The sequence below is a fragment of the Plantactinospora sp. ZYX-F-223 genome, from assembly GCF_039649625.1.
Classification (GTDB): Bacteria; Actinomycetota; Actinomycetes; order Mycobacteriales; family Micromonosporaceae; genus Plantactinospora.
Genome location: NZ_JBDJAV010000057.1, coordinates 1 through 55,337, shown reverse-complemented (window position 1 = coordinate 55,337; position 55,337 = coordinate 1). Strand labels below are relative to the sequence as shown.

At 72.9% G+C, this 55,337-nt stretch carries 48 protein-coding genes and 3 pseudogenes; 36 read left to right on the top strand and 15 right to left on the bottom strand.

All coding sequences use genetic code 11. The annotated features are described in order from the left end of the window. Together AAH979_RS36960 and AAH979_RS36955 are read left to right on the top strand one after the other, a co-directional pair. Positions 1-561 (top strand): annotated as a pseudogene (locus AAH979_RS36960) (cytochrome ubiquinol oxidase subunit I); the annotation flags it as partial. Positions 562-721: 160 nt separating this feature from the next. Next, entirely contained in the window at positions 722-2,356 is a 1,635-nt protein-coding gene (locus tag AAH979_RS36955) for a GMC oxidoreductase (protein WP_346262780.1), read from the top strand. A 122-nt stretch (positions 2,357-2,478) separates the two neighbouring features. Here the strand turns inward: AAH979_RS36955 and AAH979_RS36950 are convergent, their stop codons facing one another. Next, a complete protein-coding gene (locus AAH979_RS36950; protein WP_346262779.1) occupies positions 2,479-3,198 on the bottom strand; it encodes a glyoxalase superfamily protein in 720 nt (239 codons plus the stop codon). 314 nt (positions 3,199-3,512) lie between these two features. Next, on the bottom strand, positions 3,513-4,967 hold the full coding sequence (locus tag AAH979_RS36945; RefSeq protein WP_346262778.1) for a M20/M25/M40 family metallo-hydrolase: 1,455 nt from the start codon (positions 4,965-4,967) through the stop codon (positions 3,513-3,515). Between the two features lie 161 nt (positions 4,968-5,128). Here AAH979_RS36945 and AAH979_RS36940 point away from each other — a divergent pair, with 161 nt between their 5' ends. Next, positions 5,129-6,427 carry an NAD(P)/FAD-dependent oxidoreductase gene (locus AAH979_RS36940; RefSeq protein ID WP_346262777.1) on the top strand — a complete coding sequence of 433 codons (1,299 nt, stop codon included), beginning with the start codon at positions 5,129-5,131 and terminating at the stop codon, positions 6,425-6,427. A 27-nt stretch (positions 6,428-6,454) separates the two neighbouring features. Here AAH979_RS36940 and AAH979_RS36935 read toward each other — a convergent pair whose 3' ends face one another. Further along, positions 6,455-7,477 carry a DUF2267 domain-containing protein gene (locus AAH979_RS36935; protein WP_346262776.1) on the bottom strand — a complete coding sequence of 341 codons (1,023 nt, stop codon included), beginning with the start codon at positions 7,475-7,477 and terminating at the stop codon, positions 6,455-6,457. A 302-nt stretch (positions 7,478-7,779) separates the two neighbouring features. On the opposite strand from AAH979_RS36935, the gene AAH979_RS36930 reads away from it, so the two are divergent. Continuing rightward, on the top strand, positions 7,780-8,091 hold the full coding sequence (locus AAH979_RS36930; protein ID WP_346262775.1) for a hypothetical protein: 312 nt from the start codon (positions 7,780-7,782) through the stop codon (positions 8,089-8,091). A gap of 5 nt (positions 8,092-8,096) precedes the next feature. Here the strand turns inward: AAH979_RS36930 and AAH979_RS36925 are convergent, their stop codons facing one another. Continuing rightward, positions 8,097-8,945, bottom strand: a complete 849-nt coding sequence (locus tag AAH979_RS36925; protein ID WP_346262774.1) for an aldo/keto reductase — start codon at positions 8,943-8,945, stop codon at positions 8,097-8,099. Between the two features lie 220 nt (positions 8,946-9,165). Here AAH979_RS36925 and AAH979_RS36920 point away from each other — a divergent pair, with 220 nt between their 5' ends. From AAH979_RS36920 to AAH979_RS36885, 8 genes are all read left to right on the top strand, one after another. After that, positions 9,166-9,510 carry an STAS domain-containing protein gene (locus AAH979_RS36920; RefSeq protein ID WP_346262773.1) on the top strand — a complete coding sequence of 115 codons (345 nt, stop codon included), beginning with the start codon at positions 9,166-9,168 and terminating at the stop codon, positions 9,508-9,510. Positions 9,511-9,621: 111 nt separating this feature from the next. Beyond that, a complete protein-coding gene (locus AAH979_RS36915; RefSeq protein ID WP_346262772.1) occupies positions 9,622-10,068 on the top strand; it encodes a response regulator in 447 nt (148 codons plus the stop codon). 175 nt (positions 10,069-10,243) lie between these two features. Next, positions 10,244-10,912 carry a DUF4178 domain-containing protein gene (locus AAH979_RS36910; protein WP_346262771.1) on the top strand — a complete coding sequence of 223 codons (669 nt, stop codon included), beginning with the start codon at positions 10,244-10,246 and terminating at the stop codon, positions 10,910-10,912. 3 nt (positions 10,913-10,915) lie between these two features. Beyond that, a complete protein-coding gene (locus AAH979_RS36905; RefSeq protein ID WP_346262770.1) occupies positions 10,916-11,452 on the top strand; it encodes a DUF2617 family protein in 537 nt (178 codons plus the stop codon). Then, positions 11,449-11,874 (top strand): DUF4247 domain-containing protein, encoded by a 426-nt coding sequence (locus AAH979_RS36900; RefSeq protein WP_346262769.1) that lies wholly within the window; start codon positions 11,449-11,451, stop codon positions 11,872-11,874. The genes AAH979_RS36905 and AAH979_RS36900 overlap by 4 nt, the downstream gene beginning before the upstream one ends. A 106-nt stretch (positions 11,875-11,980) precedes the next feature. Further along, positions 11,981-12,403: a DUF350 domain-containing protein gene (locus AAH979_RS36895; protein ID WP_346262768.1), complete on the top strand. Its 423-nt coding sequence runs from the start codon at positions 11,981-11,983 to the stop codon at positions 12,401-12,403. Further along, on the top strand, positions 12,403-13,275 hold the full coding sequence (locus AAH979_RS36890; RefSeq protein WP_346262767.1) for a hypothetical protein: 873 nt from the start codon (positions 12,403-12,405) through the stop codon (positions 13,273-13,275). Before AAH979_RS36895 ends, AAH979_RS36890 begins: the two co-directional genes overlap by 1 nt. After that, positions 13,272-14,882 (top strand): polyamine aminopropyltransferase, encoded by a 1,611-nt coding sequence (locus AAH979_RS36885; protein ID WP_346262766.1) that lies wholly within the window; start codon positions 13,272-13,274, stop codon positions 14,880-14,882. The genes AAH979_RS36890 and AAH979_RS36885 overlap by 4 nt, the downstream gene beginning before the upstream one ends. Positions 14,883-14,900: 18 nt before the next feature. Here AAH979_RS36885 and AAH979_RS36880 read toward each other — a convergent pair whose 3' ends face one another. Then, positions 14,901-15,761, bottom strand: coding sequence for a hypothetical protein (locus AAH979_RS36880; RefSeq protein WP_346262765.1), 861 nt, complete (start codon positions 15,759-15,761; stop codon positions 14,901-14,903). Between the two features lie 307 nt (positions 15,762-16,068). Here AAH979_RS36880 and AAH979_RS36875 point away from each other — a divergent pair, with 307 nt between their 5' ends. Beyond that, positions 16,069-17,016 carry an endonuclease/exonuclease/phosphatase family protein gene (locus tag AAH979_RS36875; protein ID WP_346262764.1) on the top strand — a complete coding sequence of 316 codons (948 nt, stop codon included), beginning with the start codon at positions 16,069-16,071 and terminating at the stop codon, positions 17,014-17,016. Between the two features lie 23 nt (positions 17,017-17,039). Here the strand turns inward: AAH979_RS36875 and AAH979_RS36870 are convergent, their stop codons facing one another. Next, positions 17,040-17,462, bottom strand: a complete 423-nt coding sequence (locus tag AAH979_RS36870; protein WP_346262763.1) for an OsmC family protein — start codon at positions 17,460-17,462, stop codon at positions 17,040-17,042. Between the two features lie 297 nt (positions 17,463-17,759). Between AAH979_RS36870 and kdpF the strand changes: the two genes are divergently transcribed. The 8 genes from kdpF to AAH979_RS36830 all read left to right on the top strand — a co-directional run bounded on the left by kdpF (position 17,760) and on the right by AAH979_RS36830 (position 29,512). Continuing rightward, positions 17,760-17,849 (top strand): K(+)-transporting ATPase subunit F, encoded by a 90-nt coding sequence (gene kdpF / locus AAH979_RS36865; protein ID WP_346262762.1) that lies wholly within the window; start codon positions 17,760-17,762, stop codon positions 17,847-17,849. After that, the gene (kdpA, locus tag AAH979_RS36860) at positions 17,850-19,505 is read left to right on the top strand and encodes a potassium-transporting ATPase subunit KdpA (protein ID WP_346262761.1); all 1,656 of its coding nucleotides are present in this window, start codon (positions 17,850-17,852) and stop codon (positions 19,503-19,505) included. It begins immediately after the preceding gene. A 41-nt stretch (positions 19,506-19,546) separates the two neighbouring features. Beyond that, positions 19,547-21,751 (top strand): potassium-transporting ATPase subunit KdpB, encoded by a 2,205-nt coding sequence (gene kdpB, locus AAH979_RS36855; protein ID WP_346262760.1) that lies wholly within the window; start codon positions 19,547-19,549, stop codon positions 21,749-21,751. Continuing rightward, the gene (locus tag AAH979_RS36850; RefSeq protein WP_346262759.1) at positions 21,751-22,656 is read left to right on the top strand and encodes a potassium-transporting ATPase subunit C; all 906 of its coding nucleotides are present in this window, start codon (positions 21,751-21,753) and stop codon (positions 22,654-22,656) included. Before kdpB ends, AAH979_RS36850 begins: the two co-directional genes overlap by 1 nt. A 42-nt stretch (positions 22,657-22,698) precedes the next feature. Further along, positions 22,699-25,239 carry a DUF4118 domain-containing protein gene (locus AAH979_RS36845; protein WP_346262758.1) on the top strand — a complete coding sequence of 847 codons (2,541 nt, stop codon included), beginning with the start codon at positions 22,699-22,701 and terminating at the stop codon, positions 25,237-25,239. Continuing rightward, entirely contained in the window at positions 25,236-25,916 is a 681-nt protein-coding gene (locus AAH979_RS36840; RefSeq protein ID WP_346262757.1) for a response regulator, read from the top strand. The genes AAH979_RS36845 and AAH979_RS36840 overlap by 4 nt, the downstream gene beginning before the upstream one ends. A gap of 271 nt (positions 25,917-26,187) precedes the next feature. Then, positions 26,188-28,986, top strand: coding sequence for a tetratricopeptide repeat protein (locus AAH979_RS36835; RefSeq protein ID WP_346262756.1), 2,799 nt, complete (start codon positions 26,188-26,190; stop codon positions 28,984-28,986). A 145-nt stretch (positions 28,987-29,131) separates the two neighbouring features. Next, complete coding sequence (locus AAH979_RS36830; protein ID WP_346262755.1) at positions 29,132-29,512, top strand: peptidoglycan-binding domain-containing protein; 381 nt, start codon at positions 29,132-29,134, stop codon at positions 29,510-29,512. Positions 29,513-29,715: 203 nt separating this feature from the next. Here AAH979_RS36830 and AAH979_RS36825 read toward each other — a convergent pair whose 3' ends face one another. Beyond that, positions 29,716-30,672 (bottom strand): EamA family transporter, encoded by a 957-nt coding sequence (locus AAH979_RS36825; RefSeq protein WP_346262754.1) that lies wholly within the window; start codon positions 30,670-30,672, stop codon positions 29,716-29,718. A 72-nt stretch (positions 30,673-30,744) separates the two neighbouring features. Between AAH979_RS36825 and AAH979_RS36820 the strand changes: the two genes are divergently transcribed. Beyond that, on the top strand, positions 30,745-31,737 hold the full coding sequence (locus AAH979_RS36820) for a LysR family transcriptional regulator (protein ID WP_346262753.1): 993 nt from the start codon (positions 30,745-30,747) through the stop codon (positions 31,735-31,737). Between the two features lie 409 nt (positions 31,738-32,146). On the opposite strand, the gene AAH979_RS36815 is transcribed toward AAH979_RS36820, so the two are convergent. Next, the gene (locus AAH979_RS36815; RefSeq protein WP_346262752.1) at positions 32,147-32,737 is read right to left on the bottom strand and encodes a hypothetical protein; all 591 of its coding nucleotides are present in this window, start codon (positions 32,735-32,737) and stop codon (positions 32,147-32,149) included. Positions 32,738-32,866: 129 nt separating this feature from the next. After that, positions 32,867-34,021, bottom strand: coding sequence for a phospholipase D-like domain-containing protein (locus tag AAH979_RS36810; RefSeq protein ID WP_346262751.1), 1,155 nt, complete (start codon positions 34,019-34,021; stop codon positions 32,867-32,869). A 102-nt stretch (positions 34,022-34,123) separates the two neighbouring features. Here AAH979_RS36810 and AAH979_RS36805 point away from each other — a divergent pair, with 102 nt between their 5' ends. Continuing rightward, positions 34,124-34,816, top strand: coding sequence for a helix-turn-helix transcriptional regulator (locus AAH979_RS36805; protein ID WP_346262750.1), 693 nt, complete (start codon positions 34,124-34,126; stop codon positions 34,814-34,816). Here the strand turns inward: AAH979_RS36805 and AAH979_RS36800 are convergent. Beyond that, a complete protein-coding gene (locus AAH979_RS36800; RefSeq protein ID WP_346262749.1) occupies positions 34,813-35,214 on the bottom strand; it encodes a VOC family protein in 402 nt (133 codons plus the stop codon). The genes AAH979_RS36805 and AAH979_RS36800 overlap by 4 nt on opposite strands. A gap of 265 nt (positions 35,215-35,479) precedes the next feature. Between AAH979_RS36800 and AAH979_RS36795 the strand changes: the two genes are divergently transcribed. From AAH979_RS36795 to AAH979_RS36760, 8 genes are all read left to right on the top strand, one after another. After that, complete coding sequence (locus tag AAH979_RS36795; protein WP_318394075.1) at positions 35,480-35,629, top strand: hypothetical protein; 150 nt, start codon at positions 35,480-35,482, stop codon at positions 35,627-35,629. A gap of 16 nt (positions 35,630-35,645) precedes the next feature. Beyond that, the gene (locus AAH979_RS36790; RefSeq protein ID WP_346262748.1) at positions 35,646-37,115 is read left to right on the top strand and encodes a class I SAM-dependent methyltransferase; all 1,470 of its coding nucleotides are present in this window, start codon (positions 35,646-35,648) and stop codon (positions 37,113-37,115) included. A 91-nt stretch (positions 37,116-37,206) separates the two neighbouring features. Continuing rightward, positions 37,207-39,270: a sulfatase-like hydrolase/transferase gene (locus AAH979_RS36785; protein ID WP_346262747.1), complete on the top strand. Its 2,064-nt coding sequence runs from the start codon at positions 37,207-37,209 to the stop codon at positions 39,268-39,270. 309 nt (positions 39,271-39,579) lie between these two features. Then, entirely contained in the window at positions 39,580-40,863 is a 1,284-nt protein-coding gene (locus AAH979_RS36780; RefSeq protein WP_346262746.1) for a citrate synthase, read from the top strand. A 201-nt stretch (positions 40,864-41,064) separates the two neighbouring features. Then, positions 41,065-41,793, top strand: coding sequence for an acetate uptake transporter (locus tag AAH979_RS36775; protein ID WP_346262745.1), 729 nt, complete (start codon positions 41,065-41,067; stop codon positions 41,791-41,793). Between the two features lie 274 nt (positions 41,794-42,067). After that, complete coding sequence (locus AAH979_RS36770; RefSeq protein WP_346262744.1) at positions 42,068-43,012, top strand: SRPBCC family protein; 945 nt, start codon at positions 42,068-42,070, stop codon at positions 43,010-43,012. Positions 43,013-43,041: 29 nt separating this feature from the next. Continuing rightward, complete coding sequence (locus tag AAH979_RS36765) at positions 43,042-44,214, top strand: zinc-dependent alcohol dehydrogenase (RefSeq protein WP_346262743.1); 1,173 nt, start codon at positions 43,042-43,044, stop codon at positions 44,212-44,214. Between the two features lie 105 nt (positions 44,215-44,319). Further along, a complete protein-coding gene (locus AAH979_RS36760) occupies positions 44,320-45,279 on the top strand; it encodes a PrsW family glutamic-type intramembrane protease (protein WP_346262742.1) in 960 nt (319 codons plus the stop codon). A gap of 76 nt (positions 45,280-45,355) precedes the next feature. Here AAH979_RS36760 and AAH979_RS36755 read toward each other — a convergent pair. Then, positions 45,356-46,165 (bottom strand): annotated as a pseudogene (locus AAH979_RS36755) (DMT family transporter); the annotation flags it as partial. 311 nt (positions 46,166-46,476) lie between these two features. Here AAH979_RS36755 and AAH979_RS36750 point away from each other — a divergent pair. Continuing rightward, entirely contained in the window at positions 46,477-46,839 is a 363-nt protein-coding gene (locus AAH979_RS36750; RefSeq protein WP_346262741.1) for a DUF3817 domain-containing protein, read from the top strand. 18 nt (positions 46,840-46,857) lie between these two features. Here AAH979_RS36750 and AAH979_RS36745 read toward each other — a convergent pair whose 3' ends face one another. Beyond that, a complete protein-coding gene (locus AAH979_RS36745; RefSeq protein WP_346262740.1) occupies positions 46,858-47,403 on the bottom strand; it encodes a hypothetical protein in 546 nt (181 codons plus the stop codon). A 215-nt stretch (positions 47,404-47,618) separates the two neighbouring features. On the opposite strand from AAH979_RS36745, the gene AAH979_RS36740 reads away from it, so the two are divergent. Both AAH979_RS36740 and AAH979_RS36735 read left to right on the top strand, forming a co-directional pair. After that, a complete protein-coding gene (locus AAH979_RS36740; protein ID WP_346262739.1) occupies positions 47,619-48,743 on the top strand; it encodes a Vms1/Ankzf1 family peptidyl-tRNA hydrolase in 1,125 nt (374 codons plus the stop codon). 16 nt (positions 48,744-48,759) lie between these two features. Next, positions 48,760-50,625, top strand: coding sequence for a thiamine pyrophosphate-binding protein (locus AAH979_RS36735; protein WP_346262738.1), 1,866 nt, complete (start codon positions 48,760-48,762; stop codon positions 50,623-50,625). A gap of 103 nt (positions 50,626-50,728) precedes the next feature. Here the strand turns inward: AAH979_RS36735 and AAH979_RS36730 are convergent, their stop codons facing one another. Together AAH979_RS36730 and AAH979_RS36725 are read right to left on the bottom strand one after the other, a co-directional pair. Further along, the gene (locus AAH979_RS36730; protein WP_346262737.1) at positions 50,729-51,184 is read right to left on the bottom strand and encodes a hypothetical protein; all 456 of its coding nucleotides are present in this window, start codon (positions 51,182-51,184) and stop codon (positions 50,729-50,731) included. A gap of 120 nt (positions 51,185-51,304) precedes the next feature. Beyond that, complete coding sequence (locus tag AAH979_RS36725) at positions 51,305-51,760, bottom strand: hypothetical protein (RefSeq protein WP_346262736.1); 456 nt, start codon at positions 51,758-51,760, stop codon at positions 51,305-51,307. A gap of 198 nt (positions 51,761-51,958) precedes the next feature. Here AAH979_RS36725 and AAH979_RS36720 point away from each other — a divergent pair, with 198 nt between their 5' ends. Continuing rightward, positions 51,959-53,362, top strand: coding sequence for a hypothetical protein (locus AAH979_RS36720; protein WP_346262781.1), 1,404 nt, complete (start codon positions 51,959-51,961; stop codon positions 53,360-53,362). A gap of 226 nt (positions 53,363-53,588) precedes the next feature. Next, positions 53,589-54,725: a SigB/SigF/SigG family RNA polymerase sigma factor gene (locus AAH979_RS36715; protein ID WP_346262735.1), complete on the top strand. Its 1,137-nt coding sequence runs from the start codon at positions 53,589-53,591 to the stop codon at positions 54,723-54,725. Positions 54,726-54,761: 36 nt separating this feature from the next. On the opposite strand, the pseudogene AAH979_RS36710 reads toward AAH979_RS36715, so the two are convergent. Beyond that, positions 54,762-55,337 (bottom strand): annotated as a pseudogene (locus AAH979_RS36710) (cytochrome ubiquinol oxidase subunit I); the annotation flags it as partial.

Genomic DNA, 55,337 nt, shown 5'->3' with positions numbered 1-55,337 from the left:
ACGCTGCACACCGTCTCCACCATCGGCTCGTTCGTGCTCGGCACCTCCACGCTGTTCTTCATCTACAACGTCTGGAAGTCGTGGCGGTTCGGCCGGATGGTCGACGTCGACGACCCCTGGGGCTTCGGCAACTCGCTGGAATGGGCCACCACCTGCCCGCCGCCGCTGCGCAACTTCGACCGGATGCCACAGATCCGGTCCGAGCGGCCCGCCTTCGACGCGAAGTACGGTCCGCTCGTCGCCGACCTCGGCCGGGACCTGCCGCAACGAGCCGCCGAACCACCGCAACGGATCCGCGACGAGCTGCACCGCGGCCGTACGACGCCGGAGCCGCCGATGGCGGAGGGCGCCCAGCAGGCCCGGGAGACGGTCGCGCACTATCCACCGGAGCAGTCCGGCGCCCGGCCGGTGCAGGTACCCGAGCCGGAGGAGGTCCGCCGGCCGAGCTTCGAACAGACCGACGAGGCGACCGACAACCCGTTCGACGCCGAACGCACCGGACCGAGTTCGAAACGGTGGCGGGATCCCCCGGGCGGCAAAGAGGAAGAGGAAGAGGACTAGAGCGGGACTAGGCCGGCAGGCCAGGCGCGGTCGGGCGCACGGCGGAGGGAGACGGTGCCGCGCGGTGCCGCCGTGCGGAAATTCCATCGAGGGGTGACACTGTTGCCCATGACGGTGATCCAGCCCGCGACGCGCGTCCGGCACTGACGGGGGAGCGGTCATGGCCACCGACCTCACCCGCCGGGAGTTCCTCGGCCTCAGCGCAGGGGCCGCCGCCGCTGCCACCGGGCTGGCCGCAGTCCGTACCGTCGAGGAACGGCACCGGGTGGTCGTGGTAGGCAGCGGGTACGGCGGCGCGATCGCCGCGTACCGGCTGGCCGAGGCCGGCGTACGCAGTGTGGTGCTGGAACGCGGCCGGCGCTGGCCGGTCACCCCGGCCGGGGACACCTTCCCGCCGTTCCTGCGTCCGGACCGCCGGTCGTCGTGGTTCACCCCTACCCCGGTCTATCCCGGCATGCCGCCGGCGGTCTACCGGCCGTACGCCGGACTCTTCGAGAAGATCGTCGGGCAGGGCATGAACGTGGTCACCGGTGCCGCCGTGGGTGGACTCTCGCTGGTCGACGGGGTGCTGCTGCAACCGGCCGAGGCGGTCTTCGACCGGGTGATGCCGGCCGAACTCGACTACCAGGAGATGACCGACCGCTACTATCCCCGGGTCCGGGCCCGGATCGGGGTCGGCACCATCCCCGACGACATCCTGGCGCACCAGCGGTACGCCGGCACCCGGCTCTTCCTCGACCAGGCCCGCCGGGCCGGCCTGCCGGCGGGGCGGATCGACGAGGCGTGCGACTGGTCCGTGGTCCGGGCCGAGCTGACCGGGGACGCGGTGCCGTCGGCGTCGATCGGCGAGTACCTGACCGGGATCAACAGCGGGGCGCGTACCTCGGTGGACCGTAACTACCTGGCCCGGGCCGAGGCGAGCGGCCTGGCCGAGGTCCGGCCGCTGCACGTGGTGACCGACATCGCGACCGACGCGCAGGGCCGGTACGTCGTCCGGGCCCGGCACATCGACGCCGACGGCACTCTGCTGGAACGGGTGACGTTGACCGGTGACGCCCTGGTGCTGGCCGCCGGGTCGATGGGCACCTCCCGGATGCTGGTCCGGGCCCGGGACACCGGGGCGCTGCCGCGACTGACCGAGGAGGTCGGCCGGCACTGGGGCAACAACGGGTCCCGGATCCACCTGCGGGCGTTGGTGCCCGAGCCGACCGGGGCGTACCAGGGCGGCCCGACAAGTGTGGCGATCACGCGCTGGGACGACCCGGAGAACGCGGTCACCATCGAGTTCGGTCCGGCGCCGTTTCCGGTGGAGACCCACGCGATGCCGGTGCCGGGCTTCGGGATCTGCGAACCGGTCGGCCGCTTCGAGTACCTGCCGCTGGCCGACGACGTCCGGCTGGTCTGGCCGCCGGACGGGGACCGGGCGGCCCAGCAGGCGATCCGGGCCACCCTGCGGCAGTTGGTCACCGGGTCGGGCGAGCCGTCCGGCCCGGTACCACCGCCGACCGGGATCGGCGTACTGGACGGGCTGCTGTCGCTGGCCGCCGCCGCGCCGTACGGGCTGCTGGACATGAACGGGCTGGAGGCGTACACGTTCCATCCGCTCGGCGGCGCGGTGCTCGGCCGGGCCTGCGACGGCTTCGGCCGGGTCGCCGGCTATCCCGGGCTGTACGTCGTCGACGCCTCGCTGATCCCCGGTTCCACCGCAGCCTGCAACCCCGCGCTGACCGTCGCCGCGCTGGCGGAGCGCTGCCTCGACGACATCGTGGCCCGGGACGTGGGTGTCGTCTTCTGACCGCTCTCTCGGGCGATGCTGTCCTACCCGAGCCGGGCCAGCAGAGGTCAGCCGTCCGGGGTGAACAGGCCCTGGAGGCCGACGACGATCGCGATGAGGCCGAACCCCGCGACAGCGGCCCGTTACGCCCAGCGGGGCAGCCCGGCTCGGATCCTCGGGTCGGCGGGCTCGGAGAACCGCAGATGGTTGCCGAACGGGTCGGCGACGGTGAGCACCCTGCCGTCCCACTGGGCCTGCTCCACCCGGGGCGTCCAGACCGCCGGCCCCCACACCGGCACCTCGGTACGCCGCTGGTTCAACCGTTCGCGCAGCTCGTCGATGCCGTCGATCCAGAGGAACACCGTCGCACCCTGCCCGGCGTCGTACGCCGTCTCGGCCAGGTGCAGGGTGGTGCCGTGCCGGGACACCTGACCGTAGTAGGCGGTCCCAGGGCCGGCGTTGGGTCCGCCGAAGTCGACGGTGAAGCCGAGGAAGTCCACATAGAACTGGAGAGCCGGGTCGACGGCGAAGATCCGTAGTACCGGGATGGTGCCGCTGCGGGCGCCCCACGGGAACGCGGCTTCCGGCTCGTCGCCGGCCGGTGCGGTGGCGGCCGGGTGCCGGGCGGCCAGGATGTTCCAGTTGTCGACGCCGTGCTGCCGGGCGATGATCTCCAGGCACTCGCTGTGCGTCACCGCCAGGTCGAACCGGCCGCGCAACTCGCCCCGCAGCGCCCTGGCCATCGCCTTCGGGCCGGGAGTCGCGGGCGTCGGGCCGGGCGTCCCAGGCGTCGGGCCGGGAGTCGCGGGCGTCGGACCGGGTTCGGCTGCCGTGTTCGTCGGGTCGGGGATCGACGTGGTCATCGAAGCTCCATACCGGCGGCCGTCGTCTCAGCGCTTGCGTTACTGACCGGGCCGCCTTCGGGAGTCTCCGCTGCGACAGTCAGGGATCGAGCGATGCGTTCACCAAACCCGGGGGCGCAAGCGGCCGGCCGCATCGGAGCCGGGCACAGCATAGCGGCCCGAGGATCCCGGCACCGCCCCGCGCGACGGCCTCCCGGGCGGCGGCCCTCCCGTCCGGGAAGGCCGGATCTCCGCACGCCCGTCCCGCCCGGGCACCAACTGCGCCGGGCGGGACGGGCGACGGCGGCCGGTCGCCGGGTAGGCCGACCCGGCGCTCAGCTACCGGGGCGGGGGAACGCCACCGGGCTGCGGTGCCCGGCGGTGTCGACGGCGCGTACGCCGAAGAAGACGTTGTCCTTCGACAAGTCGATGGTGGTCGTGGTGACGTCGCCGACCGGGATCACGTGGGTCCACTCCGGCGCGGTGGTCTCCCGCCAGACGACCTCGTAACCGGCCAGGTCCGGTTCGGTGCCCCGGGTCCAGCGCAGCTCGGTGTCGTTGGTCAGGTTCGAGGTGACGATGGTGGCGCCCTTCGGCGTGCCGGGGGCCTGGGCCAGGGACCAGAGCGCCGCCGCGTTCACCTTGGCCACCCGGGTGATGTACTCGAAGTCGCAGAACTCCGGCAGGTCGCCGTACTGCTTGTCGTCGACCAGCCGGACGTCCTGGTGCTGGTGCGCGAAGTCCTCGTTCGGCTCGGTGAACCGGCCGGCCGGGTAGCCCTGCTCCAGGAACGAGATGTGGTCGCTGCCGCGCAGGTAGCGGTCCCGGCGGTAGATCACCCGGATCCGCATCCCGGTGCTGTCGTTGTCTGCCACGTCGCTGACGTACCGGGCGAGTTGCCGGCTCGGCGAGTCGTTCTCGCCGCCGACCGAGCGCCGGGTGTTGCCCTCGGCCGGCGTCTCGGCCGTCGGCACGCCCTCGGCGAAGAGCCGGAGCGTGCGCCGGTCCCGGGTGCCGTCGTCCGCCGTCGAACTCCCGACGATGTCGTCGCTGAACATGCCCTGCACGTCGGCGCCGGCCGCCTTGTACTGCCGCGCCATGTATCCCGAACCGTAGAGGCCCTGCTCCTCGCCGGCCACCGCGGCGAAGACGATGGTGGCCTCGCTGCGCCGGGTCGCCATGATCCGGGCGAGTTCCATCGCCACCGCCACCCCGGAGGCGTCGTCGTCGGCGCCCGGCGCGTCGCTGGTGGCGTCCATGACGTCCGTGCACCGGGAGTCGTAGTGCCCGGTCACCACGTAGATCCGCTCCGGCGAGGTCTCGCCGCGCAGCGTGGCGACCACGTTGGTGATCCGGGTCGGCACCGGGATCCGGGAGGCCGGCTCCTGGATGTACGACTGAAGTTCCACCGTCATCCGCCCGCCGGAGCGGGCCGCGTAACCCCGCATCTGCTCGTAGATCCAGTCCCGGGCGGCGCCGATCCCCCGGGCCGGGTCGTCCTGGCTGGAGAGGGTGTGCCGGGTGCCGAACTCGGCGAGCCGGCGGACGATCGCCTCGATCCGGCGCTGGTCGATCTCGCGGAGCAGTTCCCGCAGTTCCCGGTCCGGCGACTGGGGCCGGATCGGCCGACCGGGTCCGGACGGGCCGCCGCCGGTGCTGGCGGAGGCGGCCGGGGCGGTGGCGAGCGGAGCGGCGACCGTGGCGGCGGCCGCGGTGACGGTGGCGGCGGACAGGAACGTACGGCGACTCGGCTTTGTGGGCCCGTCGCCTCGGGAGTCCTGGGATGTCATGCCAGGCATCGTCATCAATGCGAGCTGTGGCTGTCAACGGGCATGATCGTCTTTCTCGCCCGGTTCGCCGCCGTCGGCGACCCCTCCGGTCCGCCCGGCCCGCCCCGCCAGGTACCTCCACGGGTGGGTTTGCCCGCCGGATGGCCGGGAAGGGGCCTCTCATGACCAAACCGCGCGTTGTGATCGTCGGGGCCGGGTTCGCCGGCTACCACGCGGCCAAGAGCCTGTCCCGGATCGCCAACGGCCGGGCCGAGATCGTGCTGCTGAACCCGACCGACTTCTTCCTGTACCTCCCGTTGCTGCCCGAGGTGGCGGCCGGGATCCTGGAGCCGAGTCGGGTCTCGATCTCCCTCGCCGGCACCCTGGACGGGGTCCGGGTGGTGATCGGCGAGGCGAGGCACATCGACCTGGCCGCGAAGCGGGTCGACTACGCCGGCGCCGAGGGCGACCCCGGGCAGCTCGACTACGACCGGCTGATCATCTCGGTCGGCAGTGTCAACAAGCTGCTGCCGATCCCCGGGGTCACCGAGCACGCGCACGGCTTCCGGGGGCTGCCCGAGGCGCTCTACCTGCACGACCACGTGGTCAGCCAGATCGAGCTGGCCGAGGCGACCGACGACGAGGCGGAGCGGGACGCGCGTACCACCTTCGTGGTGGTCGGCGCCGGCTACACCGGTACAGAGGTGGCCGCGCACGGGCAGCTCTTCACCGACGCGCTGGCCGCCCAGCACCCCCGGCTCGGCGTACGGCCGCGCTGGATGCTGCTCGACCTCGCCGAGCGGGTACTGCCGGAACTCCACCAGCGGATGTCGCAGACCGCCCGCCGGGTGCTCGACGCCCGGGGCGTGGACGTGCGGATGGGCACCACGGTCAAGGAGGCGACGGCCGACGGGGTGCGGCTCAGCGACGGCGAGTACGTACCGACCCGCTCGCTGATCTGGTGCGTCGGCGTCCGCCCCGACCCGCTCGTGGCCGATCTGGGACTGCCCACCGAGAAGGGACGGCTGGTCGTCGACGAGTTCCTCAACGTGCCCGGCTTCCCCGACGTCTACGCCTGCGGGGACGCCGCCGCCGTACCCGACCTGACCCGGCCGGGCGAGTCGACGGCGATGACCGCCCAGCACGCCCAGCGGCAGGGGAAACTGGCGGCGCACAACGTCGCCGCCTCGTACGGGCAGGGCAAGCGCCGGCCGTACCGGCACCACGACCTCGGCTTCGTGGTGGACCTCGGCGGCACCGACGCGGCCGCGAACCCGGTGCAGGTACCGCTGTCCGGACTGCCGGCCAAGGCGGTCACCCGCGGCTACCACCTGATCGCGATGCCGGCGAACCGGGCTCGGGTCAGTGCCGACTGGCTGCTGGACGCCGCGTTCACCCGACAGGCGATCCAGCTCGGGCTGGTGCCGGCGAACGCCGTACCCCTGGAGAGCGCCTCTCCCGAGCTGCCGGCCCGCCGGTGAGTGGCGGGCCGGCGGGCGCGGTGCGCGTCACGGGCCGAAGCGAGGGCCGCTGGCCCGTTCCGGCGGCGGTGCGGCCATCCCGGCGCCGACCTCGTCGATCGCGTCGTCGATCTGGTGCGCCAGCGCCACGTCCGGCGCGGTCACCGCGTCCAGTGAACGCGTCCGGACGGTGAGCACCGCCGTCCCCGGCGACTCGCGGCCGACCGTCGGCCCCCGCCCGGTCTCCGGCCGCAGCCGGGCCAGCCGGCCCAGCACCCGGTCCAGGTTCTCCGGCGGCAGCTCGATGGTCCGGGTCAGCCTGCGGCGGTCCCCCGACCAGTAGGGGAGGGTCGCCAACGCGTCCCGCAGCTCGTCGTCGGTCAGCGCGGCGGTGGCACCGGCCGGGTCGACCAACCCGCCACCGGCCGGTGGCGGGCCGAGCAGGTCCCGCAGCTCCGGCGGCAGGTTCAGCGAGTCGATCAGCCCGCCGTCCTGTGCGGCGAGCGCGCTCAGCGTCGCCTGCGCCTGGTACCGGGCCTGTTCCGGGCTGCGATGGGTCAGCCGGGCCACCTCGTCGAGGAAGCCGGCCAGGTCGCGGCGCCGGTTGCCGGCGGCCAGCGAGCCGTCGTCGTGCAACTGGTTCGGTACGGCGGCGAGCAGCCGCTGCCGGTCGGCGGTGTCCAGCGCCCGGGCCAGCGTGACGACCGTGGCCCCGGCGGCCGCCCGGGCCTGTTCGAAGTCGACGCCGGCCCGGCGCCCGATGTCGGAGACGAGATCCCGGTACCCGATCACCGGAACGTCGGTGGTGGTCGTGCCGACCAGCTCGTCGGGGACCGGTTTGGGCCGCTCGGCCGGTGCCGGCGGCGGGGTGACCGGGCCACCGCGCTCGGCGTTCAGCTTGCGGCTCCCGGCCGGGGCGGGACCGTCCCGGCGCCCCCGGTCGAGGCTGCTGAGCTGCTTGTCCGCGCCGAAGGTCGCGCCGACCTCGCTCGGCCGCCGGCCCCGCTGACGGGCCTGCCGGGCCAGGGTACGGCGCCGCTGGTTGTCGCCCTCCATCTGCTTGCCGCTCATGCCGTCTCCTCGCTGCGCTCGTCGTCGTGAGCCCGAAGAGTTCGACCGGCCGATCGCCGATCCGGGCCCACCTCGGCTCGCTCCGCGTTTCGGCACCACCGGGCCGGGTCGGCCATGCGCCGGCCGACCGTACGCCCGCGGCGCGATCAACCGCCTTCCCGACCCCGCAGCGGCGAAACGCGCCGGGACCCGGGCCCCGGGATGCCGGGAGCTCACCCGGCCGGGGTGAGGCCGCCTCACCCGCCCGGCGCCGACGATCGGGTCGGCCCGTGAGACCCGCGTGCCGCCGGAGGAAGGTCACCATGAAGAGGATCGTCGAGATCGTCCCCGCCCGGCCGGGTTGGTACGCCCGCTGGCGGATCGCCCCGGACACGACCCGTTGCTACCCGGTGTCGCTCTGGGCGCTGCTGGAGGAGACCGACGAGGGCGGCCGGGAGGTCATCGGGGTGGACGCCGTCGGCCAGTGGCCCGGCTCCGAGGAGAACGAGACGGGCGGCGAGTTCGTCCGCTACCTGTTCCAGCCGCCGGACAGCGGCGCACCCGAGGATGCCGCCCGCCCCGACGAGTTGGGCGTGGAGCCGATCCGCCAGCCGGCCCGGCTCAAGGCCGTCTGAGCGGTTCAGAGCAGTTCGAGCGGTCGGGGTCCGTCGGGCGCCGGGAAGGTCCGGTCGAGTTCGGCGAGGTCCTCCTCGGTGAGGGTCAACTCGACGGCCGCGCGGTTCTCCCGGACGTGCTCCGGGCTGCTCGCCTTGGTCACCGTGCAGACCCCGTCCTGACCGAGTAGCCAGGCCAGTCCCACCTGTCCGGGCGTGGCGCCGTGCCGCCCGGCGACCCGGGCCAGCGCCGGGTGCCCGAGCATCCGGCCCCGCTCCAGCGGCGAGTACGCCATCACCGGCAGGCCGGCGGCGCGGCAACGGGGGAGGAGATCCCACTCGGCGCCCCGGCGGGTGAGGTTGTAGGGGATCTGATCGGTCTCCACGGCGGTACCGCCCGGGATGGCGGCCAGTTCGACCACCTCCGGTACGTCGAAGTTGCTCACCCCCCAGTGCCGAATCAGTCCCTGGGTGATCAGGCTGGTGAACGCTTCGACCGTCTCCGGCAGCGGTGCGTCGCCGCGCTGGTGCAGCAGGTACAGGTCGATCCGGTCGGTGCCGAGCCGCTCCAGGCTGCGGGCGCAGGCGTCGGCGGTCCCGGTGACGCCTGCGTGCTCCGAGGAGACCTTGCTGACCAGGAAGATCTCCTCGCGCCGGTCGCCGAGCGCCTCCCGGACCAGTTCCTCCGCGCCGCCGTCGGCGTACACCTCGGCGGTGTCGATCAGGGTGAGTCCGGCGTCCACCCCGGCGCGGAGCGCGGCTATCTCGTCGTCCCGCCGACGTGGGTCCTCCGCCATCCCCCAGGTGCCCTGGCCGAGGGCGGGAATCTCCTCGCCGGAGGGAAGTGTGACCGTGGGGACGCCCCGCTCCACCATGCCTGTTCTCCTTCCTGACCAGGCCGTACCCGGCTGCCGCCGGTGCGCGCCTTCCCCCGGCCATCCCCGGCAAACCGACCTCGCCGGCCGGTGGCCGGGGAACGCGGCGACCGGGCCGCCCGGTACCGTCGGCCGGCACCGGGCCCTGGATGTAGGTCTCTGGGTGATGCGTATACTTGCCTGACTGCAAGTATTGGCTGCTGAGCGTACGGAGGCGGGTGTGGTTTTCTCCGTCAGGCACCTGGTGCACCCCAGGCTGGTGCGCCTCCACCTGGCCGGCGAACTGGACGTCACCACCGCGCCGAGGCTCGGCGCGGAGATTGACCAGTTGGTCGACGACGGGCACCATCGCCTGCTCGCCGACCTCGCGGAGCTGACCTTCTGCGACTCCAGCGGCCTGGCGGCGTTCGTCCGGGGAGACGACCGGGCAGGCTCCCGGGGCGGCTGGCTGCGGTTGACCGGTGCGACGGGGCGGGTCGAGCGGGTGTTGCGGATCAGCGGCCTGGACGACTTGCTCCGTTATGACCGGGAAGAGCATGACCCGGCCGCATTGGGCGACCGTTGATCGGTTAGGGTTCGCACGCCGCGTCGACGGTCGACAGCTTGCCGGAGACCACACCGTAGGCTGGTCGCGGGCCGCCGCCGTTCCATCCCCACGACCAGAGGCAGGTATGCCGTGCACGCAGCCGAGCCGAACCCCGTACGCATCCTGGTCGTCGACGACGACCCGGGCGACGTCCTGATGATCGAGGAGGCGTTGGCCACCTCGGAGGTACCGAAGGCGATCGACGTGGTCGGCGACGGCCAGGAGGCGATGGAGTTCCTGCACCAGGAGGGGCGGCACCGCGAGGCTTCCCGGCCGGACATGATCCTGCTGGACCTGAACATGCCCCGAATGGACGGTCGGCAGGTGCTCAACCAGGTCAAGAGCGACGACAACCTGCGGACGATCCCGGTTGTCGTGTTGACCACGTCCAACGCCGACACGGACATCCTCGGCAGCTACAACCTGCGGGCCAACGCGTACGTCACCAAGCCGATCGACCTCGACGACTTCAACGACGTGATCCGGCGGATCGACGAGTTCTTCGGGCAGATCGTGGTGCTGCCGAAACGCCCCTGACCAGGGCACCGGCCGGGCGGGCTCGACGCCGGCCCGGGCGAGCCCGCCGGACATCCCGCTGGCCGTCCGGCGATACTCGCCCGGCCTACCGGCTCCATTTCCGATCATGCCCTGTCGGCGGCGTGCGTCGCCTTGTTACCGTCGGCGCCCAGCGGGATCGAGAGGAGCACGGGCGTTGGACGGGGCGACGGCGTACCTGGTGGCGGCGGCGGGTCTGCTGGTCGCGGCGGCGGGCGTGCTGGTGGCGGTGGTCGCGCTGCGTACCGCCCGGAAGCGGGCCGCCGGGCCGGCCGGGACACGGGTGACCGATCCGTTCCGGAGCGCCGACGACGACGCCGACGCGCTCCGCGGCGACCCGCGCACCATCAAGCCGGGCGACCTGGTGGAGATCCGGCACACCTCGTACGGAGTACGCGGCACGCTGCGGTTCCGGGAGGGCGCCTGGGGCTGGGCGGAGCACCTGCTCGACGACGCGCACGGCAGCAAGCTCTGGCTCTCGGTCGAGGAGGACCCCGACCTGGAACTGGTGCTCTGGACCGCGCTGCCGGACGCCGACATCAGCCCCGGCCCGGCCGAGCTGGAGGTCGGCGGCCGGCGGTACCGGCGGGACGAGTCGGGACGGGCCACCTTCACCTCGGCCGGTAGCACCGGACTGGACCCGACCGGCACGGTCCGCTACCACGACTACGTCGCCGCCGACGGCTCCCCGCTCTCCTTCGAGGCGTACGGCGACAGCGAGCGCTGGGAGGTCGGCACCGGCGAGCGGCTGCACCGGGCCGAGGTGCTGATCTATCCACAGGCGACGGAGAGCGCCGACGGGTCGGCGGCGGGGCGGATCGGCTGAACGATGCTGGTCACCCTGGACACCGCGTACGAGGACACCACCGCCGCCGAGCTGAGCCTCGCGCTGGACACCCCGGAACAGCCCGCGCTCCACCTGCTCGACCTGGGCCGGCTGACACACCTGGGCCGGCCCGCGACCCGGCTCCAGCTCCGGCTGCTCGGCGCCTCCCACCAGGTGGTGCTGGAGAGTCCCGGCGGCGGGCTGATCGAGACGGTGGCCTGCCTGCCCGGCCGGCGCCCCGAACTGCCGGCGACGCTGGCCGACCCGGCCACCGGCTACCGGTTCACCGCCGGGGTGCGGCGGCTGGCGCCGGGGCAGATGTCGGCCGCGACCGCCCGGCTGCGGCGCGACCTCGCCGACGACCCGTACGCGCTGATCGGCGTCTTTCCCGGCGGCCCGGACGCGATCACGGCGCTGCGGGTGGCGCACCGGACCGACCCGGGTGGTGCCGGGACCGGTCGGATCGGTTGGCGCACCTGGCACGCGTACCCGCAGAGCGGCGAACTGGTGGAGACGGAAACGGTGGTGACGGCGGTATGACGTACCGCAGGTGGTTCGTGGTCGGCGGCGCGTTCGCGTTGGTGGGCGTCCTGGTCGCCGGCTTTGCCATCTTCTACGGCAACTTCTCCCCGCGCGGCTACGTGCGGGACCGGTACGTCCGGGCGGCGGCACAGGACATCGGCGGGGACGCGACCGCGTACCGCTCGGACAAGTCGCCGAGCGTGGTGGCCGACGAGATCACCGGGGCGTGGCAGCCGGCCGACCAGTACGTCGACGCCAGCGGCGTCTACCTGCGCTACGACGAGGACTCGGTGGTGATCCTGCCGCTGGCCGGTGGCTCGCTGATCCTGCTGGAGCGCCTGGTCACCGCCTATCCCCGCTACTCCGGCACGGTCGGCAACGCCTGGGGCTGGGGACGCGGCAGCTCGGTCCGGGGCGGCGGCCCCGGCTCCGGCAAGTAACGGCGCCGGCAAGTAACGGGCGACGGCAAGTAATTCGGGGCGGCATTCCCTCGTCCCACCCCTCACCAGCACCCCCCACCTCCTCATCCCTCCGGAGCCTGATGTGTTGACGACCCTCGCCACCGACCTGCTGGCCACCCTCGCCTACGGGGCGGTCGGGCTCGTGCTGATGGCCGTCGGCTACCTGCTGGTCGACATGGCCACCCCGGGCCGGCTGCACGACCTGATCTGGGCCGACCGCAACCGCAACGCCGCGCTGCTGCTCGCCTCCAACCTGGCCGGGGTGGGCATCATCGTCACCACCGCGATCGTGGTCAGCCACGACGACTTCGTCGAGGGGATCGTGAGCTGCGCCGCGTACGGGCTGCTCGGGTTGCTGATCATGGCTGGGGCGTTCCTCCTGCTCGACCTGGCCACTCCGGGGCAGCTCGGCGAGATCCTGGTCGACCCGGAGCCACATCCGGCGGTCTGGGTCTCGGCGGTGGTGCACCTGTCGACCGGGGCCGTGATCGCGGCCGCGATCAGCTGATGGCCGCCGGCGGAAAGGTAGGCGGCGGGCGGAGCGGGAACGCGCGCTGGGTCGCCGCCGGGCGGGCGAAGGCGGCCGAGAAGACCGCCAAGCGACTCAAGATCGTCCTGGCGGTCGTCGTGAGCCTGGCCGTCGTGGGGTTCATCGTGCTCGGGGCGCTGAGCCCCGACGACGACAGCACGGTGGTGTCGCCGCCCGAGCGCGCCGAGCGGACCGACACCGTCACGCTGCTCCGGCGGGCGCACACGACGCAGCAGATCTGCTACGGCTGGCGGCTGCGGAGCGGCCGAGCGTCGTACCAGGCCACACCGGTGAGCGTCGGCTCCAACCTCGGCGACAACGTCGCGGTGGACAGCGATCCGACCCGCTGCCCCCGCTGGGTGGAGATCGACGCGGCGGTCTGGTACACCTCGGCGAGCAGCGAGTCGAACGACAGCGCCTCGTACCGGGTGAGCAGCTCCGCGGACCTGGCACACATCGACTTCGACCGGGGTCTTCAGCGGCTCGGCGTCGACCCCGACCGGTTCGTCGACGATCCCGGCTGGGCGGTCTGCCAGGCAGCGGTCCTGTTGCCGCTGCTGGTCTCGGAGACCGGCTCCGGCTCGGCGGCCCGGGCCCCGGGCACGTCGGCTGCCGCGACGGCACCGTCGCCGCTGCCCGATCCCGGAAACGACCTCTGGCGCGACCGCTGGATTCTCCTGCTCGGTGCCGCCGGGCTCTTCCTGCTCACCGCCCTCTTCCTGGCGATCGGCGTGTTCGAGCGCCGGCACCAGGATCCGCCGCCGGTCGCGTCCGCCACCGACCCGAGCCCGGGCGCCGGCAGCGCGGCCGTACCCCGGAAGGGCCGCCGCAGCCGCGGTCGAAGCCGATGACCGAGACGCGTCTCAATCCCGCTGCGGGGCCGGAGACCGCGCCGAGCGTGCCGGCGGGCAAGCCACGGCGGCGGGCGGCCCGGGCGGCGGTGCTCGGCGCGGTCTTCGTCTGCGCCGCCTGCGGCCTGGTCTACGAACTGGCCCTGGTGGCGCTCGGCAGCTACCTGATCGGGGACACCGTCGGCCAGGCGTCGATCGTGCTCGGCGTGATGGTCTTCGCGATGGGCATCGGGGCGCTGGTCGCCAAGCCGTTCCAGCACCGGGCCGCCGCCGCGTTCGCGGTCGTCGAACTCGCCCTCGCGCTCTTCGGCGGACTCTCGGTGCTCGGGCTCTACGCCGCCTTCGCCTGGCTCGACCTCTACGCGCCGGCCCTGGTCGGCACCGCCCTGCTGCTCGGGCTGCTGATCGGGGCGGAGATTCCGCTGCTGATGGTGCTGTTGCAGCGGATCCGGGAACAGTCCGCCGGCAGCGCCGTCGCCGACCTGTTCGCCGCCGACTACGTCGGCGCGCTGCTCGGCGGCCTCGCCTTCCCGTTCCTGCTGATGCCCTTCTTCGGCCAGCTCCGCGGCGTACTGGTGGTCGGGGTGGTGAACGCGCTGGCCGGGCTGGCGCTGGTCGGCACGGTCTTCCGGCGGGAGTTGACCGCCCGGGTCCGGGTCGCGCTGGCCGCCGGCACCGTCGCGGTCGGCCTCGTCCTCGGGTACGCCTACCTGAGCGCCGCCGACTTCGAGGTGACCGCCCGGCAGCAGCTCTACCGGGACCCGGTGGTGCACGCCGAGCGCAGCGCGTACCAGGAGATCGTGCTGACCCGGTCCGTGCCGCTGGTCTCGCAGGGCGTCACCGACCTGCGGCTCTATCTCAACGGGGACCTCCAGTTCAGCTCGGTCGACGAGTACCGCTACCACGAGGCGCTGGTGCATCCGGTACTCGCCGGCAGCCGGCGCTCGGTACTGGTCCTCGGCGGCGGCGACGGGCTGGCCGTACGGGAACTGCTGCGCTATCCCGACGTCGGCTCGGTGACCGTGGTGGAGCTGGATCCGGCGGTGGTCCGGCTGGCCCGGACCGAGCCGCAACTGCGGGCGCTGAACCGGGACGCCTTCGCCGACCCCCGGGTCCGGATCGTCAACGCCGACGCCTTCGGCTGGCTGCGCGCCCAGCCGGCCCGGTTCGACGCGGTGGTGGTGGACCTGCCGGACCCGGACGAGACGGCGACCGCGAAGCTCTATTCGGTGGAGTTCTATTCGCTGGTCCGGGCGGTGGTCGCCGACCGGGGACGGGTGGTGGTGCAGGCCGGTTCGCCGTACTTCGCGCCCCGCTCGTACTGGTGCGTCGAGACATCGCTGCGGTCGGCCGGCTTCGGCACGCTGCCGTACCACGTCGACGTGCCCTCGTTCGGCGACTGGGGGTTCCTGCTCGCCGCCCCGGGGCCGGACGCGCCGGTGCTGGGGCTGCCGGCCGAGGTACCCGCACTGCGCTACCTGGACGCCGGGACGCTGCGGGCCGCCACGAACTTTCCGCCGGACCGGCACCGGCTGGAGCTGCCGCCGTCCACCCTGCTGCACCCCCGGGTGCTGGAGTACGCCCGCGCGGAGTGGCGCCGCTACTGAGCCGGTCCGGCGTACCGTTCAGACCAGTGCGCCGACCACGGTCCCGGCCCGCCCCTCGTGCTGGGCGTACGCGTCGGGGAACGCGGAGACCTGCACCGCCTGTGCGGCGGCGGTCACGCTCATCTCCTGCCAGCCGGGGATCTGGAGCAGGGCCGCGTAGAACTGCTCGGCCGCGTACGCCGGGCGCATCAGGTCCGCGACGGTGCCCCAGCCGGAGCTGGGCCGCTGCTGGAACAGCCCGACCGAGTCATGGTCGTAGCCGACGCCCTGGTTGGGGTAGTCCAGCGATTCCGGCAGTACGCCGCTGGCCAGGTTGTAGAGGTTGCTCTCCTGCATGGCGGTGGCGATCGCCACCACCAGCCCGCGGCGCGGGATGTCCATCTTCACCCCGACCTGGACGATGGTGTGCGCGTTGTCCATCTGTGCCTGGGTGAGCCCGGCGACCGGGGTCGGCCGGCTGGGTTTCTTGCTGGCCCGGGCGACCTTGGTCCGGGCCACCGTCGGCCGGGCGGTCGGCGTGGTGGAGGGGGTGGCGGTCGGAGGCGGGGTCGGCGCGGGCGCCCGTTCGGTGGCCCGGGAGGCGGGCTGGCGTTCGGCGCTGGCGGCGCGCTCGGCGAGCAGGTTGCCCGGGGCCGGGTCGACCGGTGGGGTCGCGGCCCGCGACTCGACGAAGACCACCGCGCCGAGGCAGCAGGCCACCGCGGCGACCGAGCCGATCCGGACCGGGCCGGACGAGAGCAGTGCCCGGGTCCGGCGTAGCCGGCGCGGCGCCGCGGCCCGGTGCCGGCCGGTTACCTGGTCGGTGGAGTCGACATCGGCCGAACGGTCAGCCTGCGCCCCGTTGTCCTGTCCACGATCAGTGTGTTCCGTGTGATGCACCCGCCGAGGTTAGGTAACGCCGAGCTGAATGGGGCGGGTCGGTTCGGTGGTCTGCGCCACACTTTTGCCTGGTCAACCGGGCAGTCGTCGACACCGGAGGCCGACTGCGGCGGGACCGGACAGATGTGGCATGTCCGTCTTGTCGCGGCGGCCGTGCCGGTCGGGCACGCTTCGCCTCCGCCGCCCGGGCCGGCGTCGAAGATCGCCTGGTTCGGTCGTTCGTCCAGTTCCGCTGGCCCGGTCGGGCCCGTCCGGAGTTGGCCCGAATGGTCGGGCGGTCGACAGCGGCTCCGATACGATGCTGTCGGTGGCGGAGAGCAAGATCAAGCCGGCGGATGGCGGGCCGGCCGGGCGGGGGCGGCGCCGCGGCATGCTGATCCTGGTCGCGGCAGCACTGCTGACCGCGCTGATGGCCGGCCACCGGTTGATTCCCAACGTGCGTGGCCTGGGCAGCCTGGTGGACAGCGGCGCACCCTTCCTCGGCCTCGGAGTTCCGCTGCTGGTGCTCGCCGCCGCGCTGCGCCGGTCCCGGATCGCGCTGGCCGGGGCGCTGGTGCCGGCCCTGCTCTGGGCGGTGCTCTTCGGCACGGCGTGGCTGCCCGGCGGCGGTGGCGGGTCGGTGCGGCTACGGGTGGCCAGCCAGAACCTGCGGGCCGGCAACCCCGACCCGGCCGGCACGGTGGCCAGCCTGGCCGATACCGAGGCCGACCTGATCGGGTTGCAGGAGGTCTCCGGCGACACCCGTACTCCGGTCGCCGGGACGCTGGCCGGGCGCTACCCGTACCGGGCGGCCGTCTCCACGGTCGCGCTCTGGAGCAGGTTCCCGATCCGCGAGGACGTCGGCGTCGACACCGGGTTGGCCTGGACCCGCGCGCTGCGGGCGGTGGTGGCCGCACCCGGCGGCGACGTGGTCGTCTACGTCGTACATCTCGGCTCGGCCCGGGCCGGGGACACCGGCACCCGGGACCGCACGGTGACCGCGCTCGCCACCCGGATCCGGCAGGACCCGGCCGAGCGGCTGATCGTGCTCGGCGACCTGAACACCGCCACCACCGACCGCATGATCGAGCCGCTGACCGAACTGCTCAACGACGCCCAGGCGGACGCCGGGCGGGGACCGGGCTTCACCTGGCCGGCCGCCCTGCCGCTGACCCGTCCCGACCACGTGCTCTACCGGGGGCTCACCGCGGCGTACGCCCGGGTCGTCCGCACTCCGGCCAGCGACCACCGGGCGGTGACCGCCGGCTTCCGGTAGCCGCCGCCCGCCAGCGGGGCGGATCAGCGGCGGCCGGGGTCGGCCGGGGTGACGGTGAGGGTGTGCCGGCCGCCGTCGCTGGAGAACGGCCAGAGCCGGTCGGCGTACCGGGCCAGGTCGGTGAGCTGGTCGCGGTTCAGCCCGACCGAGGCGATGCTGGCCCGTACGTCGGCCCGGTAGAGCCCGTCGGCGTCCCGGGCGAGCCGGGCCTGGGCGCGGACCTGGACGGTGTGCGCCTCGTCGGTGATGCCGGTGGCCGCCTCGACCGCCGCGTGGTGCAGGCAGGAGGCGAACGCCGCCGCGAGCAACTGCTCGGGGGCGAGCCCGGTGCAGTGCGGCGCCAACGGCGAAGCCAGGGTGGTGGAGAGTTCACCGTCGTCGGTACGCAGCCGACCCCCCTCGGCCGTCGCGGTGGCCTCGTGCACCCAGGCTTCCGATTCCGGCATCCCGCACCCCTCCCCGTGTGGCTCCCCGGCCGGGCTACCCGGCACGGCCGCCGGGAAACCCGCAGCTCAGCCGGGCAGCCGTCAAGATCACGTCAAGAACTGCCCCGGCGGCGTAGCCGACGTGTCAGAACCGGTCACCCCGCCCCGATCCGTGGGGTTACCTGAATCGGGCGGCCGAGACCGGTCGCCTGGACGCGCATGCTGGAGAGGACGTTCGGTGATCGACGTCGTGTTCGTGGTGCTGACGCTGGGGCTCTTCGCGGCCCTGGCCCTGCTCGCCCGGGCGGTGGAGCGGCTGTGAGCGTGGTCAATCTCATCGGCCTGGTGCTCGCGGCCGGGCTGGCCGTCTTCCTGTTGTTCGCGCTCCTTTTCCCGGAGCGTTTCTAGATGAGTACGACGACCGCGGGCATCATCCTCCTCGTCTCGCTCGCCGTGGTGCTGGTGGCGCTTCACAAGCCCTTCGGCGACTACCTGTACCGGGTGGTCTCCGGAACCCGGCACTCCCGGCTGGAGCGGGGCATCTACCGTCTGATCGGCGTGGACGCCAAGGCCGAGCAGTCCTGGGGGACGTACGCCCGCAGCGTACTGGCGTTCTCCCTGGTCTCCCTGCTCTTCCTCTACGCCTTCCTGCGGTTGCAGGACAAGCTGTGGCTCTCGCTCGGCTTCGACCCGGTCACCGACCACATCGCCTGGAACACCGCCGTCAGCTTCGTGACGAACACGAACTGGCAGGCGTACTCGGGTGAGTCGACCATGGGCCACCTGGTGCAGATGGCCGGGCTGGCGGTACAGAACTTCGTCTCCGCCGCCGTGGGCGTCGCGGTGGCGGTGGCCCTGGTCCGCGGCTTCGCCCGGAGCCGCACCGACCAGCTCGGCAACTTCTGGGTGGACCTGGTCCGGATCACCCTGCGGGTGCTGCTGCCCATCGCGGTGCTCGGCGCCATCGTGCTGATGATCGGCGGAGTGGTGCAGAACCTCTCCGGCGGCACCGACGTGACCACGGTGGCCGGCGGCACCCAGACCATCACCGGCGGCCCGGTCGCCTCGCAAGAGGTGATCAAGGAACTCGGCACCAACGGCGGTGGCTTCTACAACGCCAACAGCGCCCACCCGTTCGAGAACCCGACCACCTGGACCAACTGGTTCGAGCTGCTGCTGATCCTGGTGATCCCGTTCAGCCTGCCCCGGGTCTTCGGCCGGATGGTCGGGCAGAACCGGCAGGGCTACGCCATCGTCGCGGTGATGGCGATCCTGGCGATCGTCAGCGTCACTCTGACCAACGTCTTCGAGCTGACCGGCGACGGTACGGTGCCGCAGGCGGTGGGGGCGGCGATGGAGGGCAAGGAGGCCCGGTTCGGGGTCTCCAACTCGGCGACCTTCGCCGCGGTCACCACGCTCACCTCGACCGGTGCGGTGAACTCGTTCCACGACTCGTTCACCCCGCTGGGCGGGATGATGCCGCTGGTCAACATGATGCTGGGCGAGGTCGCCCCGGGCGGTGTCGGCGCCGGCCTGTACGGCATGCTGGTCCTCGCCGTGATCACGGTCTTCGTGGCCGGCCTGATGGTGGGGCGCACCCCGGAGTACGTCGGCAAGAAGATCGGCGCCCGGGAGATCAAGTTCGCCTCGCTGTACTTCCTGATCACCCCGATGCTGGTGCTGATCGGCACGGCGGCGGCCTTTGCCACCGGCAACAACTCCACGGCCCTGAACGTCGGCCCGCATGGCCTCTCCGAGGTGCTGTACGCCTTCACCTCGGCGAGCAACAACAATGGCTCGGCGTTCGCCGGGATCACGGTGAACACCCCCTGGTGGGACACCGCCCTCGGGCTCTGCATGCTGCTCGGCCGGTTCCTACCGATCATCTTCGTGCTCGGCCTGGCCGGCTCGCTGGCCCGGCAGAAGCCGGTACCCGCCTCGGAGGGAACGCTGCCGACGCACCGGCCGCTCTTCGTCGGGATGCTCGCCGGCGTGACGGTGATCCTGGTGGCGCTGACCTTCCTACCCGCGCTGGCGCTCGGCCCGCTGGCCGAAGGGTTGTGAGCGCGATGAGAGTTCTGAACGACATGGTGAGGAAAGGGAAGATGACTGTCAGCCCCGTGGTGCCCGCCCCCTCTGGTGGGCTGCCGTCCTCCGGCCGCGAAAGCGGTGGCCGGGTCGGCGGTGGGCTGTTGGATCCCCGGCAGCTCGTCCGCTCACTGCCGGACGCGTTCCGCAAGCTCAACCCGGTGACGCTGTGGCGCAACCCGGTGATGTTGATCGTGGAGGTCGGCGCGGTCTTCACCACCGCGCTGGCCGTCGCCGACCCGACCGGCTTCGCCTGGGCGATCACCGTCTGGCTCTGGCTGACCGTGCTCTTCGCCAACCTGGCCGAGGCGGTCGCCGAGGGCCGGGGCAAGGCTCAGGCGGCGACGCTGCGCCAGGCGAAGCGGGACACGGTCGCGACCCGGCTGACCGGCTGGTCGCCCGGGACGAAGCCGGGCGCGTACCGCGACGAGGCGGTCGCCGCCACCGAGCTGCGGCATGGCGACATCGTGCTGGTCGAGGCCGGACAGATCATCCCCGGTGACGGTGACGTGGTCGAGGGGATCGCCAGCGTGGACGAGTCGGCGATCACCGGCGAGTCCGCCCCGGTGATCCGGGAGTCCGGCGGCGACCGCAGCGCGGTCACCGGCGGCACCAGGGTGCTCTCCGACCGGATCGTCGTGCGGATCACCCAGCAGCCGGGGCAGAGCTTCATCGACCGGATGATCGCCCTGGTGGAGGGGGCGAACCGGCAGAAGACCCCGAACGAGATCGCGCTGAACATCCTGCTCGCGGCGCTGACCGTCATCTTCCTGATGGCGGTGGTGACGCTCCAGCCGTTGGCGATCTTCTCCAAGGGCTTCCAGGGCGCGGCGCCGGACACCGCGGCGATCAACGCCGACGGGGTCACCGGGATCGTGCTGGTCTCGCTGCTGGTCTGCCTGATCCCGACCACCATCGGCGCGCTGCTCTCCGCGATCGGCATCGCCGGGATGGACCGGCTGGTCCAGCGCAACGTGCTGGCGATGAGCGGCCGGGCGGTCGAGGCCGCCGGTGACGTCAACACGCTGCTGCTGGACAAGACCGGCACCATCACCCTCGGCAACCGGCAGGCGGCGGAGTTCGTCCCGGTCGACGGGGTCACCGCCGAGCAGGTCGCGGACGCGGCCCAGCTTTCCAGCCTGGCCGACGAGACCCCGGAGGGGCGCTCGGTGGTGGTGCTGGCCAAGAACGCGTACGGGCTGCGGGAGCGGGAGCCGGGGCTGATCCCGCACGCCACCTTCGTACCGTTCACCGCGCAGACCCGGATGTCCGGCGTCGACCTGACCCCGGACGCGACCGTCGACGGGGGAACCGGCGGGCCGGCCCGCCGGGTCCGCAAGGGCGCCGCCGCCGCGGTGATGAAGTGGGTCCGGGACAACGGCGGGCATCCGACCGACCAGGTCGGGGACATCGTCGACGGTATCAGCGGCGGCGGGGGTACCCCGCTGGTGGTGGCCGAGCACGTCGACGGCGAACCGGCCCGCACCCTCGGAGTGATCCACCTCAAGGACGTGGTCAAGTCCGGCATGCGGGAGCGGTTCGCCGAGATGCGCCGGATGGGCATCCGGACCGTGATGATCACCGGTGACAACCCGCGTACCGCGAAGGCGATCGCGGACGAGGCCGGGGTCGACGACTTCCTCGCCGAGGCCACCCCGGAGGACAAGCTCGCGCTGATCAAGCGGGAGCAGGAGGGCGGCCGGCTGGTCGCGATGACCGGTGACGGCACCAACGACGCCCCGGCGCTGGCCCAGGCCGACGTCGGGGTGGCGATGAACACCGGCACCACGGCGGCCAAAGAGGCCGGCAACATGGTCGACCTCGACTCCGACCCGACCAAGCTGATCGAGATCGTGGAGATCGGCAAGCAGTTGCTGATCACCCGGGGCGCGTTGACGACCTTCTCGATCGCCAACGACATCGCCAAGTACTTCGCGATCATCCCGGCCATGTTCGCCGGGATCTATCCCAGCCTGGACGCGCTGAACATCATGCGGCTGTCCAGCCCGGAATCGGCGATCCTCGCCGCGGTGGTGTTCAACGCGATCGTCATCGTGGTGCTGATCCCGCTCGCCCTGCGCGGTGTCCGCTACCGGCCCAGCAGCGCCAGCAAGCTGCTGACCCGCAACCTCTGGCTCTACGGCCTCGGCGGCATCGTCGCACCGTTCGTCGGCATCAAAATCCTCGACCTTCTCATCTCGCTCATCCCAGGGATCTCGTGATGCGCCTACCCACCTGGCTCGCCCAACACCTGGCCGCGTTCCGGGCCGTGCTGGTCTTCACCGCGCTGCTCGGGCTGGCCTACCCGCTGGTCATGGTCGGGGTCGGGCAGATTCCCGGCCTGCACGACCGGGCCGAGGGCTCGCTGGTCCGCAGCGCCGACGGCGCCGTCGTCGGCAGCGGCCTGATCGGCCAGTCCTTCACCGACGCGGACGGCAACCCCATCCCGCGGTACTTCCAGAGCCGCCCGTCGGCGGCCGGCGACGGCTACGACCCCACCGCCACCGCCGCCAGCAACCTGGGGCCGGAGAGCGTCGAGGACACCCTGCCGGTGCCCGGCGCGGTCGACGCCGAGGGCAACCCGGACGAGGGTACCCAGAGCCTGCTCACCCAGGTCTGCGCCCGCAGCAAGGCGGCCGGGGAACTCGACGGGGTGGACGGCCGGCGCCCGTTCTGCACCCCGGACGGGTTCGGTGCGGTGCTGCGGGTCTTCCACCGCGACGGCCTGACCGGCCCGGTGACCCGGGCGGTCAGCGTCAACCAGCCCTGCCCGGCCACCCCGTTCCTGGCCAGCTTCGGCGGCGTGCCCGTGGAGTGCGCCGTACCCGGGCAGGACTACTCCGGTGGGCTGATCACCCCGATCCGGGGCGACGCACCCGCCGAGCCGGCGGTACCGGCCGACGCGGTCACCGCCAGCGGCAGCGGCCTCGACCCGCACATCAGCCCGGCGTACGCGTCGATCCAGGTCGCCCGGGTCGCCCGGGAGCGGCACACCAGCCCGGACCAGGTACGCCGGCTGGTCGAGGAGCACACCGACGGGCGGGGGCTCGGCTTCCTCGGCGAGCCCCGGGTCAACGTGCTGGAACTCAACCTCGCCCTGGACCGCGAGCTGCCGGCCGGCGGCTGATCGGCACCGGGCGGCCCCGACAGATAAGGCAGGATCAGCAGCGTGGCACGCGGGCAACTGCGCATCTACCTCGGGGCCGCCCCGGGGGTCGGCAAGACGTACGCGATGTTGGAGGAGGCGCACCGCCGGGCGGCGCGCGGCACGGACGTGGTCGTGGGTCTGGTCGAGACCCACGGCCGCCGGCACACCGCCGCGATGCTCGGCGACCTGCCGGCGATTCCCCGGAAGACGATCCGCTACCGGGACAGCGATTTCACCGAGATGGACGTCGACGCCGTACTGGCCCGCCGGCCCGAGGTCGCGGTGGTGGACGAGCTGGCCCACACCAACGTGCCCGGGTCGCGCAACGGCAAGCGCTGGCAGGACATCCACGAGCTGCTGGACGCCGGCATCGACGTACTCTCCACGGTCAACGTCCAGCACCTGGAGTCGCTCAACGACGTCGTCGCGCAGATCACCGGGGTGACCCAGCAGGAGACCGTGCCGGACGGCGTCGTACGCGGTGCCGAGCAGGTCGAGCTGGTCGACATGACCCCGGAGGCGCTGCGCCGGCGGATGGCGCACGGCAACATCTACCACCCGGACAAGGTCGACGCGGCGCTGGCCAACTACTTCCGGATCGGCAACCTCACCGCGCTGCGCGAACTCGCCCTGCTCTGGCTGGCCGACAAGGTCGAGGACCAGCTCGACCGGTACCGGGCCGACCAGGGCATCGCCGCCACCTGGGAGACCCGGGAACGGGTGGTGGTCGGGCTCACCGGCGGGCCGGAGGGCGACACGCTGATCCGCCGGGCGGCCCGGATCGCGGCCCGGGGCCGGGGCGCCGAGCTGATGGCGATCCACGTCGCCCGCAGCGACGGGCTGCGCGGCGCCGACCCGACCACGCTGGAGCGGCAGCGGATGCTGGTGGAGCGGCTGGGCGGCACCTACCACCAGGCGATCGGCGCCGACATCCCGACCGCGCTGCTCGACTTCGCCCGAGGGGTCAACGCCACCCAGATCGTGCTCGGGGCCAGCCGCCGGGGCCGGTTCGCCCAGATCCTCTCCCGGGGCGTCGGGGCCACCACCACCGCGCTCTCCGGGCCGATCGACGTCCACCTGGTCACGCACGAGCAGGCCGGTCGGGGCCGGCTGGTGACGCCGCCGGCCGCGCTGTCCCGGCGGCGGCGCCTGATCGGCCTCGGCCTGACCGTCGTCGGCATCCCGCTGCTGACGTACCTGCTCTGGCTGCTCGCCGACGACCTGTCGCTCAGCAGCGACCTGCTGCTCTTCCTCGCCGCCGTGATCGGGATCGCCCTGGTCGGCGGCTGGTGGCCGGCGCTGCTCGCCGCGCTGCTCAGCTCGCTGCTGATCAACTTCTTCTTCACCCCGCCGCTGCACCGGTTCACCATCGCCGAGACCGAGAACCTGCTGGCGCTGGTGGTCTTCCTGCTGGTCGCCGCCGCGGTCAGCGGGGTGGTGGACCTGGCCGCCCGACGTACCCGGGAGGCGGCCCGGGCCAGCGCGGAGGCGCAACTGCTCGGCGCGGTCGCCGGCAGCGTGGTCCGGGGCGCCCGGCCGGTGACCGCGCTGCTGGAACGGCTGCGCGAGACCTACGGGCTGGGCTCGGTCACCCTGCTGGAACGCTCCCCGGGCGCGCCGGAGAGCCCGGACCGGCAACGGGACCCGCGCGCCTGGCGGGTCGCCGCCAACGTCGGCGAAGAGCCCTGCGGAACCCCGGCTGCCGGCGACGTGGAGGTGGGCGTCGACGACGACCTCAGCCTGGTGTTGCGCGGCCGGGTGCTGCCGGCGGCCGATCGGCGCATCGTCGAGGCGTTCGCCGCGCAGGCCGCCGTGGCGCTCCGGCAGGAACGGCTGGCCGAGGAGGCGGCGGCGGCCAAGCCGATCGCCGAGGCGGACCGGCTGCGTACCGCCCTGCTGGCGGCGGTCAGCCACGACCTGCGTACCCCGCTCGCCTCGGCGAAGGCGGCGGTGACCAGCCTGCGCAGCGCCGACGTCGAGTTCGACCCGGGTGACCGGGAGGAGTTGCTGGCCACCGCCGAGGAGTCGCTGGACCGGCTGACCCGGCTGGTGGCGAACCTGCTGGACATGAGCCGGCTCCAGGCCGGGGCGCTGGGGCTGCGCCCGGCGCTGCTCGGCCTGGAGGACGTGGTGCCGTCGGCCCTGGACGAGCTGGGCGAACCGGCCCGCCGGGTCCGGGTCAGCCTGCCGGCGCACCTGCCGGCGGTCCGCTCCGACCCGGGCCTGCTGGAACGGGTACTGGTCAACCTGGTCGCCAACGCGCTGCGGTTCAGCCCGGCGGACCGGCCACCGGCGGTCACCGCCAGCGAGCACGGTGGCTTCGTCGAGTTGCGGGTGGTGGACCAGGGCCCGGGGCTGCCGCGCGAGCAGTGGGAGCGGGCCTTCCTGCCGTTCCAGCGGCAGGGCGATCGGGGCAACCACGCCGGGATCGGGCTGGGACTGGCGCTGTCCCGGGGGTTGGCCGAGGCGATGGGTGGCAGCCTGGAGCCGGAGGAGACCCCGGGTGGCGGATTGACCATGGTGCTGCGGCTACCCGTGGCGGACGACGAGGGGGCCGGGTGACCCGGGTACTGGTGGTGGACGACGAACCGCAGATCCTCCGCGCGCTGCGGATCAACCTGCGGGCCCGGCGGTACGACGTCGAGGTCGCCGGGGACGGCGCGGCCGCGCTGCGGCTGGCGGCCAGCCACCGTCCGGACATCGTGGTGCTCGACCTCGGCCTGCCGGACATGGACGGGGTGCAGGTGATCCGGGGGCTGCGCGGCTGGACCAACGTGCCGATCATCGTGCTTTCGGGCCGGGCCGGCAGCCAGGACAAGGTGGCGGCGCTGGACGCCGGCGCCGACGACTACGTCACCAAGCCGTTCGGGGTGGACGAACTGCTGGCCCGGGTCCGCGCGGTGACCCGACGGGCCGCCGGAGCCGGCGAGGAGGTGTCGGCGGTGGAGGTCGGCCGGCACACCGTGGACCTCAGCGCGCACGCGGTACGCGCCGCCGACGGCGCCGAGGTGCGGCTCACCCCGACCGAGTGGCACCTGCTGGAGATCCTGGTACGCAACCCGGGCCGGCTGGTCAGCCAGCGTCAACTGCTGCACGACGTCTGGGGCCCGCAGTACCAGTCGGAGACGAACTACCTGCGGCAGTACATGGCGCAGTTGCGCCGGAAGCTGGAGGACGACCCGTCCCGGCCCCGGCACCTGCTCACCGAGCCGGGGATGGGCTACCGCTTCCAGCCGTGACGTCAACCGGGGCGGCGGACTCGGCCTGCCGTGCCGGATCAGCCCGGCTCGGCCTCATCGGCTGGGGTCGGATGCGCCCGACGGTGCTCTCTCGGCCAAGCCAAGACCTCGGACTTGCGCCCTATCGGCCGCAGTCTCGCGGCAACGTCCATCCGGTACCGGCCGGGCAATGGAAGATCAACGACAGCAGCTACCCAGCTGTGGCATGTCGGCGCAGTGTTGGTGGTCGATTCGTTGATAGCAGTGCGGCGGGAGCGGCCGGAGGCTGACGATGGAGTTGCGGGTGCTGGGGCAGGTGCAGATCCAAGTAGCTGATCGCGTGGTGGCGGTCGGGCCGCCGCAGCAGTGCGCGGTGCTGGCGGCGCTGGCCATCGACGCGGGCCGGCCGATGTCCGTCGACGTCCTGGTGGACCGGGTGTGGGGCCCGGTCGCACCGCCGGGAGCACGCCGGACGCTGCATACCTATGTCACCCGGATCCGGCGCCTGCTGGAGCGCTCCGACACCGCGGACAACCGGTCTGAGCGGCTGGTGCTCCGTACCGCCGCGGGATATGTCCTCGACATCGACCGTCTTCGGGTGGACCTGCACCGGTTTCGTGACCTGGTGGCTCGGGCGCGTGAGTCGCGCTGCGCCGGGGACCGGCGGGCCGCGATGTTGCGCGAGGCCCTGGATCTCTGGCGTGGAGAGCCCCTCACCGGCCTCACCGGGCGGTGGGTGGAGCGGACGCGCGAGAGGTGCCGGCAGCAGTATCTCGATGCGGTCCTGGCGTGGGCCCAGGCCGAGCTACAGGTCGGCAACCCGACCGTCGTCGTCGGACCGTTGACCGACCTGCTCGACGAGTACCCGCTCGTGGAGCCGTTGACCGCCGCTCTGATGCGGGCCCTGCACGCCACCGGTCGCGACGCGGAGGCCCTGGACCGGTACGCCGCGACCCGCCAGCGGCTGGCCGACGACCTCGGCGTCGACCCCGGGGCGGCACTACGGGGACTGCACGTGGCGATCCTGCGCGGGGAACTCGATCGGGCCGCACCCGCGCCGCTTGCGGTGGCGGCGCCGGCCCGGCACGTGCCGGCGCAACTGCCTCCCGACGTGTACGGGTTCGCCGGCCGCAGCAATGAGCTGGATCAGCTCGACACCATCCTGGACGCGGCCGCCGAGCAGCCCACCGCGGTGGTCATCTCGGCGTTGTCCGGCACGGCCGGAGTGGGCAAGACCGCGCTGGCGGTGCACTGGGCGCATCGGGTGGCCGACCGGTTCGGCGATGGCCAGTTGTACGTGAACCTGCGCGGGTTCGACCCGGGCGGCTCGGTGATGAATCCGGCGGAGGCGGTGCGCGGGTTTCTGGACGCGTTCGCGGTACCGCCGCAGCAGATCCCGGCCGGCCTGGACGCCCAGATCGGCCTCTACCGCAGCCTGCTGGCCGGGCGGCGGGTGCTGGTCGTGCTGGACAATGTCCGGGACGCCGACCAGGTCCGCCCACTGCTACCCGGCGCACCGGGTTGCCTGGTGGTGGTGACCAGCCGGAACCAACTGTCCGGCCTGGTCGCCGCCGAAGGCGCCCGCCCCATCGCGCTGGACCTACTCTCGGTCGACGAGGCGCGGCAACTGCTGACCCGCCGCCTCGGAGCGGCCCGGGTGGCGGTCGAACTGCCGGCCGTCGACGAGATCATCGCCCGGTGCGCGCGGCTGCCGCTGGCGCTGGCGATCGTGGCGGCCCGCGCAGCCATCGATCCGAGACTGCCGCTCGCAACGTTGGCAGGTGAACTGCGCGACGCCCGGGGCAGCCTGGACGCGTTCGCCGGCGCCGACGCGGCGATCGACGCGCGGTCCGTGTTCTCCTGGTCGTACCGCGCGCTCAGCCCCGGCGCGGCGAGGCTGTTCCGGTTGCTCGGGGTGCACCCCGGCCCGGACATCGGCCTGCCCGCCGCCGCCAGCCTCGACGGCAGCCCACCCGCACACGTGGGACCGCTGTTGGCCGAACTCACCCGCGCTCACCTCGTCGCCAAGCAGGCTCCAGGCCGGTTCGCCTTCCACGACCTGCTGCGCGCCTACGCGGCCGAACTCGCCCACGCCCTCGACGACGAGGACGACCGGAACGCGGCGGTGCACCGGGTGCTCGACCACTACCTGCACACCGCGCACCGCGCCGCCCGGCTGCTGGACCCGCACCGCGACCTGATCACGCTGGCCGACGTCCATCCCGGTACGACGGCCGAGGAACTCGTCGACGAAGCCGGGGCGACGGCGTGGTTCAACGCCGAGCACGCGGTGCTGCTCGAGGTTGTCCGGCTGGCCGCCCAGGCCGGATTCGGCACCCACACCTGGCAGCTGACCTGGACCCTCACCGATTTCTTCGACCGGGGCGGACACTGGCAGGACCAGATCACCGCCCATACAGCCGCGCTCGCGGCCGCGCGGCGCCTGGCCAACCGCACCGGTCAGGCGTACGCCCACCGGGGTCTCGCCCGCGCCTACGCCCGCCAGGGGCGGGAGGACGACGCGTACACCCACTATCGGGAGGCGCTCGCGCTGTTCCGTGAGTTGGGCGATCACACCGGCCAGGCGTACACGCACCGTGGCTTGGCCTGGGTGTACGAGCAGAAGGGGCGCTGCGGGGAGGCGCTGCGCCACGCCCAACGAGCACTCGACCTGTACCGGACCGCCGGCCACCGGGGCGGGCAGGCCAGGGCGCTGAACTCGGTCGGCTGGTTCCACACGCTGCTCGGCGACCACCAGCAGGCGCTGACTCACTGCCAGCAGGCCATCGTCCTGCATCAGGAGATCGGGGACCGTCCCGGTGAGGCCGACACCTGGGACAGCCTCGGCTACGCCCATCACCAACTCGGCGACCACCACCAGGCCGCAGCCTGCTACCAGCACGCCCTCGACCTGATCCGGAGCTTCGGCGACCGCTACTCCGAGGCTGCCGTCCTCAACCATCTCGGCGACACCCGCCGGGCAGCGGGTGACATCGACGAGTCCCGCCGGATCTGGCAGCGCACTCTGGACATCCTCGACCAGCTCGGACATCCCGAGGCCGAGCAGGTCCGCGCCAAGCTCACCGGCTGACGATCCCGGCCACGCCCGCGGCCGTCAACAATCCGTTGAGAACTCGACCCACAGCCCTGCCGGATGCTGAGGCGGCAACCGCAGAGGTCGCCGGCCAGACCCCACCAACGGGGGTGGCATGTCAGTCGCAGCAGAGGAGACCGTGATGCCAGTGAAGAGACTGTCGAGTGTCCTGATCGGTGTGATCGCCGCAGTCGCCCTGCTCCTCGGGGTGGCCGTGGCGCCCGCCCAGGCATCGCCGAACGTCGGCAACATCGGGCTGGGTTCGTCCAACGCAGCCGGGGTGCGATGCGTACAGGCCGGCCTGAACTACGTCGGCGGCGCCGGCCTGGCTGTCGACACCATCTTCGGGCAGGCGACCAAGCGCGCGGTCGAGAACTTCCAGCGCTTCTTCGGCCTGAGCGTCGACGGCATCGTCGGCAAGGCGACCGGCACCACGCTCATCGATATGGTCAACTACAAGGCCGGCTATCCCATGTGGCCGCACGGCGGGGGTTGCTGGTCGGTCATCCCGACCTACACCTGATCGACGAGTAGGTCCGAAGCCGTTCGGGGCTGCGGGCGCGGGGTGAAGGGTGTTGAGGATCTGTTCGTGACGACAGACCTCGACACCCTTCACACACTCTGCGTGCAGATCGAACGGTCGGCAGGCGGACAGTGCCGCGACGGGCGCCCCGACCAGCTAGCTCGCCGACAGTGTGGGGGAGCTGCCCAGGTGTCGCGCCTTCGTCATTCGCGCAGGTTCTTGCCGGTGCCTGCGGTCCGGCGTTGAGGCGATGGCGTTGCCACCGGTCGGGTTGAGGGCTCGGCCTCCAACATGCCGGCGTCTCGCTGCGCCGGAGCCCGCACCACCAGGGCCAGCCCGACCAGTACGACCGCGCCGGCCGCCAGTTCCGTACCGGTGATCGGCTCGCCGAGCAGCAGCGCGGCGGCGGCCAGCCCGAAGATCGGCACCAGCAGGCTGAACGGGGCGACCCGGGCCACCGAGTAGGTGCCGATCAGCCGGTTCCAGATGCCCCAGCCGACCAGCGTGGAGAGGTACCCGACGTAGCCGACCGCCAGCACGGCGGTCCAGGACATTCCGGTGATCGCGTCGAGCACCACCCGTGGCCCGTCCACCACGCCGGCCAGGCCGAGCAGCGGCAGCGGCGGTACCAGGCTGGACCAGACCAGCAGCGACAGCGGCCGGGTCTCGCCGCTGGCCCGGACCACCACGTTCGCCAGGGCCCAACTGACCGCCGCGGCCAGGGTGAGCGCGAACCCGATCGCGGTGGCGTGCCCACCCGCGCCGACCGCCAGCAGGGCGATCCCGGCCGAGCCGGTCAGCACCCCGGCGAGCTGGGTGCCGCTGGGCCGCTCGCTGAGGAAGGCGGCGGCGAGCATCACCGAGACCAACGCCTGGGTCTGCAACACCAGCGAGGCGAGCCCGGGCGGCATCCCGGCGTCGATCGCGACGAAGAGGAGGCCGAACTTGAAGACGCCGAGGACCAGGCCGTAGCCGAGCACGTACCGGAACCGCGCGGTCGGCCGGGGGACCAGGAGGACCAGTGGCACCGCGGCGGCGACGAACCGCAGCGCGGTCAGCACCAGCGGCGGCAGGTCGCGGAGGCCGACCTCGATGACGACGAAGTTGACTCCCCAGAGGGCGGCGACCAGGACCGCCTGCATGCGGTGCGGGAATTTCATGCCGACCACGCTGCCGGCCAGCTCGTTTAAGGTCCAGTTCAAGATTCTTAACGGGTGTTGTAGCGTGCCTACATGGATCTGGACGTCCGGCGCCTCCGGGTGCTGCACGAGGTGGCACTGCGCGGCGGGGTGACCGCTGCCGCCGCCGCCCTGCACGTCACCCCGTCGGCGGTCTCCCAGCAGCTCGCCCAGCTTGCCCGGGAGGCCGGCTATCCGCTGGTCGAACGCTCCGGCCGGGGCGTGGTGCTCACCTCCGCCGGGCAGGTGCTCGCCGGGCACGCGGAGCGGATCCTCGGCGCCGTCGAGCAGGCGGTCACCGGGCTGGCCGTCGCGCACCAGCGGGTCGCCGGCACCGTCCGGGTCGGCTCCTTCCCGTCCGCGGCCGGCGTCCTGGTCGCCCCGGCGGCCGCCCGGGCGATGGCCGCGCACTCCGATCTCGACGTCCGGGTGAGCGAGGCCGAGGACGAGCAGAGCCGGCTGGACCTGCGCTCGGCCGTGCTGGACATCGCGGTCCTGCAGGAGTACGACCACGTGCCCGGGATCGCCACCGCCGAGCTGGACCGGCACCCGATCGCGACCGACCCGATGCACCTGATCACCCCGCTCCGCTGGGGCCGGCGCACCGGGCGGCTCGCCGACCTTGCCGACGTGCCCTGGGTGGCCAGCGCCGCGCACACCCCGTGCGGCCGGTCCACCCTGCACGCCTGTCACCTGGCCGGATTCGAGCCCGACATCCGGCACCGGGCGATCGACTTCGCGCTCACCCTGGACCTGGTGGCGGCCGGGCTCGGTGCCGCACTGGTGCCGGGGATGGCGCTGCGCAACGTACCGTCCGGGGTGCACGTCGAGCCGCTGCTCCGGCCGGTCACCGGCCGCCGGATCTTCGCGGTGACCCGTCCGAGCGGCGACGGTCCGCTCCATCCGGCCATCGCCGCCGTGCTGGACGCGCTGACCCAGGTACGCCCCCCGGCCGACCCGCCCACGCGACACGACGCCGGTCAGGGCGAGTCCGGGGCCGCTTCGACGCCGGAGCAGTGGCACCGGCTCGGCGTACGCACGGGCTGATCCGTGCACCGGGCCCACGCCTGGCGCGGATCCGGGCCGCGCTCGGCGGATAGGGTGGCCGCCATGGTGATCGGCGACGGATCCGCGACCGGCGCGTCGGGCGAGCAGAGTGACCGGCCCCGGACCTGAAGACGGAGCACTATCCCGAGGAGCTGCGGCCGATGGTCGAGCAGGCCATCCGGATCGCCCGTACCTCCTCCGACGACTACCTGCGGCACCGCGTCGAACACCAGGTCTGACCTGATCCGACGACCTCGGCCGGGCTACCCTTCGGCCCGGCGGCTCGGGGCGACGGCCCCCCGGTGCGCGGCATGTCCCGCTACCGCTGATACCACGGAGTCATCACGATGACTCCGTGGTATCACGCTCGTCCGGCATATGCCGGCCAGCGGGCCCGGCACTGTGCCGGTCACGGTCGGCGGGTGGCCTGGGCGGGGATCGACTCCGGGAGCATGGTGGCGAGTGCCGCCCAGGTGTCGGCGACCGTCGCCCAGTCCGGAACGCTCCCGTCCGGCGGACGCTCGTCCGTGCCGCCCAGGAACAGGTAGCGGTGCGCGACGGTCTCCAGATGGGCGAGTACGTCGAGCCGGTCGTCGACGAAGTGGGTGATGCCGAGGCGCTGGCAGACCGGCGCCTTGTCCCGGCGTTCCCGGACGAAGTGCAGGTTGCCGACGGAAATGCCGGTACGGTCGAAGAACCGGTGGTGGACCAGCCAGTCGCGGGTGTTCGCGGCCACCTTGGGGCCGGCCTTGGAGACCAGGTGCACCCGCCCGGCGAACGGCTCGGCGGTCAGCGCGGCGAGGGCCTCGAAGACTCCCGGCACCGCCGGGGTCAGCAACGGCTGGCCGCCGAAGAACGAGGTGTCCTCGTCGCGTCCGGCGAGCGTGACCAGCACACCTCCGACGTCGACGCCGAGCGTCGGCGGGTGGCTCCCACCCGGGCCCCGGTACGGCGCGGGTTTCTCGTGCGGTCGACGCTGTCCGACCCGTTGCCGTGCCACCTTGCCCTCCGACCCCGCCGGCCCTGAGTCCGGACGCCCGGTGCCGGCCCGCCGTCGTCCGCCCGGCCAGGCTACCGGTGCGGATCAAGCCGGTCAGGCCGCCGCCGGCAGGTCCAGGTCGAGGCGGGGCTACCGCCGCCCGAGGAACCGCTGGCCGGCGAGTTCGATCCGTTCGATCTCGGTACGGAAGAAGCCGGCGATCTCGGCGCACCGCTCGAGGTTGGTCGGGCCGCCCTCCCGGCGGGGCAGGTCCGGATAGGGGCTGCCGACCACGAAGATGTTCTCGTCGTTGTACTGGTTGGCCGGGGCCGTGTAGTTGAACGAGCCGGCGACCACCACCGCCTCGTCGATCACCATCAGCTTGTGGTGCAGCTTGCCGAAGGCCGGTGACCGGATCGGGGCGTACAGCGCGATGTTGGCCCGGTCGAGGTCGTGCGTGGCAGCCCATTTCTGCACGCCCTGCCCGGGGTCCACCGCCCCGGTCACGGTACGCCCGGCGGCGGCCAGCGCGATCATCGCGTCGTCGATCCCGGACGAGCCGGAGAAGGTGAAGATGGCGAAGTCGACCCGGGCGGTCGCCTTCAGCATCTGCTTCATGATCTCCAATTCCGGGGTGTGGTCCGGCGCGAACAGCACCTTCACCGGCACCCCGCCGACGTTGTACGCGTTCGGCACCCGGCCGTGCTCGCCGCGCCCGAACCGCCCCTGCCGGAGCCGGGCGAACTCCTCGGCGTACTCCTGGCAGATCCGGGTGTCGTGGAAGACCACGACGTGGTTCAGGTTGCGGTGGCAGTCGGTGCCGGTGAAATTGGCCGAGCCGGAGAGCACCGCCGCCCGCCCGGCGGCCCGCTGCCGGTAGTCGCGGACCACGAACTTCTGATGGAAGATCGCCGGGTTGTAGTCGGCCTTGACGTCGACGTTGCAGCGCAGCAGCGCGGCGACGATCCGCCGGTTCGGCTCCAGGCTGCGGCTGCCGGCCTCCGGCTCCCACTGGGCCCGGCGCCGGGCGTCCGCCTCGGGCTCCCCGGCCCGGACGGTGACCCGGGGCAGTTTGGCCGTCCGCAGGTAGTCCTGCTCCAGCACCATCCGGACAGTGACGCCCCGGAACCGGGCGTCGAGGATCGCCTGGGCGATCGGCTCCGAGTCGAGTTCCTGGACGGCGATGTCGAGGCTCTCCCGGGCACCGGCGATGAAGTCGACCACCACCTGTTCGAGGTCGTCGGCCGCGCCGAGTTCCCGAGGGCCGACGTACGCCTCGATCTTCTTGCCGGCGAAGGTCGCCATGCGGCACAGGCTCGCACCCCGCGCTCGGCACCGGTGTCGCCTTGGCTACAAACCCGGCCCGGACCGGGCAGCCGTATCCGTTCGGCTGGCAGGCTGGGGGCTGTGTATCGGGAACGGATGTCCGGGCTGGCCGGTGCCGTCGTCTGGACGGTCACCCGGACCGTCGACGCCGGCCCGGGACTGGTCCTGCCGGACGGCTGTATGGACCTGATCTGGTCCAGCCGGAGCGGTCTGCTGGTGGCCGGCCCGGACACGGTCGCGCAGGTCGCCGCCGGCCCGGCCGGCGAGCGGTACGTGGGACTGCGCTTTCCGCCGGGCACCGGCCCGGCGGTCTTCGGGCTGCCGGCACACGCACTGCGGGACCAGCGGGTTCCGCTCGCCGCGCTCTGGCCGGGGCCGGAGGTGGCCGAGTTGACCGAGCGGGTGGCGTCGCACGACCGGCCCGGCCGGGTGCTGGAGTCGGTCGCGGCCGCCCGGCTCGCCGCCGACGGTGGCCCGGACCCGCTCGCCGCGCCGCTGGCCGCCGAGCTCGCCGCCGGTGGCGACGTGGCCGGCACGGCCGACGCGCTGGGGCTCGGCACCCGGCAACTGCACCGGCGCAGCCTGGCACTGTTCGGGTACGGCCCCAAGACGCTGGCCCGGATCCTGCGGATGCGCCACGCGCTGGCCCTGGCCCGGTCCGGTACGCCGACCGCCGAGGTCGCCGCCCGCACCGGGTACGCCGACCAGGCACACCTGTCCCGCGAGGTCAGGAGCCTGGCCGGCGTGCCACTGCGGCAGCTTGTCAGGTCCTAGCCGGCTGCGGGTGCGAGCGGGGCGTAGAGGTCGACGCCGTTGCCGTCCGGGTCGAGCAGCACCGCGTACCGCTGGCCCCAGGGCGCGTCCCACGGCTTGAGACGGCCCTCGTGGCCGGCGGCGGTCATCTCGGCGTACACGCTGTCCACCTCGGCCGGATCGGCGCACCGGAAGGCGAGGCTCATCTGCGACCCGGTCGGCGGCGAAAAGTCCGGCTCGATCGAGCGGACCATCTCGTGGGTATCCCACATCAGGCGCACTCCGCCGGGCAGGGTGAACTCCGCGTGCGGCTCGGCGTCGGCACCGGCCGGGATCTCCAGTCCCAGCTTCCGGTAGAAGGCGAGAGATCGGGCCATGTCGGCCACGACCAGCCCGAATGCGTCTAGTCTCGGTGTCATTCGGCCAGCGTAGGAACCGGTCGCGTCCGCGTCTTGAACGAATCGGACCTGCCGGCCCGGCGTTCCGGGTGCCGGTGCGGTCGGCGGATCATCGGCGTACGGTGTGCTTAACGGCATCCGACGTTCGGCTTACCGGCACCTAGCCGGTGGGTTGCGCGGCGTCGGCCACTTGTCGTGCGCGCGGGTCGGGCCGTCCGGGCAGGCGGCCGGACACGGCGCTCTTTTTTCGGGTACGGGGGTAGACAGAAAGGGAGGTAGCCGGGAGATGGAACATCTGGCCTACCTGGACGCGGGATCGGGCAGTCTCATCGTGCAGGCCGTGGTCGGCGGCGTCGCCGGGGTCGCGGTGGCGGCGAAACTCTACTGGCGCAGACTGACCAGCCGGTTCCGCAAGCAGCCCTCGAAGCAGGACTGAGGGCGGTCCACACCCGATGGTCGCACCACCTCCCGTCCCGGCAACGTCCAGCACCCCCGATTCCGTTCCCCGAGCCGATCCCGGCTCCTTCCGCGACCCGGCGAACCGGGTCTTCCACGCCGACGGCCGGGTCCTCCGGGGCCTCGGCCCGCAGGCCGCCGAGGACTGGCGGGCACTCGCCAGTGCGGAGTTCTTCGGCCGGCTGCTCGCCGACGGCAAGGTCTGCGGCACCGAGACCGTCGACCCGGAGACGCTGCCGGCGAGCGCTGCCGCGCAGTGGGCGACCGTACTCCGGCACGAGCGCATCCCGTTCGTGTCGTACCCGTACGAGTGGTCCTTCGCGATGTTGCGGGACGCCGCGCTGCTGCACCTGGAGATCCTCCGTACGGCCGTACCGGCCGGCTTCACCACGAAGGACGGTTCGGCGTACAACCTCCAGTGGCGGGGCGCCGAGCCGGTCTTCATCGACATCGGTTCGTTCGAGCCGGCCCGCGACGGCGAGCCGTGGGCCGGCTACCGGCAGTTCTGCCAGACCCTGCTCTATCCGCTGCTGCTCCAGGCCCATCTGGGGCTGGACTTCCAGCCCTGGCTGCGATCCCGGATCGACGGCATCGAGGCGGGCGAGCTGCGCAAGCTCTTCGGCGGGACCCGACGGTTCCGGGCCGGCGTGCTCAAGCACGTGCACCTGCACGACGCCATCCAGTCCCGGTACGCCGCCGCCAGCACCGGCACCGTCCGGGCGGAGCTGAAGGACGCGGGCTTCTCCCGGGAGCTGGTCCTGGCCACCCTGCGCGCGCTGGCGAAGCTGGTCGGCCGGCTCGACTGGCAGCCGCCGGCCAGCCACTGGTCCGGCTACCGGGAGACCTGCACCTACTCGACCGCCGACCGGGAGGCCAAGGAGCGGTTCGTCGCCGAGGCCCTGGCCGAGCCGAACCGGTCCCGGCTGGTGCTGGACCTCGGCGCCAACGACGGCACGTACTCGCGGCTGGCCGCCGGGTACGCCGACTACGTGGTCGCGGTGGAGAGCGACCCGGCCGTGGTCGACCAGCTCTACCGCCGGCTGCGGGCCGACGGCGAGCGCCGGGTGCTGCCGCTGGTGATGGACCTGGCCGACCCGTCACCGGGCGGCGGCTGGCGCGGGGTGGAGCGGGGCTCCTTCGCCGCCCGGGCCGAGGCGGACGCGGTGCTCGCGCTGGCCGTGGTGCACCATCTCGCCATCGGGCGGAACATCCCGCTGCCGGAGGTGGTCGACTGGCTGGTCGGGCTGCTCGCGGCGGCAGAGGGCGGCGGCCGGCTGGTGGTCGAGTTCGTGCATCCGGAGGACCCGATGGCGGTCCGGCTGCTGGCGAACAAGCCGGCCGGACTCTTTCCGGACTACCGCCGGGAGGAGTTCGAACGGCTGCTCGGGCAGCGGTGCACGATCGTCCGCCGGCTCGAACTGCCGTCCGGCACCCGCACCCTCTACCTCGGGACGCCGCGTGGCTGAGCCCGGGACGTCGGGGGAGCGGCCAGCGGATCCGGCGGAGCATCCGGGAACTCTGGCGGAACAGCCGGAAACGGCGGAGCGGCCGGAAACGGTGGAACAGCCGGCGGGCCGGGTCGAACTGCGGGCACTGGTGGAGATCGTGGCGCTCTGCGGACTGGTGATCACCCAGCCACTGCTCGACGTGACCGGAAAGAGCCCGGACTTCTTCCTGTTCCACGGCGCCGGCCGGCGGGACATCCTGTTGCTGGTGGCGGCGTACACCGTGCTGCCGCCGTTGCTGCTGTGGGGGACCGGTGCGCTGCTCGGGCTGCTGGGCCGTCGGGTCGCGGGGCCGGCCTGGGGCCGGGCGGTCCGGGCGGTACTGCACACGGTGACCCTCGGCCTGCTGCTCGCCGCGTTGGCGATCCAGGTGGGTAAGCAGCTCACCCCGGTACGCGGTGCGCCGCTGGTCGTGCTCGCGGTGGCGGTCGGTGCCGCCGGGGCGTACGCGTACCGGCGCTGGCAGGTCACCGGCCAGGTGCTCCGGGTCGCCGCGGTCGGTCCACTGGTCTTCGTGCTGCTCTTCGTCTTCGCCTCGCCCGCCTCGGCCGTGGTGCTGCCGGGGGAGCGGTCCGGGGCGGGTGCGGGGGCCAGCCGGGGCGGGGTCAGCCATCCGCCGGTGGTGATGCTGATCCTGGACGAGTTTCCGCTGACCTCCCTGCTCGACGCGTCCGGCGCGATCGACGCCCGCCGCTACCCGAACTTCGCCAGGTTGGCCGGCGAGTCGACCTGGTACCGCAACGCGACCGGGGTGAGCGGCTACACCCCGTACGCGCTGCCGGCGATGCTGACCGGCCGGTACCCGGGCGAGCAGCAGGCGCCGCACCACTCCCGCTATCCGGACAACCTGTTCACGGCGTTCGCCGGGCCGTACCAGATCCGGGCCCAGGAGAGCATCACCCAGCTCTGCCCGCCACGGGTCTGCCCGGACCGGGCCGCCGGATCCGCCCGGGGTGGCCTGCCGACGCTGCTGCGGGAGAGCGCCATCCTGCTGGAGCAGATCGTCTCGCCGTCCGAGACGGGGCAGCGCGATCCCGAGGACTCGTACCGGGAGATCACCCGGCGCGAGGCCGGGGACGCCGACGAGCCGCCGCCGCCGACGGACCCGCAGTTCCGCTGGGGCGCGCTGGACGAGAACCAGCCGGCCCGGTTCGCCGACTTCCTCGCCACCCTCCGGCCGACCGTCCGGCCGACACTGCACTTCCTGCACCTGCTGCTGCCGCACTCGCCGTGGAACTACCTGCCCTCCGGGATCCGCTACGGGTCACCGGACGGGATGCCCAACGACGGCGACGGTTGGGTCGAGCTGGCCCACCGGCGGCACCTGCTGCAACTGGAGTACACCGACCGGCTGCTCGGCGAGACGCTGCGCCGGCTGGACGAGACCGGCCTCTACGACGACGCGCTGGTGGTGCTCACCGCGGACCACGGGGTCAGCTTCACCCCGGGGGTGCAGGGGCGTGGGCTCGGCGCGGTGCAGCGGACGCCGGGCGAGGTGCTCTGGGTGCCGCTCTTCGTGAAGCGGCCGGGGCAGCGGGCCGGCGCGGTCGACGACCGGAACTGGGAGCACGTCGACCTGCTGCCGACCGTCGCCGACCTGGCTGGCGTCGAGGTGCCGTGGCGGACCGACGGCGCCTCGGCGCTGCGTACCACCCGGGCGCCCGCCGACAAGCACTACTACGACCAGCCGGGGCAGCCGCGTATGGTGCCGGCCGGCGTCTTCGCCGACGTGGTCGCCGGTCGGGCGGCCCCGGTGCTTCCGGCGCAGCCCCGACCGGACCTGATCGGTCGCTCCGTCGCCGAGCTTCCACTCGGCTCGGAGGCCGGCTCGGTGACCGTACGGAACCGGTCCGATTTCGATCAGATCGACCAGACGGGTGGCCGGCTGCCGGCACTGGTCTACGGCACCGTGCCCGACTCGGTGCCGAACGGGACGCTGCTGGCGGTGGCGGTCAACGGCCGGATCGGTGCGGTGGCTCCGGTGGTGGCGCCGGACCCGGGCGGGCAGCGGTTCGGCGCACTGGTGACCGACGAGTCGCTCTTCCTGCCGGGCCGGAACACCGTGGACGTGTTCCAGGTCACTGACACCGGCACCCTGCGCCCGCTGCGCGCCTGACCCACCCGGCCGGGGCAGGCCCGGTCTGACCTGGGGCTCGGCCCGGCCGGCGGCGGCCGTCGCCGGGTGCGCGGAGACCATTCGCGCCGTCCCGGCCGGACCCGGCCCCCATGATCGCGGCCATCGCGTACCCGGACGCGACGTCGGCGCCGGCGCAGCGGCTAGCAGGTTTCTTCCCGACGGCAAACGTGTGACCAGCGTGATCCATCACTCACCGGTCGACCACCCGAGGTTCTCGGCTACCCTGCACGATTACCGTAAAAAGTGAAGGCAATTCAACGTAGATTCTGCCGGCGAAGCGAGGATCACATGACGGATGTCAAACTCGACCACCCGGGCGGCCAGCTGTCGATACCGGTCAAGCCCGCGGTCGACGGCCCAGCCGGCATCGCCACGGGCAACCTGTTGAAAGAGACGGGGTACGTCACCTACGACCCCGGATTCGTCAACACCGCGGCCTGCTCCTCGGGGATCACCTACATCGACGGCGACGCGGGCATCCTGCGTTACCGGGGTTACCCGATCGAGCAGTTGGCCGAGAAGTCCTCCTTCCTGGAGGTGTCGTACCTGCTGATCTACGGCGAGCTGCCCACCACGCAGCAGCTCGCCGAGTTCGACGAGTGGATCCGGCGGCACTCGCTGCTGCACGAGGAGATGCGGCGCTTCTTCGACGGTTTCCCCCGGGACGCGCACCCGATGGCCGTGCTCTCCTCCGCGGTGAGCGCCATCTCCACCTTCTACCAGGACAGCCTCGACCCGTTCGACCGGGAGCACGTGGAGATCTCCACCGTGCGGCTGATGGCCAAGGTGCCGACCATCGCGTCGTACGCGTACAAGAAGTCGATCGGGCAGGCGATGCTCTACCCGGACAACTCGCTCGGGTACGTCGAGAACTTCCTCCGGATGACCTTCGGCGTGCCGGCGGAGCCGTACGAGGTCGACCCGGTCGTGGCCCGGGTGCTCGACATGCTCCTGGTGCTGCACGCCGACCACGAGCAGAACTGCTCCACCTCCACGGTCCGGCTGGTCGGTTCGAGCCAGGCGAACCTCTTCGCCTCGGTCTCCGCCGGGGTGAACGCGCTGTTCGGCCCGCTGCACGGCGGCGCCAACCAGGCGGTGCTGGAGATGCTCGACGACATCAGGGTCAGCGGCGGTGACGTGCCGGGCTTCGTCCGGCGGGTGAAGGACAAGGAGCCGGGCGTCAAGCTGATGGGCTTCGGGCACCGGGTCTACAAGAACTACGACCCGCGGGCCGCCATCGTGAAGCAGGCCGCCCAGGACGTACTGGCCCGGATGAACAAGCCGGACCCGCTGCTGGACCTGGCGATGCAGTTGGAGGAGATCGCCCTCGCCGACGACTACTTCGTGTCCCGCCGGCTCTACCCGAACGTGGACTTCTACACCGGCCTGATCTACAAGGCGATGGGCTTCCCGACCAAGATGTTCACCGTGCTCTTCGCGCTCGGCCGGCTGCCCGGCTGGATCGCGCAGTGGCGCGAGATGATCTCGGACCCGGAGACCAAGATCGGCCGTCCCCGGCAGCTCTACACCGGCGCCGCCGAGCGGGACTACGTACCGGTCGAGAAGCGCTGATCCATCCCAGGCCGTAGGGCCCGGTCGTTCACCGGCCGTCGACGCGTACCGTGCGCGTCGGCGGCCGGTTTTGTTCCTGGGCCGCCCGGCGGCGGACGAAGTCGACCTTCCGTGTAATGGCTCTCGGATCGGGTAGTCGGCGGTGGCCACGTGCCCGACCGCGTCAAAGCGGTGCGAACCGCTGCGTAGAAGGAGCCTGTGATGACCCATATGTCACGTTCGGCGCAACCCAGTCATGATGGTGAGTTCGAATTCTGGCGCAACCACGCGCAGATCTCCCTGCAGCCGGTGGCCGCGCCATCGATCCTGGGACTCTTCGGTTACGCGGCCGCCACCTTCGTCGTCGCCACGAACCTCGCCGGCTGGTACGGCAACACCACCACCCAGACCTTCCTCTTCCCGTTCGCCGCGATGCTGGGCGGGCTCGCGCAGTTCCTCGCCGGGATGTGGGCGTACCGGGCACGTGACGGGCTGGCCACCGCCATGCACGGCATCTGGGGCGCGTTCTGGCTCTCCTACGGGATCCTCTATCTGCTGATCGCGACCGGCGTACTGGTCCAGCCGACCCCGTTCGTGGCGCTCGGGTTCTGGTTCGCCGCGCTCGCCGCGATCACCTGGTCCGGGGCGTTCGCCGCGCTGGCCGAGAACATCGGGCTGACCCTGGTGCTGGCGAGCCTCGCCGCCGGAGCCACCTGTCTGGCCGTGGGCCAGATCGCCGACATCTCGCCCTGGCGTACCGCCGGTGCCTACATCCTGATCGCCTCCGCGGCGGTCGCCTGGTACACCGCGACGGCGATGATGCTGGAGGGCACCTTCCGGCGGGTCATCCTGCCGATCGGCAAGCTGCGCGGCCCGAACGTCCCGGGCCGGGAGCCGCGCCAGGTCATCCAGTTCATGGCGGGCGAGCCCGGCATCAAGGTCGGCCAGTAGCCGACCGGCCGGCGACGGAGCCGGCCGACGCGCCGCACGGACGGGTTCCGGACGACAGGCCGGAGCCCGTCCGCTCCCGGTGCCCACCCCGGCCGTCCGCGTGGTCCGGTGCGGCCGGTTTGCCGCTTTGCGACGGTTATTCGGGTTCAGCCCGATAGCGTGATGGTGCGCGGCGTCCGCGACGACGCTGGCGACGACGGCCAGGTGACGACGGCCAGGCGGCGGCGAACGGGCGACGGTGAACGGGGGAACGATGCGGGGAGCACCGCTGGACATGCCCGACGGAACGCTGGACATGCCCGACGGCGACGGCCAACTCCTGCCACGCGCGCTCGGCCTGCTGAGCCTCGGCCTCGGTGTCGCGGCGCTCGCGGCGCCGCACCAGGTCGGCAGGCTGATCGGGATGGACGGCCCGATGCCGGCCCCGTCCGTCGTCCTGCGCGCGATGGGTGCCCGGGAACTGCTGCCGGTCCCCGGGCTGCTGTTCGCCCGCCGGCCGGCCGGCTGGGCCTGGGTCCGGGTCGCCGGGGATCTGCTGGACCTGCTGCTGCTCGCCCGGGCGCTGCCGCGCCGGCGCGGCGAAGACCGCCAGCGGGTCGCCGCGACCCTGGGCGCCGTCGCCGGGATCACCGCCGTCGACATGCTGGCCGCGCTGCGGAGCGGGCGCTCCGCCGGGGCACGGCGCCGGACGTTGCGGGCCAGCGCCACCGTCACCGTCAACCGGCCGGCCGACGAGGTCTACCGGTTCTGGCGGGACTTCGAGAACCTGCCCCGGTTCATGTACCACGTGGAGTCGGTCCGCTCCGACGGGGACGGGCGGTCACACTGGACCGTCCGGGGCCCGGGCGGCCGCCGGATCGAGTGGGACGCCGAGCTGGTCGAGGACAACCTGAGCGAGATGATCACCTGGCGTTCGACGCGTGGCGCCCGGGTACCCAACGCGGGGCGGGTCCGGTTCGCCCGCGCGGCCGGCGGCCGGGGCACCGAGGTCCGGGTCGACCTGGCGTACGCACCCCCGGGCGGGGCGGTGGGCCGGGCCGTCGCAGCGCTCTTCGGCGAGGAACCCGGGCAGCAGATCCGGGACGACCTGCGCCGGTTCAAGCAGGTCATCGAGACCGGGGAGGTCGTCCGGTCGGACGGCAGCCCGGCCGGGCTGGCCACCCCGCAGCAGGTACTCCAGCAGCCGGCGCGGCCCCGGGCCGGGCGCGCGTCCGGCTGAGGCGACCACGTGCAGACCGGAGGTGGTGCATGAAGGCGAACTGCTGGCAGGGCCGGGAGAGCGTCCGGGTGGCGGAGGTGCCCGAGCCGCGGATCCTCAACGCCCGGGACGCCGTCGTACGGGTCACCAGTACCGCCATCTGCGGCTCCGACCTGCACCTCTTCCACGGGTACATCCCGACGATGAAGCACGGCGACATCCTCGGCCACGAGTTCATGGGCGAGGTGGTCGAGGTCGGGCCGGAGGTCGGCAACCTGCGGATCGGCGACCGGGTGGTGGTGCCGTTCCCGATCGCCTGCGGCAACTGCCGGGCCTGCCAGACCGGGTTCTACTCGCTCTGCGAGAACTCCAACCCCAACGCCGGGCTCGCGGAGAAGCTGCTCGGGCACTCGCCGGGCGGCCTCTTCGGCTACTCGCACATGCTCGGCGGGTACGCCGGCGGCCAGGCCGAGTACGCTCGGGTGCCCTTCGCCGACGTCGGACCGCTGAAGGTCCCCGACGACCTGCCCGACGAGAAGGTGCTCTTCCTCTCCGACATCTTCCCGACCGGTTACATGGGTGCCGAGATGTGCGGGCTCACCGGTGGCGAGGTCGTCGCGGTCTGGGGCGCCGGTGCGGTGGGCCTGCTGGCGATGCGCAGCGCGTATCTGCTCGGCGCCGAGCGGGTGATCGCGATCGACCGGTATCCGTACCGGCTGCGGATGGCGCAGGAGCGGGCCGGCGCGGAGCTGTTGAACTACGACGAGGTCGACGTGGTCGAGGCGCTGCGCGAGATGACCGGCGGCCGGGGCCCGGACGCCTGCATCGACGCGGTCGGCATGGAGGGGCACCACTCGTCGGCGGTGCTGTCCGGGTACGACCGGGTCAAGCAGTCGGCCCGGCTCGAGACCGACCGGCCGCACGCGCTGCGCCAGGCGATCGTGAGCTGTCGCAACGGCGGTACGGTCTCGGTGATCGGGGCGTACGCGGGCTTCGTCGACAAGTTCCCGATCGGTTCGTTGATGAACAGGTCGCTGACGCTGCGCAGCGGGCAGTGCCACGTGCAGCGCTACACCCGGATGCTGCTGGACCGGATCCGCCGTGGCGAGGTCGATCCGAGCTTCGTCATCACCCACCGGCTGCGGCTGGAGGACGCGCCGATCGGCTTCGAGATGTTTCGGCAGAAGGCGGATGAGTGCGTCAAGGTCGTACTCAAGACCTGACCCGCGGCGCACCGTCCTGGCACGTTCGACCCCACCCGCAGCGGGTACGCCCCGGGTCCAGCCCCGGATTGGCCACCGGGGCGCGACGGACCGTGCGGAGGCGTGATGGACGGCGTCGGCAGGCAGTGGACGGCGGCGGTGCCGGTCACGCCGCGCCGCCAGTGGCTGCGGATCTTCCTGGTCGGCCTGGCGCTCTGGATCGCCACGGTGGTGGTCATCTTCCTCACCGGGAACCCGACCCTGCTGCCCACCCTGGTGCTGCTCGGCAGCTTCCTGGTGCCGGTGACCTTCGTGGCCTGGGCGTTCCAGCGCCGGGACACCGGCGAGGTCACCGTCAGCGGAGTCTTCGGCACCTTCCTCGCCGGCGGTGTACTCGGGATCCTCGCCTCGGCCGTGCTGGAGTCGTACCTGTTGCGCCCGTCGGTGCTGCTCTTCCTGGGGGTCGGGCTGATCGAGGAGGCCGCCAAGCTGGCCGCGCTGGCGCTGCTGACCCGGCGGTTGAGAGCCAAGACCATCCGGGACGGGATGATCCTCGGTGCCGCGGTCGGCTTCGGCTTCTCCGCGCTGGAGTCCGCCGGGTACGCCTTCATCGCGCTCTTCACCGTGCAGGGCCTGTCGGTGGTGCAGGTGGTGCAGACCGAGATCCTGCGCGGCCTGGTGGCGCCGGTCGGGCACGGGTTGTGGACCGCCATTCTCGGCGGTGTGCTCTTCGCGCCGAGCGGCCGGGACCACTTCGTGGTCGGTCTGCGGCTGCTCTTCGCCTATCTGGGTGTGGCGATCCTGCACGCGCTCTGGGACGCGATGCACACGATCGCGTTCTACCTGACCCTGTTCCTCACCGACGCGCGCGGCCAGCTCACCCTGGACGGTTCGCTGGGCCAGCCGACCCCGGTCCAGGCGGTGTTGATGCCGGCGCTGGAAGGGCTTGGGCTGGCGCTCGTCGCCGTGATCGGGGTCGTCTGGCTGGTGGTGCTGTGGCGGTCCGCCCGGCACGGACCGGGGCGACCGACGAGCGGCTGGCGGGTGCCGACCGGTTCGGGCAGGGAACCGGCACTGCGCCCCTGAGCCGCGCCGGACCCCGGCGCCCCGGCCGTGACCGCCGCCGGCGCGGCGCGAGCTGGTCGGCCGAGGCGAGTCGCAGCACGCCCCAGGCGGCCAGGCCGGCACCGACCATCGCGGCCAGGCCGCCCCAGTAGCCGCCCGCGGTCCGTTCCCCGAGCAGCAGCACGGCGATGGCGGCCGAGGCGACCGGGTTGGCCAGCGTGACGGTGGCCAGCGGTGCGCCCAGCCCGGCGCCCCGGTAGGCGACCTGGGACAGCAGCAGCCCGGCCGCGGCCATCCCGGCCACCGCCACCGCCAGGCCGGCGGTGGAGAACACCGCGCCGCCGTCGGTGACGAGTCCGGAGACGAGTTGGGTGAGCGCGGAGGCCACCGCGAAGGCGATCCCTGCCGCGGTGGCGGTGAGCAGGCTGCGCGGCAGCGCCGACCGGCTCGCCCGGCCGGCCAGTACCAGCGCGGTCACCAGGGCGGTCGCCACCCCGGCCAGCGCCCAGCCCTGCCCGGGCAGGAGGTCGTGCTCGCCCGCCCCGGGCAGCGTCAGCGCGAGCAGCAGCACCAGGCCGGCCACCGTGGCGGCGGCCCCGGACCACTGCCGGGCCGACGCCCGGCGACCGATGGCGGCCGCCGCGATCGGCAGCGCGAGCACCAGGGTGAGTACGCCCAGCGGCTGCACCACCGAGAGCGGCCCGTACGCCAGCGCGGCGACGTGCAGGGCGGCGCCCGCGCCGTTGCCCGCCACCGACAGCCACCAGCCGGACCGGCGCAGGACGGTGCCGAGATAGCCCCGCCCTGCGTCCCCCGTCGGTCCGGCCTGGGTGGCGAGCCGCTCCTGTAGCACCGCCGCGCCCGCGTACGCCGCTGCCGAAGTCACCGACAGGACGATCGCCAGCACCAGTGCGATCACGGCCGGCCCCCGGGACCATGAATCGTCATGACCTCATGATCCTCCGTAACCGCTCTCCTGGCGTCCCCCCGTGGTGGGCATCACCCGTACGCCGCTGGGCGTAGAAGGGCTCCGCCCGGTTCACCCGGAAGGGGGAGATCCTCCTCCCCGCGAGCGGTGCCGCTCGGGGGCGGAGGACGGTCCCGGCCGGCCGGGGCGGCGGCGTCGCCTAAGCTGTCAGCCGGACCGGATCTCAAGCGGCCGGCCGGCGGGATCGCCGGGGCGGACCAGCGGGAGGGGAGCGGATGCACCGTACGGCGGTGAGGCTGTTCGTGCTGGCGGCGGTCGCCGAGGCGATCTCCTGGCTGGCCCTGTTGGTCGGGATGGCGGTCAAGTACGGCCCGCCCGGCAACGAGATCGGCGTGCAGATCTTCGGCCCGGTGCACGGTGGACTCTTCCTCGCGTACGTCGGGCTGGTCCTGCTGGTGGCCCGGCTCGGCCGGTGGCGCTGGCTGACCGTCGGCGTCGCGCTGGTCTGCGCGGTACCGCCGTTCGCCACCCTCGGCTTCGAGCGGTGGGCCCGCCGCCGTGGCCTGTTGACCGTCCCCTCCGCCGGCCCGGTCACCGGTGCGGGGGAGCCGGCCGGAGCCGACCGGCCGCTGGAGGACGCCGCCCGACCCTGACCGGTCCGGGGTGCTGCCTTAGCTTCCCAGCGCGAGCCAGGCGACGAACGCGCCGATCAGCAGCAGACCGATCGCGGCCTGGAGCAGCAGCGCCGGCCCGAGGTGTGACCAGATGGTCGGGGTACGCGGCGTGAGTAGTTGTCCGGTGGTGAGGTTGACGATCCGCTCCACCCGAGGTGCGAGCCCGGCATCCTGCTGTGAGCGTACGGTCACCTGGACGTGGTCCGCCGGCTCCAGCGCGCTCTGCGGCAGGTGTCCGTGGATCTCCATCTCGCAGAGCACACCGCTGCCGTCCCGCAGCCTCAGCGGGGTCACCAGGAACTCCGGCCCCTTGCGCAGTTCCTTCCACTTCCGTCTGGCGCCCGCACCGGCACCGGCCCGGAGCACCGAGGCGAGCAGCAGCAGCGCCACCCGGACCACCGCCGCCGTGCCGAGTACGGCGACCAGGACAGGCTGCCCGACCCGGATCTCCCGGGAGTAACCCTCCATCAGCCGTACGACGTGACCGGTGATGACCGGTCCGGGACGCCAGGCGACCCGTTCGGGAAACAGTTCACCGTCCATGCGTTCACCACCGAGAGTCCGCTCCCGAGTACAAATGGTATCGATCATGGCGAATGAACCCGCAATGAGTGAATCAGTTTCACGTAATGTGACGATCCGCTCACTCGTGGCTGCTGGGGGCGGTACCGGACGGCCGGTGGTTCCCGGCGGGGCGCTCAGGTGACAAGCCGACCGGCGTGGGTAACCCCGGCACGACCTTGGAGAGGGGACGACCCATGCAGCTGTCCTTCCTGCGTCCGATCTGTGCCCATCCCGGCCCGTGGACGTCGGTCTACCTGGACGCCTCCCGGGACACCCACGACGCCCATCCGGCGCTCGACCTACGCTGGCGGGCCCTCCAGGAACGGCTCGCGGAGCAGCGGACCGACCCGCGCGACGTGGCGGCCCTCGACGCCGTGATCCGGGGACACGACCCGACGCCCGGCGACTACGGACTCGCCGCGTTCGCCACCGGCGGCGAGGTGGTGCTCACCGAGTACCTCACCGCACCGCCGCGCAAGGACATCGCCGCACACGGGCCGGTCGCGCACACCATGCCGCTGGTCGCCCAGCGCCGCGAGCAGGTGCCCTGGGTCCGGGTCCTGGCCAGCCGCACCGGCGCGGACGTGGCCGCGGTGAGCGCCGGCGGGGTACCCCGGCACGCGCACGTCAAGGGCGGCAACCAGTTTCCGCTCCGCCGGGTCCAGCGGGGCGGCTGGAACCACTCGCACTACCAGCGGGACGCGATCACGTCCTGGCGGCGCAACGCCGAGGACGCCGCCTCGGCCACCGCCGCGCTGGCCGAGCGGGTCGGCGCCGAGGTGATCGTGGTCGCCGGGGACACCCGGGCCCGGCAACTGCTCGCCGCACAGCTTCCGGAGTTCTGGCAGGACCGGGTGGTGCAGACCGACGCCGGCTTCCCGGCCGCCGGCGCCGACCAGACCGCCCTGGACGACGTCACCGTGCAGGCCATCGCCGAGGTCGCCGCCGCGCACACCAACGTGGCGATGGACAAGTTCGGCATGCAGCGCGACGTCGGCGCCGGCCTGGACGCCGTGGTGACCGCCCTGCAACGCAGCCAGGTGGACACGATGCTGATCGTGGACGACCCCTCCTCGACGGAGGAACTCTGGATCGGCCCGGAGCCGACCGAGATCGCCACCGGTCCGGACGAACTCCGGGCGATGTCCGTCGCGCAGCCGCTGCGGGTACGCGCCGACGCGGCGCTGGTCCGCGCGCTGGTCGGTACCGACGCCGGAGTCACGGTGCTCGGCCCCGAGCAGGCGCCCGACCTCACCGACGGGGTCGGCGCGGTCCTCCGCTACGTCGACGCCAGCACCCCGGCGGGTCGCAATGGCTGACCCGGGGCGGTCGACGGTGCGGACGAGTACGGCGACGGCGGACCGGACCATCGCCGACCTGCTGGTCGAACGGCTGCGGGCCTGGCGGGTGCCCCGGGTGTTCGGGCAACCCGGCGAGGGGGTGGCGCTGATCGTCGAGGCGCTGCGCCGGGCCGGCGGCGATCCGGGCTTCGTACCGTCCCGGCAGCCGGAGGCGGCCGGATTCATGGCGGCCGGGCACGCCAAGTACACCGGCACGGTCGGAGTGTGCCTGGCCACCCAGGGACCGGGCGCGCTGCACCTGCTCGGCGGCCTCTACGACGCCAAGCTGGACAGCAAGCCGCTGGTCGCGATCATCGGGCAGCAGACGTACAGCGCGCTGGGCAGCGCGTACCAGGAGATCGAGCTGCCCCGGCTGTTCAGCGACGTCTGCGCCCAGTTCCTGCGTACCGCCGCGGTGCCGGAACAGGTGCCCTACCTGGTCGACCAGGCGATCCGTACCGCCGTCTCGACCCGGAGCCCGACCTGCCTGGTGGTGCCGCACGACCTGCTCGGACAGGCCGTACCCGATGGGATGCCGCACCCCGACGGCGGTGGCGTGCTCGCCTCGGCGCCCGGCCTGCCGCCGGCCCGGGTGGTGCCGCACGACGAGGACCTGAACGCCGCCGCCCAACTGCTCGGCGCGGGGCGGCGGGTCGCGATCCTGGTCGGCCAGGGCGGCTACGGTGCCGCCGACGAGATCGTCGAGCTGGCCGACCGGCTCGACGCCGGAGTGGCGACCTCGCTGCTGGGCAAGCCGGTGCTGGACGAGCGGCTGCCCTACCACACGGGCGTGCTGGGCCAGGTCGGCACGGCGGCCAGCGCGCAGCTGATGGCCGGCTGCGACACCCTGCTGATGATCGGCACCAATGACCCGTGGACCGGCTACTACCCGGTGCCGGGGCAGGCCACGGCGGTGCAGATCGACATCGACGGCAGCCGGCTGGCCAGCCGGTATCCGATCGACATCCCGCTGATCGGCGACGCCCGGGAGACGCTGCGGGCGCTGCTGTCCCGGGTGCCGCAGCGGCGCAACCGGGACTGGCGCGACATGATCGAGGGGGCCGTCGACCGGGCCCGGACCGAGTGCGACGCCCGGGCCGAGGAGCCGACGGCGCGGGTGAACCCCCGCCTGGTGCTCCGGGAACTCTCGCCGCGACTGCCGGCGGACGCCTCGGTCGCGGTCGACGTCGGGTCGGTGACCTACTGGTACGCCCGGCACCTGCAACTTCCGCCCGGAGTACGGGCACACCTCTGCGGCACGCTGGCCTCGGTCGGTTCGGCGGTGCCGTACGCCGTCGCGGCCAAGTTCGCCCAGCCGGACCGGCCGGTCTTCGTGCTGCTCGGCGACGGCGCGATGCAGTCCGGCGGACTGGCCGAGCTGATCACCGTGGCCCAGCACTGGCCGGAGTGGCCGGATCCCCGGCTGGTGGTGCTGGTACTCAACAACGAGGACCGGGCCGGTCGGGGCGGTGAGCCGGAGCGGGGGCCGGACACCGGGGAGGTCCAGGCCCCTTGGCCGGACCTGGACCGGCCGGCGGCGCCCGGGATGCCGTCACCCGAGGCGGTACGCGCCGGAGACATCCCGTACGCCGGCTGGGCCCGGCTGCTCGGGTTGCACGGCATCGGGGTCGACCGGCCGGACCAGATCGGGCCGGCCTGGGAGGAGGCGATCGCCGCCGACCGGCCCACCCTGATCGAGGTGGTGGTCGACCCCTCGATCCCGCTGGACGCACCGGAACAGCCCTTCGCCGACCTCCGTGGCCTGACGGCCGGCGGGGTCGAGGAGGGGGCCGGCACGGCGGTCCGGGGCCGCGCCCAGACCCTGGCCGAACGCGCCGCCAACGGCGCCGACCTGGTCTGACACCCGCCCAACGGCCGGGCACCTTGGTCAGAAGCGCGGACAGATGCCTCTGCTGAGGGGCCGGCTGCTGTGGCCGGCCTCTCAGGCTGGTCTCCGGGGGTCGTCAGGTGGTGCAGAGCACGATGTCGACGGTCAGGGTGCCGGTCGTCGCGGCGGGCTCCGGCTGTCGGTTGCGGGCCGCAGCGGCGTTCTGCCCCGCTGACGTGGTCGGGTCGGTGGCGGAGCAAGGCACGTACGGGCCGTCGTAGGACCGCTGGTCGTCGGAGACGTTGTAGCTGAGGTGGATCGGCTGTCTGGGTAGTACCCGCAGGCCGTACTGGCCGTCGGTCATCCAGGTCATCCCGATGATGTCGCCGGTGACGTTGTTGTGCACCAGCACCCAGCCCGAGTCGAAGGGGCGGCCGTCCTGGTTGGTGAACGTTCCCCGCACCTCGGTCCCGGGCCGCATGGACATGTCGTAGTTGCTGGTGCTCCCGGCCGTGACCGTGGTGGCGGTGGCCTGGTAGCGGTTGGGTACCCCGCCCGACCACTGCCCGAATCCGTTGCGGTTGAAGAACAACGGCCAGGCGTAGGGGCCGAGACCGGTGACCTGGTAGCGGCCGTCGGAATCGGTGACGGCCGGATCGGATGTCCCGGTGATAGTAGTGGGCGGAGTGCGGATCCGGGGGCCACGGCCGGATCAGGCGCGCTCGACCTGTCGACCGGACCACTGCTCGACCAGCCGGATCGCCTCCTCGGCCGGTACGTCGGCCCGGTCCACCGAACCGAGCCAGACCGGGGTGCGCGCCCCGGTCGGCCAGGCCGCCAGCAGGCGCTGGTCGCCGGCCCCGCTGTGCAGGCTCAGCTTGCCGACCCGGGTCCAGGCGAGCACGCTCTGCCGCCCGGTGCGGATCCCGTCCGGGCCCGCCGACCGTCCGGCCCGGCTCCGCCGTTCCGCCAGCAGCAGGCCGACCGCCACCAGCAGACCGGCCAAGCTGGTCACCAGGGTCGCCAGCGCGAGCGGCCGAAGCCCCTCGCCCGACGCCGCCTGCCAGCCGGCCATCCCCGCCACGACCAGGGCGAACGGGACGACGGCGATCGCGAAGTAGCTGGCGTACCGGGGGCCGCCGGCTGGCCCGAAACTCAACTGCGTCACAGCCCTGGATCATCCGGCTCCGGCCCGCCCGGGGCAACTCGGCCCGCACCCGGGCGTGGCGGGCCGGAGGCGCTGCGGCCGGACATAACCGGCCGTCCCCCGAATTGCGCCCGAGAGGTTGCTGACCGCCCGTTTAGACGCGATCGGGACGGGAAGGCCCGGGCAGCGCGGACGAGGGAGGTGAGCCCGGTGCGGGAGATGCAGGATTGGCTGGCCGCGGGCGGGTCCGGGCTCCCGGGGCCGGACCGCATCGTGTCGCCGGAGAGCACCGGACGGGTGCTGCTGGCCGTGGCGTCCCGCGGGGTCCGCGGCCGGGACTGCGCGGACCTCGGGTACCACCCCCTGCTGTCGCGCTTCCGGGGCGCGCCGGAGGCGGTACGCCGCTCCGCGCTGGCCCGGGCCGCCACCCGCACCGCGCTCACCGCCGAGCAGGCCGGGGCACTCGACGCCGGCTGGGTGGCCCGGTGGATGGTTGGGCACTATCCGCCGCGCTGGTATCCCGGTGTCGTGATCGGCTCGCCGCACGGCGGGGCGGTCCACCTGGCCACCGCGATGGGGGTGCCGTGGCTGCCGGCCGGTTTCGACGTGGCGGTGCAGTGGCCGGGTGGCCGGGTGGACAGACCGGTCGAGGCGTCGGCGTACGGTGCTCGGATCGCGGCCCGGCTGATCGGGGGCAATCCGGGGGTACGGGTGCGGCAGGTGCACGATCCGGCCGGTCGGGGCGTACTGGCCGGCTCGACGGTGTCCCTGGTGGTCCGCTGGCACACGCTGCCGGAGGCGTACCGGGAGTTCCTCGGCAGCCGGCTGGCGCCGGGCGCTCCGGTGCTGCTGCTGCGCGATGTGCGTACCTGGCCGGTGTTCGACTCCGGTGACGGGCACAGCTTCCAGCTCGGCGGCCCGGCCAGCGGGCTGGAGCCGGCCGACTTCCGGGCCGGCAGCGAACTGCTCGGGCAGGTGCTGCACGGGGCCGGCGGTGACGGGGCGAGCTGGGACGCGCCGGAGGGCGGCCGTCCCGGGTACGCCGAACAGGGCGTCGAGCCCGGTTTCGAGACCAGCCTGCTGGACTGGGTACGCGGGGCCGGCAGCCCGCTGCACCGGGTGCTCTTCCCCGGCCCGGACGCGTTGAGTGCCGCCGCCGCGGACGTGTACCGGAGCTGGCTGCGCGGGGCCGGTAAGAGCGGCGACCGGTGCGTGGTGGAGTGCGGGCGGCTGATCGACCCGTGGCAGGTGGTCCGGGCCGGGCTGGTGCCGTACTGGTGCGAGAACGCCACGGCGCGCAGCGTGACCGGTGCGGAGTGGTGGCTGGCCGGCAGCACACCGTTCAGCTCGCTGGACGTACTCCCGGAGCCGCCCGGGCTGCGCTCGCCGGCGCTGGCCGGGCTGCCGCAGTGGCTCGCGGTGGCCTCGTTCGGGCGCCTCCGCCGGGCGGTGGACCGGGTCGCCGCCCGGGGCTATCCGGTGACCTCGGTCGCCACCCGGCACGCCACCGAGGTACTCCGGAACCAGCCCTACGACCTGCCGGCACCCGCGCCGCTGCGGGTGGTGGAGGCGCTGGCCGGGCTGCGGGCCAGCGGTACCCCGCAGGGGCTGCTGGTCTGCTGATCCGCCTGATCGCAAAACCTCCTCGCGGAAGTCACGTCCCGTGATTGAGTACCTACAGGGCGGGAAGAACGCTGACGCTACTGGTCAATCGCGCTGCGCAGCGGAGTGTGCGGGCGTTCATCCGTTCAGTTTCGGTACTTGTTCGCTTCCGGCGCGGTGCCGTTCCGTACGGCACCGATGACCGGATTCGCATCCCGGGCGGGGGACCTTCCTGAGGGAGGCGCGGATGTTCGGACAGATCACCACCACACCACCGGCTGAGCGTGGGCTGGAGGACCTGGACGCGGCCGCCTTGGCGTACGCGGCGAGAATCGCCGGCCTGCCGCCGGAACGCCGGCAGGAGGCCCGGGACGACCTCGTCCGGTTCGCGCTGCCGTTCGCCGGCAGGTTGGCCCGGCGCTACCGGGGCCGGGGTGAACCGCTGGAGGACCTGGAACAGGTGGCCCGGTTGGGCCTGGTGAACGCGGTCGACCGGTACGACCCGGAACGCGGCTCGTTCACCGCGTACGCCGCGATCACCATCGTCGGCGAGATCAAACGGCACTTCCGGGACCGGACCTGGGGAGTGCACGTGCCCCGGCGGCTGCGCGACCTGATCCTGGAGGTCGGCCAGGCGACGGCGGCGTTGACCAGCGAGCTGTCCCGCTCGCCCAGCGTGGCCGAGCTGGCCGCCCGGCTGGAGACGCCGGAGGAGGAGATCCTCGCGGCGCTGGAGTCGGCGGCCGGCTACAGTCCCGCCTCGCTGAACGCGCCGGTCGGCGGGGAGAGTTCGGCGGAGTTCGGTGACCTCGTCGGTGAGTCCGACACCGACCTGGAGTCGGTGGACGACCGGGTGACGGTCAGTGGGCTGCTCGGCCGGCTGCCCTGGCGGGAGCGGCGGATCCTCGCCATGCGGTTCTACGGCAACCAGACCCAGGCCGAGATCGCCGCCCGGTTCGGCATCTCGCAGATGCACGTCTCCCGGCTGCTCTCCCGGGCGCTCACCTGGCTGCGGCAGGCGATGCTCGCCGACTCGCCGTCGCCGTGGCAGGCCGGCGGGGCCGAGGCCGGCGGCCAGCCGGCCCGGCTCTCGGTGCGCCAGGTGGGGGAGCGGGTGGTGGTCGAGGTGACCGGGGAGATCGACCGGGACACCGCCGAGCAGTTGCGCCAGGCGGTGGTCGAGGCGGTCGCCGACCGGCATCCGTCGGAGGTGGCGATCGACCTGACCGACGTGGCGAAGCTGGACGGACCGGCGCTGGCCGCCCTGGTCGCCGGGCGGGACGCCGCACACCGGGCCGGGGTCCGGTGGCGGCTGGCTCGGGCGCAACCCGTGGTCCAGCATTCGCTCAGCGCCGCCGGCCTGGTCGCGCTGCCCGCGGACTGACCGGCGCCCCGGGACCCGCTGGTACGCCGCTCGTCGTCATCGGCCGTCCTCCTCGTCCGGTTGGTCGTCGCCACGGGTCCGTCCGGTCCGCCACCGCGGGCTCTCCGGGCCGCCCCGGGCGGCGTCGTCGACTCGTTCGTCGGGTTGGCTCGGCTCGAACGCCGGCCGGCGTACCTCGTCGGGCTCCGGCACCTCGATCGGGCGGGCACCGGACCGGGCCGGTGGGTGGTGCGCGACCGCGGCCTCGGCGCCGTGCGCCCCCTCCAGGGCGGGCACCTCGGCCTCCGGGTGGCGCTCCTCGTGCCGCAGTTCGTCGCGGACCTCCTGCGGCGGTCGGGTGGACCGCTGTGGCAGGTCCCGGCCGAGGTCGGCGACGAGCGGACCGTACTTGTCGTCGAAGGCGGGCCGCTCGGATCGGATCCGGGGCATCCGGTCGAAGTTGCGCAGCGGCGGCGGGCAACTGGTCGACCACTCCAGCGAGTTGCCGAACCCCCAGGGGTCGTCGACGTCGACCATCCGGCCGAACCGCCACGACTTCCAGACGTTGTACATGAAGAACAGCGTGGAGAAGCCGAGCACGAACGAGCTGATCGTGGAGACGGTGTTCAACAC

Excerpts from the sequence above, each read along its gene's own strand:
- AAH979_RS36790 (WP_346262748.1), top strand. The coding sequence starts at position 35,646 with ATGGTCGCACCACCTCCCGTCCCGGCAACGTCCAGCACCCCCGATTCC.
- kdpB (WP_346262760.1), top strand. The coding sequence starts at position 19,547 with ATGACTGTCAGCCCCGTGGTGCCCGCCCCCTCTGGTGGGCTGCCGTCC.
- AAH979_RS36775 (WP_346262745.1), top strand. The coding sequence starts at position 41,065 with ATGACCCATATGTCACGTTCGGCGCAACCCAGTCATGATGGTGAGTTC.
- AAH979_RS36770 (WP_346262744.1), top strand. The coding sequence starts at position 42,068 with ATGCCCGACGGAACGCTGGACATGCCCGACGGCGACGGCCAACTCCTG.
- AAH979_RS36935 (WP_346262776.1), bottom strand. The coding sequence starts at position 7,477 with ATGAGCGGCAAGCAGATGGAGGGCGACAACCAGCGGCGCCGTACCCTG.
- AAH979_RS36820 (WP_346262753.1), top strand. The coding sequence starts at position 30,745 with ATGGATCTGGACGTCCGGCGCCTCCGGGTGCTGCACGAGGTGGCACTG.
- AAH979_RS36740 (WP_346262739.1), top strand. The coding sequence starts at position 47,619 with ATGCAGCTGTCCTTCCTGCGTCCGATCTGTGCCCATCCCGGCCCGTGG.
- AAH979_RS36715 (WP_346262735.1), top strand. The coding sequence starts at position 53,589 with ATGTTCGGACAGATCACCACCACACCACCGGCTGAGCGTGGGCTGGAG.
- AAH979_RS36780 (WP_346262746.1), top strand. The coding sequence starts at position 39,580 with ATGACGGATGTCAAACTCGACCACCCGGGCGGCCAGCTGTCGATACCG.
- AAH979_RS36870 (WP_346262763.1), bottom strand. The coding sequence starts at position 17,462 with ATGCCGGAATCGGAAGCCTGGGTGCACGAGGCCACCGCGACGGCCGAG.
- AAH979_RS36925 (WP_346262774.1), bottom strand. The coding sequence starts at position 8,945 with ATGGTGGAGCGGGGCGTCCCCACGGTCACACTTCCCTCCGGCGAGGAG.
- AAH979_RS36795 (WP_318394075.1), top strand. The coding sequence starts at position 35,480 with ATGGAACATCTGGCCTACCTGGACGCGGGATCGGGCAGTCTCATCGTG.
- AAH979_RS36830 (WP_346262755.1), top strand. The coding sequence starts at position 29,132 with ATGCCAGTGAAGAGACTGTCGAGTGTCCTGATCGGTGTGATCGCCGCA.
- AAH979_RS36745 (WP_346262740.1), bottom strand. The coding sequence starts at position 47,403 with ATGGACGGTGAACTGTTTCCCGAACGGGTCGCCTGGCGTCCCGGACCG.
- AAH979_RS36930 (WP_346262775.1), top strand. The coding sequence starts at position 7,780 with ATGAAGAGGATCGTCGAGATCGTCCCCGCCCGGCCGGGTTGGTACGCC.
- AAH979_RS36720 (WP_346262781.1), top strand. The coding sequence starts at position 51,959 with ATGCAGGATTGGCTGGCCGCGGGCGGGTCCGGGCTCCCGGGGCCGGAC.
- AAH979_RS36800 (WP_346262749.1), bottom strand. The coding sequence starts at position 35,214 with ATGACACCGAGACTAGACGCATTCGGGCTGGTCGTGGCCGACATGGCC.
- AAH979_RS36765 (WP_346262743.1), top strand. The coding sequence starts at position 43,042 with ATGAAGGCGAACTGCTGGCAGGGCCGGGAGAGCGTCCGGGTGGCGGAG.
- AAH979_RS36850 (WP_346262759.1), top strand. The coding sequence starts at position 21,751 with ATGCGCCTACCCACCTGGCTCGCCCAACACCTGGCCGCGTTCCGGGCC.
- AAH979_RS36835 (WP_346262756.1), top strand. The coding sequence starts at position 26,188 with ATGGAGTTGCGGGTGCTGGGGCAGGTGCAGATCCAAGTAGCTGATCGC.
- AAH979_RS36945 (WP_346262778.1), bottom strand. The coding sequence starts at position 4,967 with ATGACATCCCAGGACTCCCGAGGCGACGGGCCCACAAAGCCGAGTCGC.
- AAH979_RS36940 (WP_346262777.1), top strand. The coding sequence starts at position 5,129 with ATGACCAAACCGCGCGTTGTGATCGTCGGGGCCGGGTTCGCCGGCTAC.
- AAH979_RS36810 (WP_346262751.1), bottom strand. The coding sequence starts at position 34,021 with ATGGCGACCTTCGCCGGCAAGAAGATCGAGGCGTACGTCGGCCCTCGG.
- AAH979_RS36885 (WP_346262766.1), top strand. The coding sequence starts at position 13,272 with ATGACCGAGACGCGTCTCAATCCCGCTGCGGGGCCGGAGACCGCGCCG.
- kdpA (WP_346262761.1), top strand. The coding sequence starts at position 17,850 with ATGAGTACGACGACCGCGGGCATCATCCTCCTCGTCTCGCTCGCCGTG.
- AAH979_RS36760 (WP_346262742.1), top strand. The coding sequence starts at position 44,320 with ATGGACGGCGTCGGCAGGCAGTGGACGGCGGCGGTGCCGGTCACGCCG.
- AAH979_RS36890 (WP_346262767.1), top strand. The coding sequence starts at position 12,403 with ATGGCCGCCGGCGGAAAGGTAGGCGGCGGGCGGAGCGGGAACGCGCGC.
- AAH979_RS36955 (WP_346262780.1), top strand. The coding sequence starts at position 722 with ATGGCCACCGACCTCACCCGCCGGGAGTTCCTCGGCCTCAGCGCAGGG.
- AAH979_RS36900 (WP_346262769.1), top strand. The coding sequence starts at position 11,449 with ATGACGTACCGCAGGTGGTTCGTGGTCGGCGGCGCGTTCGCGTTGGTG.
- AAH979_RS36905 (WP_346262770.1), top strand. The coding sequence starts at position 10,916 with ATGCTGGTCACCCTGGACACCGCGTACGAGGACACCACCGCCGCCGAG.
- AAH979_RS36950 (WP_346262779.1), bottom strand. The coding sequence starts at position 3,198 with ATGACCACGTCGATCCCCGACCCGACGAACACGGCAGCCGAACCCGGT.
- AAH979_RS36825 (WP_346262754.1), bottom strand. The coding sequence starts at position 30,672 with ATGAAATTCCCGCACCGCATGCAGGCGGTCCTGGTCGCCGCCCTCTGG.